The organism is Mesorhizobium sp. Cs1321R2N1, from assembly GCF_037179725.1.
GTDB lineage: Bacteria > Pseudomonadota > Alphaproteobacteria > Rhizobiales > Rhizobiaceae > Mesorhizobium > Mesorhizobium salmacidum.
Genome location: NZ_JAPYKP010000005.1, coordinates 1 through 54,507, shown reverse-complemented (window position 1 = coordinate 54,507; position 54,507 = coordinate 1). Strand labels below are relative to the sequence as shown.

The following is a 54,507-nucleotide window of genomic DNA, read 5'->3' as shown; positions in this document are numbered from 1 at the left end:
GCAGACGCGAGGCCGGCGTCGAGACACTCGACTTCTTGCGGCCATAGGCGTTGCGGATGCGGGTCAGCATATCGCCGAGAGGATCGCTCAATGACATGTTATGTCCTCCTTACCAGCTCGACTTGACCAGGCCCGGGATCTGGCCGTTATTGCCGAGATCCCGAAGCGCGATGCGCGATACTTTGAGCTTGCGATAGTAGGCACGCGGACGGCCAGTGACTTCGCAGCGGTTGCGGATGCGGATCTTGGCCGAGTTGCGCGGCAGGGCAGCAAGCTTCAGCTGAGCGCGGAAGCGCTCTTCCATCGGCTTGGACTGATCCATGATGATCGCTTTCAGCGCGGCGCGCTTGGGACCGTACTGGTCGGCAAGCTTGCGGCGCCTGTTGTTCTTCTCGACTGAGCTGGTCTTTGCCATTTCAGATTTTTCCTTTTCTCGCTGCCGTTACTGGCGGAAGGGGAAGTTGAAAGCCTTGAGCAAAGCCCTGGCTTCGTCGTCCGTCTTCGCCGTCGTACAAACGATGACGTCCATGCCCCAGATCTGATCAACCTTGTCGTAGTTGATCTCCGGGAACACGATGTGTTCCTTGATGCCCATAGCGTAGTTACCACGGCCATCGAAGCTCTTCGGATTCAATCCGCGGAAGTCGCGGACGCGCGGCAGCGCAATGTTCACGAGGCGATCGAGGAACTCGTACATGCGTTCCTTGCGCAGCGTGACCTTGGCGCCGATCGGCATCTTCTCGCGAACCTTGAAGCCCGCGATCGAATTGCGGGCGCGGGTCACGACGGCCTTCTGGCCGGCGATCATCGCCAGGTCCTCGGCCGCGACCGAAGGCTTCTTCGAATCGGCGGTCGCTTCCCCCACACCCATGTTCAGCACGATCTTGTCGATGCGCGGAACCTGCATCTCGTTGTCGTAGCCGAATTGCTCCTGCAGCGCCTTGCGGATGGTCTCGTTGTAGACCTGCTTGAGGCGCGGCGTGTTGTTGGCAGTCGCCTGCTTGGTTTGAGCCTTAGCCATTGATGACTTCTCCCGAGCGCTTGGCGACGCGCACCTTCTTGCCGTCCTTCTGGAAGATGAAACCGACGCGGGTCGGCTTGCCATCCTTCGGGTCGGCCAGCGCGATGTTCGACAGTTGGATCGGCGCTTCCTTGGTGATGATCCCGCCCTCTTGGGACTGGGACTGCTTCTGGTGACGACGGATCATGTTGACGCCGCGCACCAGTGCGGTGTCATCCTTCGGCTGAACCGAGAGGACTTCGCCCGAACGGCCCTTGTCCTTGCCGGCCAGCACGACGACCTTGTCGCCTTTTCTAATCTTTTGCATTGGTCCGGCTCCTTACAGCACTTCAGGCGCGAGCGAGATGATCTTCATGTGGTTCTTGGCGCGGAGTTCGCGCGGAACCGGTCCGAAGATACGCGTGCCGATCGGCTCTTTCTTGTTGTCGACGAGAACGGCCGCGTTCTTGTCGAAACGGATCACGCTGCCGTCCGGGCGGCGGATGTCCTTGGCCGTGCGAACCACGACCGCCTTCATCACATCGCCCTTCTTAACGCGGCCGCGCGGAATGGCTTCCTTGATCGACACCACGATGATGTCGCCCACGGAAGCGTATTTCCGCTTCGAGCCGCCCAGCACCTTGATGCACATGACACGACGCGCGCCGGAATTATCCGCCACGTCGAGGTTTGTTTGCATCTGAATCATGACTGGCCGCCTTCTTCTTTTCTAACGGGACGGGCTCGAAGCCCCTCCCCGGTCTGTCCAAAATTCGTTGTTTACGCCCGGAGGTCAGGCTTGGTCCGAGGACACGACGATCCAGCGCTTGTCCTTGGAAATCGGCTTCGATTCCTGGATGAACACCTGATCGCCGACCTTGTGGGCGTTGTTCTCGTCGTGCGCCTTGTACTTCTTGGTCATGCGCACGGTCTTCTTCATCACGGGATGCGTGAAGCGCCGTTCGACCTTGACGACAACCGTCTTCTCGTTCTTGTCGCTGACGACGGTGCCCTGCAGAATGCGCTTTGGCATGGTTTTCGTCCTTAAGCCTTCTTGGCCGCGGACTTTTCCGCAGCGATGGTCTTGATACGCGCAATGTCCTTGCGAACCTGCCTCACGCGCGCGGTCTTCTCGAGCTGGCCGGTGGCCTTCTGGAAGCGCAGGTTGAACTGCTCCTTCTTCAGGCTGGCCAGGTCGTCGGTCAGCTGGTCCTGGGTCTTGGTCCGGATGTCTTCGGCTTTCATGATCAGCCCGTCCTTATTCTGCGATGCGCTGTACGAAGCGCGTCCTGACCGAGAGCTTGGCCGCGCCGAGACGCAGCGCCTCACGGGCGGTTTCTTCATTGACGCCGTCGATCTCGAACATGATGCGGCCCGGCTTGACGCGCGCCGCCCAGTAGTCGACCGCGCCCTTGCCCTTGCCCATGCGGACTTCGGTCGGCTTCGACGTTACCGGCACATCCGGGAAAATACGGATCCAGACGCGGCCGGCGCGCTTCATTTCGCGAGTGATCGCGCGGCGGGCCGCCTCGATCTCACGCGCGGTGACGCGGTTCGGCTCAAGCGCCTTCAGCCCGAAACCACCGAAATCCAGGTTGGTGCCGCCCTTTGCGGTACCATGGATACGGCCCTTGAACTGCTTGCGGAACTTTGTGCGCTTTGGCTGCAGCATCGTTCTAACTCCAAATTCCTAAATGTCTCAGGCGTTTTCGCGACGACGACCGCGTTCGCGATCACCACCACCACCATGCGCAGCATCACCCTCGGTCGCACGACGCTCCGAAGCCATCGGATCGTGCTCGAGGATCTCGCCCTTGAATACCCAGACCTTGACGCCGCAAATGCCGTAGGCCGTGTTCGCCTCGGCCGTGCCGTAGTCGACATCGGCGCGCAGCGTATGCAGCGGCACGCGACCTTCACGGTACCATTCCATGCGCGCGATCTCGGCGCCGCCAAGGCGGCCGGCGCAGTTGATGCGGATGCCTTCGGCACCGAGGCGCATGGCCGACTGCACGGCACGCTTCATGGCGCGGCGGAACGCGATGCGACGCTCGAGCTGCTGGGCGATCGACTGGGCGACCAGGGTCGCGTCGATTTCCGGCTTGCGCACTTCGACGATGTTGAGGTGCGTCTCGGACTTCGTCATCTCCATCAGCTTCTTGCGAAGCTTCTCGATGTCGGCGCCCTTCTTGCCGATGATCAGACCCGGGCGCGCGGCATGGATGGTGACGCGGCACTTCTTGTGCGGACGCTCGATCACGACCTTCGAGATCGCGGCCTGCTTGAGCTCCTTCTCAAGATACTTGCGGATCTTGATGTCCTCATGCAGCAGCTTGCCGTACTCGCCGGTGTTCGCGAACCAGCGCGAATCCCAGGTGCGGTTGATGCCGAGGCGAAGACCGATCGGATTGACTTTCTGACCCATTATGCGGCCTCCCCTTTTTCTTCGACTTCACGAACCACGATCGTGAGGTGCGAGAACGGCTTCTCGATACGGCTGGCGCGACCACGGCCACGAGCGTGGAACCGCTTCATGACGATTGACTTGCCGACATAGGCTTCCGCCACGATCAGCGCATCGACGTCGAGGTCGTGGTTGTTTTCCGCGTTGGCGATTGCCGATTCCAGCGTCTTCTTGACCGTGCCGGAAATCCGCTTGGCCGAGAATTCGAGATCGGAAAGCGCTGTCGCGACCTTCTTGCCGCGGATCAGCGCGGCAACCAGGTTCAGCTTCTGCGGGCTGATACGGATCGTGCGCAACACGGCGCGCGCTTCGTTGTCAGCAAGCCTGCGCGGAGCTTTGGCCTTGCCCATGATTATTTCCTCTTCGCCTTCTTATCCGCGCCGTGACCGTAATAGGTCCGCGTCGGAGCGAATTCACCGAACTTGTGACCGACCATGTCCTCGTTCACCGAGACGGGAACGTGCTTCTGGCCGTTGTAGACACCGAAGGTGAAGCCGACGAACTGCGGCAGGATGGTGGAGCGACGGCTCCACATCTTGATCACCTCATTGCGACCACCTTCACGAACCTTATCCACCTTCTTGAGAAGGTAGCCGTCGATGAAGGGGCCTTTCCAAATAGAACGAGTCACTTGGCGTTACCTCTTCTTAGCTCTTGCGCTGATGGCGCGAGCGCAGGATGAACTTGTCGGTCGCCTTGTTGGACCGCGTCTTCTTGCCTTTGGTCGGCTTGCCCCACGGGCTGACCGGATGGCGGCCACCGGAGGTGCGGCCTTCGCCGCCGCCGTGCGGATGGTCGACCGGGTTCATGGTCACGCCGCGATTGTGCGGACGCTTGCCACGCCAAACCGTGCGGCCGGCCTTGCCATCGTTGATGTTGCCGTGGTCCGGATTGGACACGGCACCGACGGTGGCCATGCAGGAGCCGTGAACGACACGCTGTTCGCCCGAGTTGAGGCGCAGGATCGCCATACCCTGGTCGCGGCCGACCAGCTGGCCGTAACCACCTGCCGAACGGGCGACCTGGGCGCCCTTGCCCGGCTTCAGCTCGATGTTGTGGACGATGGTGCCGACCGGCATCGAGGCCAGCGGCATCGCATTGCCCGGCTTCACGTCGACCGCTTCGCCTGCCACGATCTTGTCGCCGGGAGCCAGACGCTGCGGAGCGATGATGTAGGACAGCTCACCATCATCATACTTGATCAGCGCGATGAAGGCGGTGCGGTTCGGATCATATTCGATGCGCTCGACCGTGCCGACAACGTCGAACTTGCGACGCTTGAAGTCGATGATGCGGTACGAACGCTTGTGACCGCCGCCGATGAAGCGGGCCGTGATGCGGCCGTGATTGTTGCGGCCGCCCGATTTGGTCAGGCCTTCGGTCAGGCCCTTGACGGGCTTGCCCTTGTAGAGGCCCGAGCGGTCGACGATGACCAGCTGGCGGGTGCTCGGCGTTATCGGGTTGAATTTCTTAAGTGCCATTGTCCTGTCCTCGCGGCCTTGCTCAGAGACCCGTCGCGACGTCGATCGACTGGCCGTCGGCCAGCGTCACGATCGCCTTCTTGACGTCGCTCTGGCGGCCGATCGTGCCGCGGAAGCGCTTGATCTTGCCCTTGCGGACAAGCGTGTTCACGGCCATCACCTTGACGCCGAACAGCGCTTCGACGGCGGCCTTGATTTCCGGCTTCGACGCCTTCTTGGCGACGTTGAAGACGACCTGGTTCTGCTCGGAGGCCATGGTCGACTTTTCGGTGATCGCCGGCGAGACGATCACGTCGTAGTGACGAAGGTCGGTCATTTAAAGCGCTCCTCGAGAGCCTCGACGGCGGCCTTCGAAAGGACCAGCGTGCCGCGGCGCAGAATGTCGTAGACGTTGATGCCCTGGATGGGCAGCACGTCGATGTTGGGGATGTTGGTGGCTGCCAGCTTGAAGTTCTTGTCAAGCTCGGCACCGCCAATCACCAGGGCGTTGGTCAGGCCCAGCGTCGCGAAATTCGCGATCAGCGCCTTCGTCTTGGCTTCGGTCAGCTTCAGCTCGTCGATGATGATGATCGATGCGCTCTTGGCCTTGGCCGAGAGAGCATGCTTGAGACCAAGCGCACGAACCTTCTTGGGCAGTTCATGCTCGTGGCTGCGAACGACCGGGCCGTGGGCCTTGCCGCCGCCGCGGAACTGCGGAGCGCGTGCCGAGTGGTGACGGGCGCGGCCCGTACCCTTCTGCTTGTACATCTTGGCGCCGGTGCGCGCGATTTCGGCGCGGCCCTTTGCCTTGTGCGTGCCCTGCTGCTTCTTGGCAAGCTGCCAGCGCACGACGCGCTGCAGGATGTCTTCGCGCGGATCAAGGCCGAAAATTCCGTCGGAAAGTTCCACCTTGCCGGCGTCTTTACCGCCGAGCGTTGTGATCTTGAGATCCATTATTCCGCTCCCTCTGTGGCCGGAGCCTCGTTCTTCGCAGCTGCCGCAACAGCGCGGATCGCGGCGGGCTTCGGCGCATTGGCCGGCAGCGCCACCTTGGCCGCGTCGCGGACCAGGATCCAGGCGCCCTTCGATCCGGGAACCGCACCGCGGATCAGGATCAGGCCGCGGTCGGCGTCGGTCGAGACGATCTCGACATTCTGCGTGGTGACGCGGGTGTCGCCCATGTGGCCAGCCATATGCTTGCCCTTGAACACCTTGCCCGGGTCCTGACGCTGGCCAGTCGAACCGTGAGTACGGTGCGAGACCGAGTTACCGTGCGTCGCACGGCCACCACCCATGTGGTGGCGCTTGATGACGCCCTGGAAACCCTTGCCGATCGTCGTGCCCGTCACGTCGACCTTCTGGCCGGCGACAAAGTGCTCGACGGTGATCTCGGCGCCAACATCGATCATGTTGTCGGCGGAGACGCGGAACTCGGCAACCTTCGCCTTCGGCTCGACGGAAGCGGTCGCGAAATGGCCGCGCATCGCCTTCGACGTGTTCTTCACCTTGGCGAGGCCAACGCCGAGCTGAACGGCGGTGTAGCCATTCTTCTCCTGCGTGCGCTGTGCCACGACCTGGCAGTTCTCCATCTGGAGAACGGTGACGGGAACATGTTCCCCGGCATCATTATAGATGCGGGTCATTCCCACCTTCTTTGCAATCACACCTGAACGCATCGGTTCAATTCCTTTAGAGTTCCGGGCCAGGGACACCGCCCCCTACCGCGCTCTCATTCCCTTAGAGCTTGATCTCGACGTCGACGCCGGCGGCCAGATCGAGCTTCATCAAAGCATCGACGGTCTGCGGGGTCGGATCGACGATGTCGAGCAGACGCTTGTGCGTGCGCATCTCGAACTGCTCGCGGCTCTTCTTGTCGACGTGAGGCGACCGGTTGACCGTGAACTTTTCGATCCGCGTCGGCAGCGGAATGGGGCCGCGGACGTTTGCACCGGTGCGCTTGGCCGTCGACACGATTTCCTTCGTCGAGGCGTCGAGCACGCGGTGGTCAAACGCCTTCAGGCGGATGCGGATATTCTGTCCGTTCATGCGTCACTTCCTTGTTCTGGCGCGGCGCGGGCAACTGCGGCGCCCGCGACAGATCGGTTTAAGTCCAAATTACTCTTTGATGGTGACGACGATGCCGGCACCGACGGTGCGGCCGCCTTCACGGATGGCGAAGCGCAGCTTCTCTTCCATGGCGATCGGCACGATCAGCTCGACATCGACCGTGATGTTGTCGCCGGGCATCACCATCTCGGTGCCTTCCGGCAGCGACACGATGCCGGTCACGTCGGTCGTGCGGAAGTAGAACTGCGGACGGTAGTTGGTGAAGAACGGCGTGTGACGGCCACCTTCGTCCTTGGTCAGGATGTAGGCTTCGGCCACGAACTTCTTGTGCGGCTTCACCGTGCCGGGCTTCGCCAGAACCTGGCCGCGCTCGACACCTTCACGGTCGACGCCGCGCAGCAGCGCGCCGATGTTGTCGCCGGCCTGGCCCTGATCGAGCAGCTTGCGGAACATTTCGACGCCCGTGCAGGTCGTCTTGGTCGTCGGACGGATGCCGATGATTTCCAGCTCCTCGCCGACCTTGACCACGCCGCGCTCGACGCGGCCGGTCACCACCGTGCCGCGGCCCGAGATCGAGAACACGTCCTCGATCGGCATCAGGAACGGCTTGTCGAGCGGACGAACCGGCGTCGGGATGTAGGCGTCGACCTGAGCCATCAGCTCGCGGATCGCGTCCTCGCCGATCGTTTTGTTCGAATCCTCAAGCGCCGCCAGCGCCGAACCCTTGACGATCGGAATGTCGTCGCCGGGGAATTCGTTCTTCGACAAAAGCTCGCGAACCTCGAGCTCGACCAGTTCGAGCAGCTCGGCGTCGTCGACCTGATCGACCTTGTTCAGGAACACCACGATCGACGGCACGCCGACCTGACGGGCAAGCAGGATGTGCTCGCGGGTCTGCGGCATCGGGCCGTCGGCGGCCGACACGACCAGGATCGCGCCATCCATCTGCGCGGCACCGGTGATCATGTTCTTCACATAGTCGGCGTGGCCGGGGCAGTCGACATGCGCGTAGTGGCGGTTGGCCGTCTCGTATTCGACGTGAGCCGTCGAGATCGTGATGCCGCGCGCCTTCTCTTCCGGCGCCGCGTCGATCTGGTCATAGCGCTTGTATTCGCCAAAATACTTGGTGATCGCAGCCGTCAGCGACGTCTTGCCATGGTCGACGTGACCAATCGTGCCGATGTTCACATGAGGCTTAGTGCGCTCGAATTTACCTTTTGCCATGTGATGTCTCCATTTCCTGCTCGCCCATGCGGGCTTTGAATTGCGTTACCGCGGCAGCTCTTTCGAGTTACGCGTACTTCTTCTGGACTTCCTGAGCGACCGCGGTCGGGACCGGCTCATAGTGATCGAACTGCATCGTGTAAGCCGCGCGGCCCTGGCTCATCGAGCGCAGGTTGTCGACGTACTTGAACATGTTGGCGAGCGGCACCATCGCGTTGATGACGACGGCCACGCCGCGCGCTTCCTGGCCCTGGATTTGGCCGCGACGGCCGTTCAGGTCACCGATGACGCTGCCGACGTAATCTTCCGGCGTCACCACCTCGACCTTCATGATCGGCTCGAGCAACTGCACGCCAAGCTTGGGAGCAGCTTCACGGAAGCAAGCACGGGACGCGATTTCGAAGGCGAGAACCGAGGAGTCGACATCGTGGTAGGCGCCGTCGATGAGCGTTGCCCTGACGCCGATCATCGGGAAGCCGGCGAACGGACCAGCGCCCATGACGCTCTGGATGCCCTTTTCAACGCCCGGAATGTATTCCTTCGGCACCGCGCCGCCAACGATCTTGGACTCGAATACGAAGTCCTCGCTCTCGGAATTCGGCTCGAACACAACCTTGACGCGCGCGAATTGGCCGGTACCGCCGGTCTGCTTCTTGTGCGTGTAGTCCTGCTCGTGCTTGCGGGTGATCGTCTCGCGATAAGCCACCTGCGGCGCGCCGACATTGGCTTCGACCTTGAACTCGCGACGCATGCGGTCGACGATGATGTCGAGGTGCAGTTCGCCCATGCCGGAGATGATGGTCTGGCCGCTTTCCTCGTCCGTCTTGACGCGGAAGGATGGGTCCTCGGCAGCCAGGCGGTGAAGGGCGAGGCCCATCTTTTCCTGGTCGTTCTTGGTCTTCGGCTCGATGGCGATCTGGATAACCGGATCGGGGAATTCCATGCGCTCGAGGATCACCGGGTGCAGCGGATCGCACAGCGTGTCGCCGGTGGTGGTGTCCTTGAGGCCGGCCAGGGCGACGATGTCGCCGGCAAAAGCCTCTTCGACGTCGGCGCGCGAATTCGCATGCATCTGAAGCATGCGGCCGATGCGCTCCTTCTTGCCCTTCACGGTGTTGTCGACAGAGACGCCCTTGGTGAGCTTGCCCGAATAAATGCGGGCAAAGGTCAGCGAACCGACGAACGGGTCGTTCATGATCTTGAAAGCGAGCATCGACAGCGGCTCGTTGTCATCCGCATGACGCTCGATCTCGGCGTCGGTCTTGGCATCGACACCCTTGATGGCCGGAACGTCGGCCGGCGACGGCAGGTATTCGACAACGGCGTCGAGCAGCGGCTGCACGCCCTTGTTCTTGAAGGCCGAGCCGCAGAACATCGGGTAGAACTTGACCGCGATCGTGCCCTTGCGGATCAGCGAACGGATCTCGTCATTCGACGGCATCTTGCCTTCGAGGTAGTTCTCGAGCGCCGTCTCGTCCATTTCGACGGCGGCTTCGATCATCTTCTCGCGGTATTCCTCGGCACGCGCCTTGAGGTCGGCCGGGATCTCGACGACGTCCCAGGCAGCGCCCAGGGTTTCGTCGCGCCAGACGAGCGCGTTCATCTCAACGAGGTCGACGACGCCCTTGAATTCGGTCTCGGCGCCGATCGGCAGCTGCATGACGACAGCCTGCGCACCGAGGCGCGAGCCGATCATCTCGACCGAGCGGTAGAAGTCTGCGCCGATCTTGTCCATCTTGTTGCAGAAGATCATGCGCGGCACGCGGTACTTATCGGCCTGACGCCAGACGGTTTCCGTCTGCGGTTCGACACCGGCGTTGGCATCGAGCAACGCAATGGCGCCGTCGAGCACACGCAGCGAACGCTCGACCTCGATGGTGAAGTCGACGTGTCCAGGGGTGTCGATGATGTTGAAGCGGTGCATCTTGCCGTCACGAGCCTTCCAGAAGGTCGTGGTCGCGGCGGACGTGATGGTGATGCCGCGCTCCTGCTCCTGCTCCATCCAATCCATGGTGGCAGCGCCGTCGTGCACTTCGCCGATCTTGTGCGACTTGCCCGTGTAATAGAGGACGCGCTCGGTAGTCGTCGTCTTGCCGGCGTCAATATGCGCCATGATACCGAAATTGCGGTAGTCTTCGATTTTGTATTCGCGGGCCATCGTAGCTGCCTCTCAGTCCTGTTCGCGCTTTACCAGCGGTAGTGTGCGAAAGCGCGGTTGGCTTCAGCCATCTTGTGGGTGTCTTCACGCTTCTTCACGGCAGTGCCGCGGTTGTTGGCCGCGTCCATCAGCTCGCCGGAGAGGCGGTCGACCATGGTGGTCTCGTTGCGGTTGCGGGCCGCGGCAATCAGCCAGCGGATCGCCAGCGCCTGGCGGCGCTCGGGGCGCACGTCGACCGGAACCTGGTAGGTGGCGCCGCCGACGCGACGCGAACGCACTTCCACATGCGGCGCGACATTGTCGAGCGCCTGGTGGAAGACGGTGACCGGCTCCTGCTTGGTCTTCGACTGGACCTGGTCCAGCGCGCCATAGACGATGGTCTCGGCGACCGACTTCTTGCCGTCATACATGACGGCGTTCATGAACTTGGTGACGATCAGATCGCCGAACTTGGGATCCGGGTTGATCTCACGCTTTTCTGCACTGTGACGACGCGACATGGTTTTTGTCTCTCAATCTCGTAGCCTTGCGCCGGAAAGCGACAAGGCCGGAAAATCTTACTTCGGACGCCCCTTACTTCGGACGCTTGGCGCCGTACTTCGAACGACGCTGCTTGCGGTTCTTCACGCCCTGCGTGTCGAGCACGCCGCGGATGATGTGATAGCGCACGCCCGGAAGATCCTTGACGCGGCCGCCGCGGATCATGACCACGGAGTGTTCCTGAAGGTTGTGACCTTCGCCGGGGATGTAACCGATCACTTCAAAACCATTGGTCAGGCGGATCTTGGCCACCTTGCGCAGCGCCGAGTTCGGCTTCTTCGGCGTCGTCGTATAGACGCGCGTGCAGACGCCCCGCTTCTGCGGGTTCTGCTGCATGGCCGGGACCTTGTTGCGCTTCACCGGCGCAATGCGCGGCTTGCGGATCAGCTGGTTGACGGTAGGCATTAAACCCTCTTGTCTCTCAATTCCGTGTCTCGTGCCGGTCAAGGCTCGCTCAAAGCGTCATTTCCATACGCAAATTCGGGCCACAAACCGCGCCTTGCGGTCTTGCCCGAACAAATCGCAGAGGAAGCGGAAACCGCTTCGTGCACGCCGGAGATGTCTTTTCGCTCGTAAAACGAACCCTGTTTGAGGCAAACTCCAAAGCGTGTCGCTTCGGAAGCAAGAGCCTCACATCGGTTCTGACTGGGCGGCTTCTACTCGTAAGCCCGCGAACCGTCAAGCCCGCAGTGGCAAATATTGCATTGAAGGCGGGGCTTGGCAGCCATGCGAAAACCGCAAGTAATTTTCTTTCGCCGTTTTGCAAGGGCGAGGAAGAAAGTGACCGGCCTTTGGCTGTTGCGGGGCCTTGCTTCATGCGAAAAAGGCCGCATGAACACTGACAATCCCTCGCCGCGGAGGAATCGGCCCGTGAACGATAATGAAGAACGCCCGGTCACCATCATCACCGGCCGGGTGTGGAAGAAGAAAGGCGGCAAGCCGGAAGGCGTGCATGTCATGCTGGTGGCGCCCGATGACGATTCGGCGGTGCGCCGCGCGCTCGAATCGCTTGCGGCGGAAGGCTATGCCGAAGCCGAACTCGACCAGATCGGCGACATGGAGGGCGAGCCCGACGATGAGCCGCATCTTTCGGCCTTCCAGGGCGCACTCGAAGGCGAAGTGGCGATCGTGACCTTCGACGTTCCGATCTGATCGCAAGCGTGATGCCCCTCACCTGCCCTGCGCGATGGCGCCGATTCGTTGAGACGAGGCCTGGCCGGTGCTTGCCCGTCATGTCCGATCTGCTAAGAGACGCGCAGTCGTCCAAACCCGGCGGAGCCTCATGTCCTCATCCATCTCGCCCATAAGAATCGGCATCGTCGGCGTCGGCAAGATCGTCCGCGACCAACACCTTCCGGCACTGGCCAAGGATCGGGACTACCAGCTGATCGCGGCGGCCAGCCGGCATGGCAAGGTCGACGGCATCGCGAATTTCCCCGATATTGAGACGATGCTTGGCGCGGTTCCCGAACTCGACGCCGTGTCGCTGTGCATGCCGCCGCAGTTCCGCTATGACGCCGCGCGCAAGGCGCTCGAGGCCGGAAAGCACGTCTTCCTGGAAAAGCCCCCGGGTGCCACGGTCAGCGAAGTCGAGGACCTGAAGGCGTTCGCGACGAAACAAGGCGTCTCTTTGTTCGCCAGCTGGCACTCGCGATACGCGCCGGCGGTGGAGGCCGCACGGACATTCCTGGCTTCGACGAAAATCAAATCGGCGGCGATCGTCTGGAAGGAAGATGTACGGCGCTGGCATCCGAATCAGGACTGGATCTGGCAGCCTGGCGGCTTCGGTGTCTTCGATCCCGGCATCAACGCGCTGTCGATCGCAACCTACATCCTGCCGGCCATGTACATCACTTCGGCCGTGCTCGATTTTCCGGAGAACCGTGATGCACCGATCGCGGCCCAGGTCGCCTTCCGCGCGGCGAACGGATCTGATGTGACGATGGATCTCGACTGGTTGCAGACCGGACCGCAGAGCTGGGACATCCTGGCCGACACGGATGCTGGACAGATGGTGCTCTCGGGTGGCGGCTCGAAGCTCGCGGTCGACGGCAGTGTCGTACACCAGGAGCCGGAAGCGGAATATCCGATGCTCTACGGGCGTTTTGCCGAGATCGTGCACGCCGGCGAATCGGATGTGGACCTGGCGCCGCTCCAGCACGTGGCCGACGCGTTCATGCTGGGCAAGCGCAATGTAGTGGAAGCGTTTTTCGACTGAGCTGATCGTGGCACCCCGAACGTCGCGCGGTCACATGACCGCGCGACGATATCCGGTGGATCAGTCCTTGGCCCGGCAGCCGGCACGCTTGACCATATCGGCGACGATCAGTGGCGTCCGCCGGCGTCCGCGACCAACTGGTCTGACGGGGCGCACCCGCTTCAAGCGCGGCGCGTAGCGACCCCGTGTCCAGAGTGAAAGATTTCCGGCAGGAGACGGTGCGCGAGCCGTCATCGCCGATCATGTCGACTATCGCGCCAGCGGTTTCACCGACCCCCGCGACGTAAGCGATGAGCGTTTGCCGGGCGATCGGGCTGGTGTCGGCTTTTTCGATCATTTCCATCACCTGCCCCACCGATATTGGCCTGTTTCAATCGACGGACCTCTTGCCAGTTCGTCGTATGGTTGTGGCGGCGCCTCAGCCGTCGGTTCAGTCGACGATCGCGATGGCAAAGCCGTCATAGCCCTTGGCGCCCACCGTCTGGATGGCGGTGCCGTCCAGCCGTCTGTCGCCGCCGATGAAGGAAAACGCCGCGCGTGCGCCTTCGACATTGGCGTCGCGACCATCCTCATCCAGCACGGCGCCGTCACGGATGACGTTGTCACAGATGATGACCGTTCCAGGGCGCGACAGCCGCAAGGCCCAGGACAGATAGTTCGGGTTGTTCGGCTTGTCGGCATCGATGAAGATGAGGTCGAACGGACCGGCGTTCTCGCCACCCAGTGCTGCAAGCGACTGGAGCGCCGGGCCGACGCGCAATTCCACGCGGTCCGCGACATCGGCCCGCTTGAAATTCGAACGCGCGACGCTGGCATGGTGCGGATCGAGTTCGAGCGTCACGACCTTGCCGTCGGCGGGCAATCCCCGCGCCATCCAGACGGTCGAGTAGCCGCCCAGCGTGCCGATCTCGAGCACCTTTTTCGCGCCGCTGATGCGCACCAGCAGCGAGAGCAGTTTTCCTTGCGCCGCCGAGACGTCGATCGCCGGCAGGCCATTGTCACGGTTGGCCGCCAGAACCGCGTCGAGAACGGGATCCGCCTCGAAGAGCGAGGAGACGATGTAATTATCGACAGCCGTCCAGGTCTTCGTGCTCATCTGCTTTCCTCCGATCGTAAAAAAGAAAAAGCCGCCGGGTTGCCCCGACGGCTTCTGTTACCCGAGATTTTTGCCGCCGCTTACTGCGCGGCGGTTGTCATGTCCGCCAGCATCGGCTCGGCGACTTCCACACCGGAGGCCTTGCGGCGCTCGTCGATGATGAGTTCGTCGCGCGAGGTGGCGATGCGCCGGATCTGGCTCATCGTGCCGCCGGTACCGGCCGGAATCAGCCGGCCGACAATGACGTTTTCCTTCAAGCCCTGCAGCATGTCGGTCTTGCCGGCAACCGCGGCTTCCGTCAGCACCCTGGTCGTCTCCTGGAAGGAGGCGGCCGAGATGAAGGACGGCGTCTGCAGCGATGCCTTGGTGATGCCGAGCAGCACCGGCTGGCCCTCGGCCGGCTTCTTGCCGTCCTCGACCAGACGCTCGTTGACCTCTTCCAGTTCGATCACGTCGACATGATCGCCCGGGATGTAGGTCGAGTCGCCCTGCACCGTGATCTCGACCTTCTGCAGCATCTGGCGAACGATCACCTCGATGTGCTTGTCGTTGATCGACACGCCCTGCAGGCGGTAGACTTCCTGGATCTCGTTGACGAGGTAGGAAGCAAGTGCCTCCACGCCCTTGATCGCCAGGATGTCGTGCGGCGCCGGATTGCCGTCGAGGATGTAGTCGCCCTTCTCGATGACGTCGCCGTCCTGGAGATGGAACGGCTTGCCCTTCGGGATCAGGTACTCGACCGGCTCAAGCGTCGAGTCGTGCGGCTCGATGATGATGCGGCGCTTGTTCTTGTAGTCGCGACCGAAGCGGATCGTGCCATCGATCTCGGCGATGATGGCGTGATCCTTCGGACGACGTGCCTCGAACAGTTCGGCGACACGCGGCAGACCGCCAGTGATGTCCTTGGTCTTGGCGCTTTCCATCGGGATACGCGCCAGGACGTCGCCGGGGCGAACCTGGGAACCCGGCTCGACCGAGAGAATGGCCTCGACCGAGAGCAGGAAGCGGGCATCGCCGCCCTTCGACAGCTTGCCGACCTTGCCCTTGGAGTCCAGGATGGCAATCGCAGGCTTGAGGTCGTTGCCGCGCGGCGTCGACCGCCAGTCGATGACCTCACGCTTGGTGATGCCGGTCGACTCGTCGGCCGTTTCCTGAACGGAAATGCCGTCGACCAGATCCTCATACGACACCTTGCCCTCGATTTCAGTAAGGACAGGACGGGTATAGGGATCCCACTCGGCAATACGCTGACCGCGCTTCACCTTGTCGCCATCGTCCACGAAGATGCGTGAACCATAGGTGACACGGTGCGTCGCCCGCTCCTTGCCGGCTTCGTCGAGGATCAGCACCGCCATGTTGCGGCCCATGACCATCTGCTGGCCGTCCGAGTTGCGCACCACGTTGCGGTTGCGGATCTCGACCTTGCCCTCATAGGAGGCTTCAAGGAACGAGCTGTCCACCACCTGCGCGGTACCGCCCATGTGGAAGGTGCGCATGGTGAGCTGCGTGCCCGGCTCGCCGATCGACTGCGCCGCGATGACGCCGACGGCTTCGCCCTGGTTGACCGGGGTGCCGCGGGCCAGATCGCGTCCGTAGCAGACCGCGCAGACGCCGATCCTGACCTCACAGGTCAGGGCCGAGCGGATGCGGACCGACTGCACGCCGGCCTTTTCGATCTGCTCGACGTCACGCTCGTCCATGAGCGTTCCGGCCTTGACCAGAACCTCGCCCGACACCGGATGGGTGATGTCGTCCAGCGATGTACGGCCCAGCACGCGCTGGCCGACCGAAGCGACGACCTGACCGGCATCGACGATCGGCTGCATGGTGAGGCCCTTGTCGGTGCCGCAATCCACGGAGTTGACGATGCAGTCCTGCGCCACGTCGACCAGACGACGGGTGAGGTAACCCGAGTTCGCCGTCTTCAAGGCGGTGTCGGCCAGACCCTTGCGGGCACCGTGGGTCGAGTTGAAGTACTCGAGCACGGTCAGACCTTCCTTGAAGTTCGAGATGATCGGCGTCTCGATGATTTCACCCGACGGCTTGGCCATCAGGCCGCGCATGCCGGCAAGCTGGCGCATCTGGGTGGGCGAGCCACGCGCACCGGAGTGCGACATCATGTAGATCGAGTTCATCGGCTTCTGACGGCCATTGTCTTCGAACTCGACCGCCTTGATGCGGGCCATCATTTCGTCGGCGACCTTTTCCGAGCACTTGGCCCAGGCGTCGACGACCTTGTTGTACTTTTCGCCCTGCGTGATCAGGCCGTCATTGTACTGCTGCTCGTACTCCTTGGCCAAGGCCTCGGTGTCCGACACCAGCTTGATCTTGGTGTCCGGGATCAGCATGTCGTCCTTGCCGAACGAGATGCCGGCACGACACGCATGAGCAAAGCCGAGCGCCATGATGCGATCGCAGAAAATGACCGTCTCCTTCTGACCGCAATGGCGGTAGACGGTGTCGATCATCTTGGAGATGTTCTTCTTGGTCATCTCCTGGTTGGCGGTCTCGTAAGGCACATTGACGTTCTTCGGCAAAAGCTCGCCGATGATCATGCGGCCAGGCGTGGTGTCATGGATCTTCGACACGACCTTGCCTTCGGCGTCGACCGTGCGGAAGCGGCCCTTGATCTTGGCGTGCAAGGTCACGGCCTTGGTCTCGAGCGCGTGCTGGAGTTCGCCCATATCGGCAAACACCATGCCCTCGCCCGGCTCGTTCTGGTTGACGATCGAGAGGTAGTAGAGACCCAGAACCATGTCCTGCGACGGCACGATGATCGGCGCGCCGGAGGCCGGGTGCAGGATGTTGTTGGTCGACATCATCAGCACGCGGGCTTCCAACTGCGCTTCAAGCGACAGCGGCACGTGAACGGCCATCTGGTCACCGTCGAAGTCGGCGTTGAAGGCCGTGCAGACCAGCGGGTGAAGCTGGATCGCCTTGCCTTCGATCAGGATCGGCTCGAACGCCTGGATGCCGAGGCGGTGCAGCGTCGGCGCGCGGTTCAAGAGAACCGGATGCTCGCGGATGACCTCGTCGAGGATATCCCAGACTTCCGGACGCTCCTTCTCGACCAGCTTCTTCGCCTGCTTGACGGTCGAAGAGTAACCCTTGGCGTCGAGACGGGCGTAGATGAAGGGCTTGAACAGTTCGAGCGCCATCTTCTTCGGGAGGCCGCACTGATGCAGCTTGAGCTCCGGACCGGTGACGATGACCGAGCGGCCGGAATAGTCGACGCGCTTGCCGAGCAGGTTCTGACGGAACCGGCCCTGCTTGCCCTTGAGCATGTCGGACAGCGACTTCAGCGGACGCTTGTTGGCGCCGGTGATGACGCGGCCGCGACGGCCGTTGTCGAACAGCGCATCGACGGCTTCCTGCAGCATGCGCTTTTCATTGCGCACGATGATGCCCGGCGCCCGCAGCTCGATCAGCCGCTTCAGGCGGTTGTTGCGGTTGATGACGCGGCGATAGAGATCGTTCAGGTCGGAGGTGGCGAAGCGTCCACCATCCAGGGGAACCAGCGGGCGCAGGTCCGGCGGGATCACCGGAACGACCTTCATGATCATCCATTCCGGACGGTTGCCGGATTCCATGAAGTTCTCGACGACCTTGAGCCGCTTCAGGTACTTCTTCTGCTTCAGCTCGGACGTGGTCGAAGCCAGTTCCGAACGCAGGTCGCCGGCGATCTTCTCCAGGTCCATGCCGGCCAGAAGGTCATGAATGGCCTCGGCGCCGATCATGGCGGTGAAGGAATCCTCGCCATACTCGTCGACGGCGATCATGTACTCTTCCTCGCTGAGCAGCTGGTGCTCCTTCAGCGCGGTGAGGCCAGGCTCGGTGACGATGTAGTTCTCGAAGTAGAGGACGCGCTCGATGTCCTTCAGCGTCATGTCGAGCAGCGTGCCGATGCGCGAGGGCAGCGACTTCAGGAACCAGATATGGGCGACGGGTGCCGCCAGCTCGATATGGCCCATGCGCTCGCGGCGAACGCGCGACAGCGTGACTTCGACGCCGCACTTCTCGCAGATGACGCCCTTGTACTTCATGCGCTTGTACTTGCCGCACAGGCATTCGTAGTCCTTGATCGGGCCAAAAATGCGCGCGCAGAACAGACCGTCACGCTCCGGCTTGAAGGTGCGGTAGTTGATGGTCTCCGGCTTCTTGATCTCGCCGAACGACCAGGACAGAATCTTCTCAGGGCTGGCAAGCGAAATCCGGATGGAATCGAACACCTGCGCAGGCGCCTGCGGATTGAAGAGATTCATGACCTCTTGGTTCATGCCGTTCTCCTTTTCGGGGTCCTCGAAAACCCCTTGCATCTAACGCGGGCCGAATGCCCGCTGAGTGGTCGGCCCACCGGCCGTCGAATTTCGTGGACGCGCCGCGGCATTCCGCGACGCGCCATAGCCGTTACTCGGCTGCGTCCGGCAGTCGAACCGGAGCTTCGTCGAGCTTGGTGTTCTCCAGCTCGACATTGAGGCCAAGCGACCGCATTTCCTTGACGAGCACGTTGAAGCTCTCGGGAATGCCTGCCTCGAACGTGTCGTCGCCACGCACGATCGCCTCGTAGACCTTGGTGCGGCCGGCGACGTCGTCCGACTTCACCGTCAGCATTTCCTGCAGCGTGTAGGCGGCGCCGTAGGCTTCCAGCGCCCAGACCTCCATTTCGCCGAAGCGCTGGCCACCGAACTGCGCCTTGCCGCCCAGCGGCTGCTGGGTGACGAGCGAGTACGGGCCGATCGAACGCGCGTGGATCTTGTCGTCCACCAGGTGGTGAAGCTTGAGCATGTAGATATAGCCCATCGTCACCTTGCGATCGAACGGCTCGCCGGTGCGGCCGTCATAGAGCTGCGACTGACCGCTGGTATGCAGGCCCGCCTGCTCCAGCATGATGTTGATGTCAGCCTCATGCGCGCCGTCGAACACCGGGGTCGCGATGGAGACGCCGCGGCGCATTTGCTCGCTGAGGCGAACGATGCTCTCGTCGTCATACTCGCGGACCGGCTCGTTGCGGTCGTTGGCCGGCATGAAGCTTTCCAACGTCTTTCGCAGCGGCTTGATATCGCCGGCAGCCTTATACGTGTCGATCAGCTCGCCGATCTTCCTGCCCATTCCGGCACAAGCCCAGCCCAGATGCGTTTCCAGGATCTGGCCGACATTCATGCGGCTCGGCACACCCAGCGGGTTGAGCACGATATCGGCATGCGTGCCGTCCTCGAGGAAAGGCATGTCCTCGACCGGAACGATGCGCGACACGACACCCTTGTTGCCGTGACGGCCGGCCATCTTGTCGCCGGGCTGCATCTTGCGCTTCACCGCCACGAAGACCTTGACCATCTTCATGACGCCCGGAGGCATTTCGTCGCCGCGCTGCACCTTCTCGACCTTGTCCATGAAGCGCTGCTCAAGCGCCTTCTTGGAATCGTCGTACTGGCCACGCAGGGCTTCCAGTTCGCTCTGGAGCTTTTCGTTCTCCACCGCAAACTGCCACCACTGCGAACGCGGATACTCGTCGAGCGTGTCCTTGGACAGCGTAGAGCCCTTCTTGAAGCCCTTCGGTCCAGCGATAGCTTCCTTGCCGACGAGAACGTCGGAAAGACGCGCATAGACGTTGCGATCCAGGATCGCCTGCTCGTCGTCACGGTCCTTGGCGAGGCGTTCGATCTCCTCGCGCTCGATCGCCATGGCGCGCTCGTCCTTCTCCACACCGTGGCGGTTGAACACGCGCACCTCGACGACGGTGCCGAAGGTGCCCGGAGGCATGCGCATCGAAGTGTCGCGCACGTCGGAAGCCTTTTCCCCGAAGATGGCGCGCAGAAGCTTCTCTTCCGGCGTCATCGGGCTTTCACCCTTCGGCGTGATCTTGCCGACCAGGATATCACCAGGCTGAACTTCCGCACCGATGTAGACGATGCCGGCTTCGTCGAGGTTCTTCAGCGCTTCTTCCGAGACGTTGGGAATATCGCGCGTGATTTCCTCCGGACCGAGCTTGGTGTCGCGGGCCATGACCTCGAATTCCTCGATGTGGATCGAGGTGAAGACGTCGTCAGCCACGATACGCTCGGAGAGCAGGATCGAGTCCTCGTAGTTGTAGCCGTTCCACGGCATGAACGCGACCAGCACGTTGCGGCCGAGCGCCAGATCACCGAGCTCGGTCGACGGACCGTCGGCGATGATGTCGCCCTTGTTGACTCGGTCGCCCATACGCACCAGCGGACGCTGGTTGATGCAGGTGTTCTGGTTCGAACGCTGGAACTTCATCAGCCGGTAGATGTCGACGCCGGACTTGCCCGGGTCGAGATCCTCGGTGGCGCGGATAACGATACGCGTCGCGTCCACCTGGTCGACGATGCCGCCACGACGGGCGCCGATGGCGGCACCTGAGTCACGGGCGACGATCGGCTCCATGCCGGTGCCGACGAACGGCGCCTCGGCGCGCACCAGCGGCACGGCCTGACGCTGCATGTTCGAGCCCATCAGAGCGCGGTTGGCGTCGTCGTTCTCGAGGAACGGGATGAGCGCCGCGGCAACGGACACCATCTGCTTGGGCGACACGTCCATCAGGTCGACGTTTTCGCGCGGCGCCATCATCACTTCGCCGGCGCTGCGGCAAATGACAAACTCGTCGACGAAGCCGCCGTTCTTGTCGAGCTCGGCGTTGGCCTGCGCGACATGATGCTTGGCCTCTTCCATCGCCGAGAGATACACGACGTCATTGGTCAGCTTGCCGTCGACGATCTTGCGGTACGGGCTTTCGATGAAGCCGTACTTGTTGACGCGCGCGAAGGTCGCCAGCGAGTTGATCAGACCGATATTCGGGCCTTCCGGCGTCTCGATCGGGCAGATGCGGCCGTAATGCGTCGGGTGCACGTCGCGCACTTCGAAGCCGGCGCGCTCGCGGGTCAGACCGCCCGGTCCAAGCGCCGACAGGCGACGCTTGTGGGTGATCTCCGACAGCGGATTAGTCTGGTCCATGAACTGCGACAGCTGCGAGGAACCGAAGAACTCGCGCACGGCGGCCGCCGCCGGCTTGGCGTTGATCAGGTCCTGCGGCATGACCGTATCGATCTCGATCGAGGACATGCGTTCCTTGATCGCGCGCTCCATACGAAGCAGGCCGACGCGGTACTGGTTCTCCATCAGCTCGCCGACCGAACGCACGCGGCGGTTGCCGAGATTGTCGATGTCGTCGATCTCGCCCTTGCCGTCACGCAGTTCGACCAGCGTCCTGACCACGGCCAGGATGTCGTCCTTGCGCAGCACGCGCACGGTGTCCTCGGCCTTGAGCTCGAGACGCATGTTCATCTTGACACGGCCGACGGCAGACAGGTCGTAGCGCTCGCTGTCGAAGAACAGCGAGTTGAACATGGCTTCGGCGGTCTCGAGCGTCGGCGGCTCGCCCGGGCGCATGACACGGTAGATGTCGAACAGTGCGTCCTGGCGGCTCTCGTTCTTGTCGACGGCGAGCGTGTTGCGGATATAGGCGCCGACATTGACATGGTCGATGTCGAGGACCTGGATCTCCTGCTCGCCGGTGCCGAGCAGCACCTTTAGCGTCTTGTCGTCGATCTCGTCGCCGGCCTCGAGGAAAATCTCGCCGGTGGCGTAGTTGACGATGTCCTCGGCAAGGTAGTTGCCGAGCAGATCCTCGTCGGTCGCCTTGATCGCCTTGAGACCCTTCTCGCCGAGCTGACGTGCCTGGCGGGCGGTGATCTTCTTGCCCGCCTCGACGACGATCTCGCCGGTGTCGGCGTCGACCAGGTCGCCGACGGCCTTGAGGCCGCGGAAACGCTCGACGTTGAACGGAATGCGCCAATGGTCGCCGGCGCGCTTATAGGTGATCTTGTTGTAGAACGTCGACAGGATCTCCTCGCCGTCCATGCCAAGCGCCATCAGCAGCGACGTCACGGGGATCTTGCGGCGGCGGTCGATACGGGCGTGCACGACATCCTTGGAATCGAACTCGATGTCGAGCCACGAGCCACGGTAGGGGATGACGCGGGCGGCAAACAGTAGCTTGCCCGACGAGTGCGACTTGCCCTTGTCATGGTCGAAGAAGACGCCCGGCGAGCGGTGCATCTGCGAGACGATGACGCGCTCGGTGCCGTTGACGATGAAGGTGCCGTTGAGCGTCATGAGCGGCATGTCGCCCATGTAGACGTCCTGCTCCTTGATGTCCTTGATCGACTTGGCACCGGTATCCTCGTCGATATCGAACACGATCAGGCGCAGCGTCACCTTCAGCGGCGCGGCATAGGTCAGATCGCGCTGACGGCATTCGTCAACGTCGAATTTCGGTCCTTCGAACTCGTACTTCACGAACTCCAGCATGGAGGAGCCGGAAAAATCGGAGATCGGGAAGACCGACTTGAAAACAGCCTGCAGCCCTTCGTCGGGACGTCCGCCCTTGGGCTCGTCCACCATCAGGAACTGGTCATAGGACGCCTTCTGAACCTCGATGAGGTTCGGCATCTCCGCAACTTCCGGGATCTTTCCGAAAAATTTGCGTACGCGTCTGCGGCCATTGAAAGTCTGGGTCTGGGCCATCGTCGCTCCTTAGCTCTAAACTCGGGACGAACCTCGCCGCGGTTCGTCTTGCATACTGAGCCACCTGGCCGGCGGCTCTCTGTCTGTTCTCCGGCCGCCTTCCAATTGCTTGGCGGCTACCGGCTAAAACGGGAGAAAACCCGTTTCCTGAAGGCCGGTTTCGGCCCTCAGGAAAGAGGTTTTCGTACATCTCGCGTCACGCAGCCTCCCCTGGTCACCCAAGGGAGTGGCGGACGGCGCGAGGCCGCCCGCCGCTTAATACGCTTACTTCAGCTCGACCTTGGCGCCGGCTGCTTCCAGCTGGGCCTTGAACTTGTCGGCGTCGGCCTTGGAAACGGCTTCCTTGACCGGCTTCGGAGCCGCTTCGACCAGGTCCTTGGCTTCCTTGAGGCCAAGACCGGTGATGGCGCGGACTTCCTTGATGACGTTGATCTTCTGAGCGCCGGCGTCGGTGAGGACGACGTCGAATTCCGTCTTTTCCTCGACGGGAGCAGCAGCGGCGGCAGCACCGCCGGCAGCGGCAACCGCGACCGGAGCAGCAGCCGAAACGCCCCACTTTTCTTCCAGAAGCTTCGACAGCTCAGCCGCCTCGAGGACGGTCAGCTTCGAAAGGTCGTCTACGATCTTTGCGAGATCAGCCATTGTTGTATTCCTTCGTTAGGTTCGAACGTGTGATTTTGATAGCGAGGAACGGCCTCATGCCGCCTCGTCCTTCCGGGCGTAAGCGCCGATGACGCGCGCGACCGAGGCCGCTGGCGCATTGACGATCTGGGCGATCCGGGTTGCCGGCGTGGCGATCATGCCAACCAGCCTGGCGCGCAGCTCATCGAGCGACGGAAGTGTGGCGAGTGCCTTCACACCGTCGGCGTTGAGCGAGGTGGTGCCCATTGCGCCGCCGAGAATGACGAGCTTGTCATTCCCCTTGGCGAAATCGGACGCGACCTTCGGCGCCGCAATCGGATCCTCCGAATAGGCGATCAGCGTCTGTCCCTTGAACAGGTCGATGATCGATGCGGAGTCCGTGCCCTGAAGAGCGATTTTGGCGAGACGGTTCTTCGCGACTTTAACGGTGCCACCGGCGGCGCGCATTTTCGACCGAAGGTCGTTCATTTGCGCGACGGTGATACCGGCATAGTGGGCCACGACGACTGAACCAGCGCCCGAAAACGCATCATTCAGGCCCGTGACGAGTTCGCGTTTTTCCGCTCTGTCCACTGCCTATCTCCAGTTGACCCCAGTCCCGTTGATGGGAACATTCCCATTTTCGAGGACAGGCGTCGGGTTGCCTTTTGCCGGCCGGGCCATCCAGTAACGGATCTCCCGAACGACGCTCGAGGATCCTGCCCCCTTTCGCCACATCGACGGCCAAGCCGGCGATGCGCAGACAAAAGGCAAACACGGTTCGAACCTTTCATTGGAGCTTGTTGCTCCGTTGTCCGGTTTTCACCCGTCTCATGCAGGCCCACATGAATTAAGGCCCTCCTCTTGAATCAAGGTTCGGGCCGCCCGCAATCTCGGACAGGATGTCCGGAAGCCTTCCGGCTTCCGGTACCGGGCCCAGGATCAATCCAAGGCCCGGAATTCAGTCACGGACCGGCCTTCGAGAGGCCGGTCCAAATGGTCAATCAGGACGCGGCGAGCGTCGAGACGTCGAGCTTGAGGCCCGGGCCCATCGTCGAGGTGACAGACACCTTCTTGACGTAGTTGCCCTTGGCGCCGGTCGGCTTTGCCTTGGTCACCGCATCGGCGAAGGCACGGATGTTCTCTTCCAGCGCCTTGACGTCGAACGAGACCTTGCCGACGCCGGCATGAACGATGCCGGCCTTTTCGACGCGGAACTCGACAGCGCCGCCCTTCGATGCCTTGACGGCCGCGGCGACGTCGGTGGTGACGGTGCCGACCTTCGGGTTCGGCATCATGCCGCGCGGGCCGAGCACCTTACCGAGACGGCCGACGAGCGGCATCATGTCCGGCGTGGCGATGCAGCGATCGAAATCGATCGTGCCCTTCTGGACGATGTCGACCAGATCCTCGGCACCGACGATGTCGGCACCGGCGGCCTTGGCCTCTTCAGCCTTGTCGCCACGGGCGAACACGGCGACGCGAACCGAGCGGCCGGTGCCGTTCGGCAGGTTGACCACGCCGCGGACCATCTGGTCCGCGTGACGCGGGTCGACGCCGAGGTTCATGGCGACTTCGACGGTCTCGTCGAACTTGACCGAGGAGCGATCCTTGAGCAACTTCAGCGCATCACCGAGCGCGTAAGCCTTGTTGGGATCGATGCCTTCACGGGTCTTCGATACACGCTTTGCAATCTTTGCCATGATCTTAGCCCACCACTTCCAGACCCATCGAGCGGGCCGAGCCCTCGACCATACGCATGGCCGCTTCGACGTCGTTCGCGTTCAGATCCTTCATCTTGGCGGTCGCGATTTCGCGAACCTTGTCGCGCGAAACGGTGCCAGCCTTGACCTTGCCCGGCTCCTTCGAGCCCGACTTCAGGTTGGCGGCCTTCTTCAGGAAGTAGCTCACCGGCGGCGTCTTCATGACGAAGGTGAACGACTTGTCCTGGTAATAGGTGATGACGACCGGAACCGGCGATCCCTTTTCCATTTCCTGGGTCTGCGCGTTGAACGCTTTGCAGAACTCCATGATGTTGATGCCGCGCTGCCCAAGCGCCGGGCCGATCGGGGGCGACGGCGTAGCCGATCCCGCGGAGACCTGGAGCTTGAGCTGGCCTGCAATTTTCTTAGCCATCTCTTTTCCTGCCTTTGTCTATGCCGGCCCCGCGATCTGGGAAACACCGGCGGTTGCAGTCTGGTGGTGCGGTTCTTGCGGCCGGCTAAAGCCGCCTTCGCCTCCCACCGTTCTCTAGGCCGCGCGTTGCCGCACCGCCTCCCCTGATCGCCAGACCGGCATCAGGGATTTCGGATCAGCCCTTTTCGACCTGCCCGAATTCCAGATCGACAGGCACGGCGCGCCCGAAGATCGAAACTTCCACCTTGAGCCGCGCCCGCTCCTCATCCACTTCCTGGACGAAACCGTTGAACGACGCGAAGGGACCATCCGAAACGCGGATCGCCTCGCCGATCTCGAAGGTGACCGAGGGCTTCGGCCGCTCGACGCCTTCCTGCACCTGGTTCAGGATGCGCTGCGCTTCCGCCTCGGTGATCGGCACCGGCTTGGAGTCGCCGAGGAAACCGGTGACCTTCGGCGTGTTCTTGACCAGCGAGAACACGGCGTCGGTCAAATTAGCCTTCAAGAGCACGTAGCCCGGAAAGAACTTGCGCTCGGCGTCGACTTTACGGCCGCGACGAACCTCGACGACCTTCTCGGTCGGCACCACGATCTGCTCGATATCGGCGGACAGACCCTTCTGCTTGGCCTTGTTCTCGATGTCCTCAGCGACCTTCTTCTCGAAGTTCGAATAGGCGTGGACGATGTACCAGCGCGTAGCCATTTTTACGACTTCTCCTAATCGCCGGACTTAGCGTCCAATGCCCAGAATCTGCTCGACCGCGAGGCCCATGAGCTGATCGGCGGTGAAGAAGAAGATCATCGCGATCACAGCGAAGGCCAGGACCATGATCGTCGAGATCATCGTCTCGCGGCGCGACGGCCAAGTCACCTTGGCTGTCTCCGCGCGCACCTGCTGGAGAAAGACGAAAGGATTTGTGGTTTTCGAAGCCATATGCCGCCTGTCTTCAAGACCCGTTGGCCGGGCCCCCTGGATGATCCCGCTGGCCGGGACGTGCCGCCTGAGCCCAATCTCGCGCCGAATCAGCGCAATCATTTCGCCCATGCAAATCAGACGCGTAAAGCCGGCTTCCCAGCTTCACGCGTCGCGTGTCTGTTTCGTCTACATAAAACCGATTCTTGATCCACGCAAGTGGCAAGTGTCCGCTTTATGACCAAACGCCGCCTCGGAACCATCCAGTCGTTCCGTTCCGGCTATGGCACCTTTATGCCCCAATGAGCCTAATATGGCAAGCGGGTCACCGATTTTCAAAGACCGCCCGCAAAAATCGTTGTGATGCCATCTCTAGAAATGGCACGGGCAGCAGGGCTCGAACCTACGACCTGCGGTTTTGGAGACCGCCGCTCTACCAACTGAGCTATGCCCGTACACGTGCGCCTCGGCGCAGGCGCTTCCTAAAAGCTTCCGCACGCTCTGTAAAGAGCGGTTTGCAAGCAAACATGCCTTAACCCTGCGCCAGAAATCGGGATAGTCGGCAACTCAGCCAGAAACCGCCCCGCCTGCCCCCCGCGGCACAAGATGTTCGAAGCCCGGTCCATCCCACTCGCGCCGGCGCACGACCTTGGCATCTGCGGCACCGGCCCTCCACCTCCCCGGCAACCGGAAGCTATTTTTTGTCCGGCACCCGGTACGGCCCGCCGGGCACGCCCCAGCCCCAGGCCGGCATCGGTTCGGTCTCGGGATCGCAGGTCTCGCCGAGATTGGAATTCATCTTGGCCAGCCGCGATCCCCATTCGATGTAGCCCATGAAGGCAGAACGGAATTCGGGATCGTCCGGCAAACCAACTTCATCCGCCGCATCGGCGAGAAGATTGATCCAGCGGCGGCGCTGCTCCTCGGTCAAATGCTTGCCCAGATGATGCATGACCATTTCGCGATGGCCGCCAAAGTCTTCGCTGTAGGTTTTCGGTCCGCCGAAGACCTCGCCGATGAAGGCGGCGACATGGGCGGGGTGATCCGGCGACATATGTTTGAACACCGGGCCAACGACCGGGTCTTGTGCCACCTTGTCATAGAAGGTTTGCGTCAGCCGGTTTAGCGCCGCGGCGCCGCCGGCCCATTCGTAGAGTGTCGGAACGTCCTGGCTCATTCTTGATCCTTCGCCGGCCCCGCGGCCGCGACGATAGCGGAAATCGGATATGGCTCAACCTGCCTCGATGGGCAGTTTCGACGTCGCCGTGCTCTACAGCCTGGCAGGTGCGTCGGCCTGTGCGTTGGCGGCTGGCAGGCCTCGGCAATTGTCGGGCTTGGCAACGGCCTTGCAAATCGTGGAGCCGGTCAACGCGTCGACCGATTGCGGTCCTGTTGTCAGTCCAACCCTGCGCATCATGTCTGCGTCAAGTTGCTCCTCGGCCGAGCGTCGCTCGACCGCGGCGAACAGAGCGGGACCGATCGCCATCTCATTGAGATACGCCCTGACCACCAGCTTCTGTCCCATCGGATACAGGCTGAGCCGCGCCCGGGGGCCGACAAGCCGTCTGGCGCCGCCGGCAAACACGAGCGCACAGGCAGAATCGCACTCCGCCCCCGCATCGATGCTCAATCCGGCATAGGCTCCTTCGGTGGCGAGGCAATTCCACACGCCGGGGTCGCAGTCGACGAAATCTGTCCGGGCAACGGCTATGTCGAGCTTTCTTTCATGGATAAGTCGTCCCATTGCGAGAGCGCTGGACAGATCGCCTCCGCGTGAACTGATGACGATAGGCAGCCGCCAATTGCCAAGCGTGGCCAGCAACTGCCGCAGCTTCTGCGGCGTCTGGCCGGTGATCGGACCTTCCGCCGATATCCATTCCGGACAATCGGGGTTGCACAGCGGATTGCTGCCGCGAACCACGACAAAGCGCATGTCCCCGCCGGCCTTCGCGGCGTCCGGTTGAACCGGTACGGCAGTCATGGGCTTGAGGGCGGCCGATGGCGTCGTCTTGTTTGCAGGTCCAGCTATTTCCCGGCAGTTCGTGGCCGGCTGGCCAAGCCCGCAGAGGCTTGCCGTGGTCAACAGATCCACTGCGTCCCGGCTGGTGACCAGCTTCATCGTCAACATGGCCTCGAGCGGAATCTGACGAATCTCGCTGGCCGGCGTAGCCTTCATGATTTCCAGCACGCCGTCGCCTATCCCCATTTCCCTCAGGTACGCCGAAAGCGTCTTCTCGACGGCCCTGCTCATCTCGTAGGTTTTGTAGCTGCCTGCGTTTTTACGGCTGACCACTTTGGTGCTGATGATCTTCTTCTTGCCGTTCACGATCCGGTACGTGGTCCGGTAGAGCAGTTTCTCCCGGTGATATGTGGTGGTGATCTGGTGGACGCCGAGATAGCCGAAATCTCCGATCACGCGGCGGACACCGCCGGAAAACATCAGCGGACAGGCCGAATTGCACATGGCTCCGTCGTCATGGACTATCCCGAAATAGTCGGCGCTCTTGCCCTTGTTGTCCTTGCAGTTCTCAATTTCGGGCTGGCAACCGGAAAAAACCGTCACGCCGACGGCGACATCGAGCTTGTTCTTGCGGATCATCCGGCCAAGTGCCAGCGCCGCATCGACATTACCGCCGGGCGAATTGACGACCACCGGCAATTGCCTTCCCTTGAGCGCCTTGAGCGTGCGCTTGAGGAGCGCCGGCGTGCCGGCGGCGATGGTGCCGTCCGCCGATATCCACTCAGGACAGTTGGGTTCGCATCCCGGAGCGTTGCTGCGCACGACGACGAAGCGCATGGACGGGATGTCGGGAGGCCCATCCTCCGCTCGCGCTGTCAGAACAGGCAGCAGCATAACGACGACGAGGCAAACCAGTGCCCATAACCGCCATGCCTTCCCATCAAAACAGCGCCTTGGAACCACTGTTGGCAAAACTCCCTCAGTGCAACCTATACTAGTTGCAGCCATGGCGCTTGCAACAGGTTTGAACCAACCCTGGCAATACTTGCGCTGCCAAGCGCAAGTAAACGAAAAAGGGCGGCCCGAAGACCGCCCTTTCCTTGTCGATCCGGCAGAGCCGGTCTCGATTATTCCTTGATGGTGACGACGATGCCGGCACCGACGGTGCGGCCGCCTTCACGGATGGCGAAGCGCAGCTTCTCTTCCATGGCGATCGGCACGATCAGCTCGACATCGACCGTGATGTTGTCGCCGGGCATCACCATCTCGGTGCCTTCCGGCAGCGACACGATGCCGGTCACGTCGGTCGTGCGGAAGTAGAACTGCGGACGGTAGTTGGTGAAGAACGGCGTGTGACGGCCACCTTCGTCCTTGGTCAGGATGTAGGCTTCGGCCACGAACTTCTTGTGCGGCTTCACCGTGCCGGGCTTCGCCAGAACCTGGCCGCGCTCGACACCTTCACGGTCGACGCCGCGCAGCAGCGCGCCGATGTTGTCGCCGGCCTGGCCCTGATCGAGCAGCTTGCGGAACATTTCGACGCCCGTGCAGGTCGTCTTGGTCGTCGGACGGATGCCGATGATTTCCAGCTCCTCGCCGACCTTGACCACGCCGCGCTCGACGCGGCCGGTCACCACCGTGCCGCGGCCCGAGATCGAGAACACGTCCTCGATCGGCATCAGGAACGGCTTGTCGAGCGGACGAACCGGCGTCGGGATGTAGGCGTCGACCTGAGCCATCAGCTCGCGGATCGCGTCCTCGCCGATCGTTTTGTTCGAATCCTCAAGCGCCGCCAGCGCCGAACCCTTGACGATCGGAATGTCGTCGCCGGGGAATTCGTTCTTCGACAAAAGCTCGCGAACCTCGAGCTCGACCAGTTCGAGCAGCTCGGCGTCGTCGACCTGATCGACCTTGTTCAGGAACACCACGATCGACGGCACGCCGACCTGACGGGCAAGCAGGATGTGCTCGCGGGTCTGCGGCATCGGGCCGTCGGCGGCCGACACGACCAGGATCGCGCCATCCATCTGCGCGGCACCGGTGATCATGTTCTTCACATAGTCGGCGTGGCCGGGGCAGTCGACATGCGCGTAGTGGCGGTTGGCCGTCTCGTATTCGACGTGAGCCGTCGAGATCGTGATGCCGCGCGCCTTCTCTTCCGGCGCCGCGTCGATCTGGTCATAGCGCTTGTATTCGCCAAAATACTTGGTGATCGCAGCCGTCAGCGACGTCTTGCCATGGTCGACGTGACCAATCGTGCCGATGTTCACATGAGGCTTAGTGCGCTCGAATTTACCTTTTGCCATAGTCTCTTTCCTTGGACGGCCTGGACCTTCAGTTCAGTCGAATGCGGGGCGATTAGCGAGAAAGGCCAAAAAACACAAGCGTCTTTTGCCCGGACGCCATCTCACTCGGCCAGAACCCATGATCCGATTTCGGGGATATGGCGCTGATATAGGGACCCGCCGTTGAAAAGGGAATGGGCGAAGGTCCGACGGAAAATCGGAGGATTCCGCAGGCCTGCGTGTCTGTCGCTGTCGGATCTGCCGGCGGCCCATGGCCCATTGCGGCGGCGATCCGGGTCTGATTTCCTGCGCCGATGCAATTCATCCCGACTGCCATTCGCGGCCCGCTGTTCATGATCGTCTCGACCGGGTCATATCTGGTCAACGACACGATGATGAAGCTCGCCACTACGGGCTTGCCGTCCTACGAAGTGCTGTTCCTGCGTGGTGCCGCGGCAACGCTGTGGGGCCTTCCGCTGCTGTTTGCGCTCGGCTACGGCAAGCAGATCCCCCTGATCTTCGACAAGCGCGTGCTGCGCAGGAACCTGCTCGAACTGGCGGCGATCCTCTGTTACGTCGTCGCGCTCGCCAACATGCAGATCGCCGATTCCACCGCGCTGGGGCAGATCACGCCGCTGCTGATGCTGGTCGGATCCTCGATCCTGTTTGGCGAGCGCATCGGCGGCCAGCGCATGGCGCTGATCGGGCTGGGCTTCATCGGCGCGCTGATGGTGGCGCAACCGACCATGCAAGGCATTTCGGTCTACGCCTTGCTGGCCCTCGGCAACGCGACATTCGCCGCCGCCCGCGATCTGGCCGGCCGCAAGATCACCGCCGAAGTGCCAGGAATGATCGTGGCGATCTCGGCGGTCGTCGTGGTCCTGATCGGCGCCGGCGCCGCGCATCTGGTTTCCGAGCGCTGGGTAGCGCCGGAGGCGCACCACCTGCTGCTGATGGCGGGAGCCGGTTTCTTCCTGATCTTCGGCCACTTCTTCATCTTCATGGCCTATCGCGTCGGGCCGACCGGAGCGGTAGCGCCTTTCTACTACTGCTTCACGGTCTGGGCCGTCATTTCGGGCCTGCTGGTGTTCGGGCAATTCCCCAATGCACTGGCGGTCTGCGGCATCCTGCTGGTCGTCTGCAGTGGGTTGACCATCGTGTCGCTGGACCAGCGCAAGCGCCGGCTGGCCGTGGTCGCCTGATCCGCGGCGGCACACCGGCATTGTAGGTTCCAACACCGTCAGTGCAGGCAGCACCAACGGCGGATTATCGCAATTCAGGATTCGGCAGAGCTGGTAATCTGCCGACACGTCTAGATGGTGCGCTTGCCCGCGAACTGATGGTAGGCCCACAACACCACGACGGCGCCCACGACCGCGACGATCAGGCTGTAGATGTTGAGGCCGGTGACGCCCGAAGCACCGAAGGCACTGAAGATCAGGCCCCCTACGATGGCACCGACAATGCCGAGCACGATATCCATGATCATGCCCTGACCCGTCTTGTTGACGATCTTGCTGCCGATGAAGCCAGCGATGACGCCGAGAATGATCCAGCTGATGATACCCATTTTTTCCTCTCCATTCCTCCGCCAACCGGACATTTTCATATGAATGTCAAAACCACAAGCCAGGTTGAAATTCCGCCCGATTGCGTCATTGTTGAAGATGGGCCGGGCTTGGCTAGATGGAGGATCCACTATGGGACTTTTTGACAACGCCGTTCCCGGCGGCAACATCACCAAACCGCTGATGATCGCGCTCGGTGCCCTGCTGGTCGGAAAGATGCTGAGCGGCAGAAGTGCCGAACAGCCGGAGCAGCCTCAAGCTCCCGCGCCGGCCGATCCCACACCCGTCGGAACCACGTCCGGTGACGGCGGCCTGCTCGGCGGACTGGGCGGCCTGCTCGACAAGCTCAAGAACGCCGGCCATGGCAATGTCGCCGACTCCTGGGTCGGCACAGGGCAGAACCAGTCGATCAACGCCAATGAGCTGGGCAACGCGATCGGACCGCAGGTCATTCGCGAGATCGCCCAACGGACAGGGCTCGACGAGCAGGAATTGCTCAAGCAACTATCCGCGGCCCTACCCGGCATCGTCGACAAGCTGACGCCGAACGGCCAGATGCCGCAACAGCACCAGGTCGCGTCAGCGTTCAACAGCTAGCGCGGCGCACACCGATGCCTGAAGCGCTGCGCGCTTGCCGCGCAGTGTTTCGGCTTGCCGACGGTGTCGCTGGAAACCTGGAGCGGGTAGCGGGAATCGAACCCGCACCAAGAGCTTGGAAGGCTCATGTGATACCATTTCACCATACCCGCGCACGCATGCCCTAGCTATTCGACAAGGTTCCGAAGGTCAAGGAGCCTCTCGCGACCCAGCCGAAATTGCAGGCCAGGCTCGACCTCATTGTCCGATCAACATCTCATGCAAAAGCATGGGAAGCAGAGCCCGAAGGTTGAAAAGTAAGCCAGATTCAAGGCGGAGGAACGAGAATGGATACCCATCTCTGGTTTGCCTTTGTCGGTACCGTGATCCTGTTGCAGATGCCACCTGGCCCCGACAGCATGCTTGTGATGGCCCGTGGCATCGGGCAAGGGCGTGGCACGGCGCTGTTTACGGTCGTGGGAATGACATTGGGCGCTGGGTTGGTACAATTGCCTCTAATCGCCCTGGGTGTCTCCTCGCTGTTGCGTGCATCGCCACTGGCGTTCGATGCGCTCCGCTGGGCCGGAGCAGCCTATCTGGTCTGGCTGGGCATACGTTTACTGTCCGGGACGAAGGAGGACCTGGAGGTCGATCAGATCAGGCGCGTGGGGCCGCTCGCCGCGATGCGCGAAGGCATGGTCGCCAATCTCATAAATCCCTGGCCCATGACCTTCATGATCGCCTTTCTGCCTCAGTTCGTCGATCCGACCCGCGGCTCGGTCTGGCTGCAGATGCTGTTGCTTGGCGCGACCCAGAAACTGACTGGCGTACTGGTTCTGGGAACCTATGCAGTCGCATCCGGCACACTGGGTGAATGGATCATGCGGCGGCCGGGCATCAGGCTTTGGCAGCAACGGATAGCCGGCTGCTGCATCGTCGGTCTTGGCGTCCGGATGGCCGTCGGAGGTGGGGCCGGTAAATAGTTCGGACCTTTCAAGAGAGACCAGGATCCGATCCGACACCGGTCTCGAGGCTGCGGCCACGGAACACCAAATGCCAGACGTCCATGTTCAGCTGGTCAGGGGGAATGGGCGCCAAGGCGGAGGCGGGCGCCGCCCTCTATCGCTACAATGTGGCCAAAACCGGCGTTGACGACCGCGTGCCGATCGGCGCCGTATTGCGCGACACCTCGGGAAACGTCCTTGGCGGCCTGTGGGGCAGGACCGAACTCGGCTTGCTGTTCCTCGACATGTTCTTCGTGCCTGAAAGCATTCGGGGCAGATCACATGGCAGCCGCCTGCTCTCTGCCGTGGAAGCGGAAGCGAGGAAGCGCGGTTGCCAACGTGCGGTGGTCGAGACCAGCAGCTTCCAGGCGCCTGGCTTCTATGTTCGTCACGGCTACGAGGAATTTGGCAGGGTTGAGTTTGGCCTTCACGACGCTGCCCGCATCTTCCTGCGCAAAACCCTCTGATGCTGGCGCAAGAGGCCGCGATACCCCTGATCGGCAGGCATGGTCGCGCGCTTGAAAAGCCGCGGATCTTTGAGCCTACGCGTCAGTCACCCCCCTGTCGCGACCTGTGATCGTCAGCTTATCAAATCGTCTATCCTGATCGGCAAGTCTCGAATGCGCTTGCCCGTGGCATGGTACACGGCGCTCGCCACGGCCGCCGCGGTCCCGACATTGCCGAGCTCCCCCAAGCCTTTGACGCCGGCCGGATTGACGTCCAGGTCGACCTCGGGAACGAGGATGACGTCGACTTGTTTGATGTCGGCGTTGACCGGCACCAGGTAGTCCTGCAGGTCACGATTGACGTAGCGGGCGTTGCGCCGGTCGATTTCCGTCGCCTCGTGAAGGGCTTGGCCGATACCCCAGATCATGCCGCCCATCAGTTGGCTGCGCGCGGTGCGCGTGTTCATGATGCGTCCCGCCGCAAAGGCACCGACCACGCGCGGTACCCGGATTTCGCGTGTGTAGCTGTTGACGCGCACTTCGACGAATTCAGCGCCAAAGGCATATTTCACGGAGTCCTTGTCCTGATCGCCGCCGTGGAACTCCGCTTGCCCGGCATAGAGCTTCTTCAGTGCTTCCGGCGTCGAACCCTTCGGCGCAAACTCGGCGTATTCCTCTATCGCGCCGATCTGCATCGCCTTGAAGACATCCGACAGCTTGGCGGATTTGCCGCCGCTTGCCACGATCTTCTCCTGCTCCATCTCCAGCTTGGCATTGCCGGAACCGGCCAGCGGCCCGTCTCCAGCGACGGCTGCCGCGAAAAGTTTGGCACGCACCGCGTCGCAGGCCTTCAGAACCGCCGAGCAGACGCTCGCTGTCGAAATCGAGCCGCCCGAGACCGGCGCCGGCGGCAGGGCGCTGTCGCCCATCTCGACGCTGATCTTGTCCATCCCTATCCCCAGACGTTCGGCGGCCATCTGCCCGGCGATGGTGCGCACACCAGTGCCGATCTCATGCGAGCCGCACTGAACGCGAACTTGTCCATCGGCGGTCAGGCGAACACGGGCCGCGCATGGCGCGCTTGCCGTGGGATAGATTGCGGTCGCGCACCCCATGCCGACCAGCCAGTCGCCCTCCCGCATCGATCCGACCGCCGCATTACGCTTCGACCAGCCGAAGGCCTCCGCAGCCTGGTCGTAGCATTTGACCAGCGACCGGCTGGAGAATGGCTTGCCGCCGATAGGCTCTCTTTCAGGCTCGTTGATGCGCCGAAACTCGACGGGATCCATGCCGAGCGCCACAGCCATTTCGTCCATGGCGTTCTCAAGCGCGTAGACGTAGGGCGTCTCCGGCGGTGAGCGCATGTAGCCCGGTGTGTTGCGGTCGGCATGGACGACCGAAACATGAGTGAGCACCGAACCGTAATTGTACATGCGGCCGGTGGCGGACGTGCCGCCGACGACATAAGGGTCAGGGCGTGACGTCACCTCCCAGCCCTCATGTCCGAACGCCGTGATGCGGCCGTCCTTGCTGGCGCCTATGCGGATTCGATGCCTGGTCTCGGCGCGATAGGTCTGGGTGTTGAAGGCCTGCATGCGGCTGACGACGCAGCGTACCGGCCGCCCAACACGACGCGCGGCAACCGCGACAATTGCCGTGCGAGCCGTCATCGGTCCCTTGGAACCGAAGGCGCCCCCGACATAAGGGCTGACAATCCGCACATTGGCAGGATCGATCTTCAACTGCCGGGCAAGTTCGATTTTCCAGCCGGTGACATTCTGGCTTGGCTCGTGGACGGTGAGTTGATCGCCTTGCCACATCGCCGTGGTCGAGAACAGTTCGATCGGATTGTGATGCTGGGTCGGTGTGGAGTATTTTTGGTCGATCTTGACGGCAGCGGATGCATAGGCAGCGTCGAAGTCGCCTGCTTTGACATCCTCCTGCAACATCGGGCTTTTGCCGGCCGCCGGTTCCACTTTCACGCCTTTGGAATCGAAGCTGGCGCTGGGCGGTTCGTCTTCGTAGTCGGCGCGGATCAACATCGACGCTTCCTCCGCCGCCTCGAATGTCTCGGCAACGACCAGAGCGATGATCTGGCCGTCGTGGAAAATCGTCTTGTCATGCAGGGGTGCGATAGAACTCGCACCGGTGTTGCCAAATTTCGGAGTGTCCGTCTGATCCATGTCGCCATAGGTGATGATGTCCAGCACTCCGGGCACGGCCCTGGCGTCATCGGTATGGAGTTTGGAAACCTTGCCCCGAGCGATGCTGCTGGTGGCAAGAGCGCCATAAGCGACATTGGCCGTGGTGATGTCGGCCGGATAGCTGGCTTGTCCGGTAACCTTCAGCCTGCCGTCGATGCGGACAACCGGTTGGCCCTGGTTTTCTTTTGGAACTGGCGCGGCTTGATTCATGGCTCAGACCTTCATGTCACGGGTTTCGAGCAGCGCTCGCACCAGCGTGCGCTTTCCCAGCGGTATCTTGAATGCGTTGTGTTCTCGTGGCCTGGCATCGGCGAATGCGGCTTCGGCCGCAGCTGCCGCGGTCTTGTCGTCGAGGGCATTGCCGCGCAGCGCATCCTCCGCCGCCCTCGCGCGCCACGGCACCGTCGCGACGCCGCCGAGCGCGATGCGCGCTTGCCCGACCGTGTTTCCATCCATCTCCAGCGCAACCGCCGCCGAAGCCAGCGCGAATGCGTAGGATTCGCGGTCGCGTATCTTCAGGTAGCGCGAGCGACGGCTCCATGCGCCAAGCGGAACATCGATGGCGACGATGACTTCATCGGCGGCCAGATCCGTCTCGATGTTGGGCGTGTCGCCGGGAAGCCGGTGCAGCCCGGCGAACGGGATCTTGCGCTGGCCACGCCGCCCTTCCACTTCAACGACCGCGCCAAGCGCAATCAGCGCCTGCGCGAAATCACCGTGATAGGTAGCGATGCAGGCATCGCTGACGCCGAGCACGGCATGTTGGCGGTTTACCCCTTCCATCGCCGCACAGCCGGAGCCGGGCTCCCGCTTGTTGCACGGCCAGGAGGTTTCGCGAAAATACTCGCATCGCGTTCGCTGCAGGATATTGCCGGCGAGGCTGGCCATATTGCGAAGCTGGCCGCTGGCGGCGAATTTCAGACTGTCGGCAAGGAGCGGGCAGCGGCGCCTGACTTCATTGTTGTCGGCTGCCTCACCCATGCGAACCAGCGCACCGAAACGGATGGTGTCGTCGTCGGTTTTGATCTGACGCAAAGCAGGCTCGGCAAGCTCGTTAAGGTCGAGCAACCGCTCCGGCTGCGCGACACCCAGCTTCATGTAGTCGGCCAGATTGGTGCCGCCGGCGATGAACTGGGTGTTGGCCTGTGTTGGCGCAACATGCCTGGCCTCAAGATGAGACGCCATGGCGATCGCCGCCGAGACGCTCGTTGGTCTTTCATAGAGGAAGGGACGCATCCTAGGCTCTCCTGATCTCGTCGCGTGCCTGGATGATCGCCGCAACGATGTTCGGATAGGCCGCGCACCGGCACAGATTGCCGCTCATATATTCGCGGATGTCATCCTCCGAACCGGCATGGCCTTCATCGATGCAACCGATGGCGGACATAATTTGGCCCGGCGTGCAGTAGCCACATTGAAAGGCGTCATGATCGACGAACGCCTGCTGTACCGGGTGCAGTTCGCCGTCGGCCGAAGCCAGGCCTTCGACAGTCGTGACCTCGAGTCCCTGGTTCATGACGGCGAAGCTCAGGCAGGATAGCACCCGCTTCCCATCGACAAGAACGGTGCAGGCGCCGCACTGGCCGTGGTCGCAACCCTTCTTGGTACCGGTCAGGCCAACATGATCACGCAGGGCGTCAAGCAGGCTCGTGCGATTGTCGAGTGCTAGGGTGTAGGCCTGCTTGTTGATCCGAAGCGAGATCGTCGACAGGTCGCGCGGTCCGACCGCTCTGGCGGGCGATGGCTCGACGGCTCTTGCCGAGGTGGCCATGAGAGGCACTGCGGCCGCCGCCGTAACAGAACCCGTCATGAAGGTGCGTCTGCTCAGGCCGCTGCGATTTGTGGAATTGGACATGGCTGGCTTTCCGGCTGGCTGGAGTCTCAAGCGGACCAAACTGCTCGTGGGAGGCAAAGTTCCCTCCTCACACCGCTGTGATCGTTTCTCTTGCTGGACGGCCGTGCGGAACTTAAGCCGCAAGGCCGTGGTTGTCCTCGACAGGTTTCCAGGAAGGAGGCGATCATGAGCAATGATCCGAGCGATCGGCGCAGCGATCGAAATGGTGACGAAGGCCCTGTCTTTTCGGCTGAACAGGCGCGGCAAGGTGAGATCATCCTGCGCACCCGCACACGCCGGATCATCTTCATCGCAGGACTGGTCGGCATCGTGATCCTCATCGCGGTGATCAGATTTGCCGTCCGTTGAGTGGCTTTGGAGCTGATCCCCGACCAATGCCGCCCAGCCTGTTCGTCAGGAACTTTTGTGAAGAGCTGTCGTTTAGTCGGTCGTTAAAGCGGTCGGCGCCATCCGTGAAAGTTCTCCCCGTGGACGCAAAAACCGAGACTGAAGAACCAGACAGAATCAGGAATGCGCGCGGCGCTTCGAGCAAGGCCGGACCGGATGCGTCGCCAAAACGCATGGGCGATGTGGCGGAGCCTATCGCTCCGGAGCGCGAGACGCGGAACAAGGAGGCGGTTGAACAAAAGCCCAGCCTCCTAGGTTTTCCCCGGCGGCATCCTTACGCGTCCGTTGCAATTCTGATCGTGCTGCTGCTGGCTGCGGTGGGGCTGGTCATGTGGTGGCTGAATGCCCGCCAGTATGAATCGACCGACGACGCTTTTATCGACGCCCGCACGATAACGGTCAGCGCCGAGATATCAGGACGGATCACTGACCTTGCCGTGACCGACAACCAGCCGGTCAAGGCGGGCGACGTCCTGTTGCGCATCGATGACAGCGACTATCGGGCCAGCCTCAAGCAGGCCGATGCCGGGGTGGCCTCGGCGCAGGCCGACATTGTCGACGTAGGGGCTCAGATCGCAGCTCAAAACGCAAAGATCGATGAAGCGCAGAAGCAGATGGCGCAAGCGCAGGCCGCCCTCGATTTCGCCAAAGCCGAGGACCAGCGGAACCGTGAACTTCTTGCCAAGGGCACAGCCACCCAACAGCAGGCGCAGCAGGCCGCTTCCACGCTGCGCCAGGACCAGGCTGCTCTCGACAGCGCCCAAGCCAATGTGGCTGCCGCCAAGAGCCAGGTCGCTGTTTTGCAGGCGCAGGCCAAGAGCGCCGAAGCCAAGCTCGATCAGGCCAAGGCCAGCCAGAACCAGGCGAGTACGATGCTGTCCCGCACAACCGTCACCGCACCGGTCTCCGGGCGGGCAACCAGCATTTCGGTCGCCAACGGCACCTATGCCCAGCCAGGCCAGGTTCTGATGATGTTTGTTCCCGACGAAGTCTGGGTGAAGGCCAACTTCAAGGAGACACAGCTCGATCTGATGCGGCCGGGACAGCCGGTCGACATTGACATCGACGCCTATCCGGAAAGATCTTTTCATGGCCGCGTCGACAGCATCCAGGCGGGTAGCGGCACCGCCTTCAGCCTGCTGCCGGCCGAAAACGCCACTGGCAACTTCGTCAAGGTGGTGCAGCGCGTGCCGGTGAAGATCGTCTTCGACAAAGCGCCCGGCGTGCTGCTGGGGCCGGGCCTGTCGGTGGTGCCGACGGTCAAGGTGCGATGACTGGCGAAATCTCCAGCGACCAAAGCGAAAGCCGGTCCGCCGCCGGCGGGCGCAACCCGTGGCTGATCGCCATCGTCGTCTCCATCGCCACCTTCATGCTGGTGCTGGATACCTCGATCGCCAACGTGGCCCTGCGCAACATCGCCGGCAGCCTGGCTGCCGGGATGGACGAGAGCACCTGGGTGATCACTACCTATCTGGTCGCGAATTCCGTAATCATCCCGGTCAGCGGCTGGTTGGCCAGCGTGATCGGGCGGAAGCGCTACTACATGCTTTGCGTGGCAACGTTCACCATCGCATCCCTGTTGTGCGGCCTCGCGCCCAATCTGGAAATGCTTATTTTCTTCAGGATCCTGCAGGGTCTCGGCGGCGGCGGCATGGCGCCGAGCGAACAGTCCATACTTGCCGATACCTTTCCGCCGGAGAAGCGTTCCCAGGCTTTTGCCCTTTATGGCGTCGCCGTCATCGTCGCACCGACAGTCGGGCCGACCCTCGGCGGCTGGCTGACCGACCATTTCTCCTGGCACTGGATATTCTTCATCAACGTGCCGTTCGGCATCATGTCGCTTGCCTTGGTGCAGTGGCTGCTTGTCGAGCCGGAGGTGATCGAGCGCGAACGTCAGGAGCGGCTGAAGGGCGGCCTCAGAATAGATTGGGTCGGGTTCATCCTGGTCGCCACCGCTCTTGGCTGCCTGGAAATCTTCCTCGATGAGGGTCAGCGCAACGACTGGTTCGCATCGGGTTTCATCGCGACTTTTGCCGTGATTTCGGCGATCTCGTTCCTGCTGCTCATCCCATGGGAGTTCCGTCACCGCGATCCGATCGTCGATATTCGCCTGCTATTCTCCCGCCAGTTCGGCACGTCGTTCCTGGTGATGATGGCGGTCGGCGCCGTTTTGTTCAGCACCACGCAGTTGATGCCGCAGCTGCAACAGACCGCCTTCGACTATACGGCCACCCTGTCGGGCCTTTCCATGATGCCCGGCGGCATCGCCATGCTGATCCTGATGCCGATTTCCGGATTTGCCGCCGGATTGGTGCAGCCCAAATATCTGATTGTGATGGGCATGTCCGTTGTCGTGGTCGCCTTGTGGCACATGACGTCGCTCACCCCGGATGCAAGCTTCCGCTTCTTTGCCTTCGCGCGCATCTTCCTGATGATCGGCCTGCCGTTCCTGTTCATTCCCATTTCGACGGCGGCCTATGTCGGCCTCGCGCCGCAGAAGACCAACCAGGCGTCGGCGCTGATCAACGTCGCCCGCAACATCGGCGGGAGCATCGGCGTGTCATTGTCGAACACCGTGATCGCGCAAAACGCGCAGCTGCATCAATCGAACCTTGTCAGCCATACCGCGCAATCGTCGTCGGCCTATCAGCAGTTGCTGCGTCAGGTGACGGATCACTTTGTCGCCCAGGGCTCGAACATGCTTGAGGCCAAGCAGCAAGCCGTCGGCTGGCTCGGGCAGTTGATCGCGCGCCAGGCCTCGCTGCTCGCCTACATCGACGTTTTTCGCTACTGCGCCATCGCGACGGCACTGTTTGTTCCCCTCGCCTTGCTGCTGCGGTCTCCAAAACCCGACAAGCGCCAGCCGAAATAACCGCGCCCCGCCGACCTATTCCAAAACTTCTGCCGCCTGCGTTTTCTCGGCACTTATTGCAAGTCGCCGGCATTGAATGTGGCGAATGACCGGCAACGTCAGATCCAGTTCGAGAGAACCGTCTCCATCTCGACGGTCTCCACCTGCTGTGCGAACCGTTGGTGATAAACGGTCAGCAGCGCGTCATGCGTTGCGTCGGAAGAACTGCACAGCGCGTCCGTAACGAGAACCACGCGATAGCCGAAATCGATCGCTCCGAGCACCGTGGCCAGAACGCACACGTCTGTTTCGCCGCCGGTGATGACCAGCGTATCGATGTCGCGTTCGTTCAGAAAAGCCCGGAGGTGACCTTCGAACCAAGGCGAGTATATGTGCTTGTCGATGATGGCCGCTGGCGGGCAGTAAGCGGCTAATGCCGGCAACAGGCCGACCATTTCGGGACCAACATTTTCGATCGCCATCGAGGCCCAGCGCTCATAATAACGCTTCCATGTACCAACGCCCTGCCCCGGCTTTTGCGCGGGCAGGAAGCGCGTGAAGACGGTCTGTGGCGCTCGTCTTTCGACCAACCTTTCGATATGAGGAAGGACACGGGTGATCCAGGGGGTCGCCCACTGCGACGGCTCGGCAAACAGCTTTTGCATATCGACACAGACATGCATGCACCGATGCCCCAACGGACCATATGCCAAGCCCGGCATCGACATCGAAGATAGTCCTATTCCATGACATGCGGGGTGTGCCGTTTGTCCTCCAAAGGGTCGACATCGATGCGCGCCTTTTGCGGATCGAAGGTGCCATGACCTGCGATGGCCCGCGCTGCCGTATCGGGCGTCTCGTATGCCCACATGAAGTCGTCGGCCGAGCTACCGACGGCATGGACCCGCCAATAGCTCGCGGTTCCCTTGAGCGGTGAGCTGCTTGTGGTGTTGGTCTTTTCGAAAAGCTCGAAATAGATGTCCTCGAAAGGGATAAAGAACGTCGGCTCCTGTCCCTCTTCCCTGACTAGCTTCGCGTGCTCCGTGGCTGCGACCACAGCATCGGAAAATCGCACGGTCACCGTTCCGGCAAACGGCTCTATCGTCAGTGGGCCAAAGTCGTGTTCTGACATTGCGACTGAAGTTTGCATCCGAATTCTCCCTGGCTATCGATTGATCGTCAGATTGCGTTTCGATCCATCAATGAAAACGAAATGCGCGGCGATGGATCAGGTTCCAGCTTGTGCGGTGAGGCCAATGGACCGCCGAGCCAAGCGATTATCGGCTACCGAAACTGTCGAGAAAGCTCGCCAACAGCCGCGAAACCTCGTGTGGAGCCTCACGTGTCGGGAAGTGCCCGACTGCGTCCAGGACCACTCGTTTGTAGGGCGCCGTGAAATGCTCCTCCAGTCCTTCCGACGATGGGGTCAGTACAACACGGTCGTCGCCACCATGAAGCGTCAAGGTCGGCACCGTGATGATCTTGACCGATGTTTGCCGGCGGGCCAGCTCCGCGTAGCACGGATCGGGCTCCGCCTCACCCCAGCGAACCCGATAGGAATGCAACGTCACGTCCGGCCAATCCGGGTTGTCGAAGGATGCAGCCACTTCATCGAAAATTGTGTCGTCGAACCAGCCCAACGGGCTCCAGCTGTCCCATTGGAATCTGGCAAATTCCTTGCGGTTCTTTCGCACGAACTCGGCGCCGCGCGCTGTTGCCATGAACCATTGATACCAAAACGCCTTCGCCTGTTCAGGCGCCGGCGTTGCCGGTTTGCCGGGTTGCCAGCCAAGCGATAGCGCAGCGCAGCAACTGATGCGATCGGGAAAGATCGAGGCCAGGAGGTAGGCGATCCGTGCGCCCCAGTCGTGACCGACGATCGCAAAGCGGCTGACGCCAAGCGCATCGGCAAAGTCCAGCACGTCCTGCGCCATTGCGGCAATTTCGCCGGATCGCATGGTTTCTTTCGACAGGAACGACGTCTGTCCAAAACCTCGCAGCCACGGCGAAAACGTCCGAAAGCCGGCCTCGTGAAGGACCGGCGAAATGCGCGCGTAAGTGGTCGCGTCGTCTGGCCAACCATGCAGCAGGACGACCGGCGGACCGTCTTGCGGGCCACCATCGAGATAGGCGATGCGCAGCAGTGGCGTATCGCAAAATGAGACAGGGTTCATTTGCTCTCCGGCGCCGTAACCGGCTGGTCGCCGCCAGTCGTCGACATGGGTCTGGCATCCTGGTCAACCTGCGGATTCTTGTTGACGGCGTCGGTGTTGGCTTTCGTCGGTTCGGTGCTGTCATCACAGGCACCGAGCGCGAGGGCAGCAGCCAACACCAGAAGCGACAAGGATTTCTTCATCGAAACCTCCTCTGGCTGATGTTCGACAACGAGGCTCCGCGAATTTGGTTGCCGGCTTGCCGCCGGGCGCCCGCCGATCAGCCATCCGCAAAAAGCGTTGCCGCAACGGCGATTGAGGTCAGGCTCGATATTGCAAGGCATGCTCTGATGACGTGCGACATCTCCCAGATATTCCGGAAATCTCTCCAATCACCATCTTGCTTCCGAGCAAACATGGAGAAAAACGCCACGCCCGATCTCGGCATCGCGACGTCCCGCACCCAGAAATTATTGACGGGATGTGTGACCAACCAATAGGTCGCGTGTTGCGCCGCCAGGAAGAATAGCGACGCGAGCGTCCACCAGAAACGAGTACTTGCAGAAGGCGTCGAATAGAGCAGGATGGCGAGCGCGAGGATGCCTCCGATTTCGGCAAAACCGCCGATCGTGAAGCCGGGATAGTAGATCGTCTGCACTGCCTTGTAGGTCGCCTCTTTCAGGCGCATTTTGCCCGGTAGCTCTAACGCATGTGCAAGCGAGAGCGCTGTTGCGATTGCAACCAGCAGGAGCGTGAAAACCATCAAGACGCGCATGCTCTTACTCTTTAACCGTGCCCTTTCGCAATCGGCATAGGGAGACGATTAGCCGCCGCCGTAGCCGGCAAAACGCAGGGAAGTCATCGTGCAGCCGTTCGGCTATGCCACGAGCACAGGGACTGATCGACAAGACGGGTCAGGTGGGGTCGCACCGCGCGCGGTTGCGAACAGGAGACGATCCTCACCTAAGCCGCCCGGCGCGTCAGAACATGATCCTTTGCCTCAACCAGGTAAGAAACCTGTTGCCGCCAATTGTCGCGCGGACCCGAGCCGCAGCCCACCGCGCTTTCATGGTAGCGCCTACGTGACAATCGCAAACGATGTCATGCAGTTGCCAGTCGTTCAGTTCGAAGAAGCGCTTGGCCTCGCCATAGGTGTCATCCCTTAGACCCGACGCGCGCAGCATAGGGTCTTCGAAGGCAACAGTTATTGCCGACCCTTCGCCGCGTGCCATGGCGCGTGCTTCCGGATGCATGTGTTCGGTGCCTGTAAACGCGCCAAGGCATCGCTCGGGATTCTGATCGAGAAGTTCAGCCCATCGCGCGATGCGCTCATCTCGCGTCATTTCCGTATGTGGCGCCGAGGGTTCAATCCTGGCGACGGCCTGCAGTTGATCGAGTGTCTGGTGTTTCATGGTCAGCTCCTGTCGTGGAGGGAGAAGTGCCCACGCCTTCAAGGGAATTATCGCGCGGCGGTGCTTCGACAAGGGCGCAAAACCGGAGAATTCGGCCCCCACCAAAATGCGGCTGGCCGGATCATAAACGCGCTGACAGCGTTCACCGAATGGAGGGCCTGTCCATAAGCTCTGCCGACAGAGGAGCGGTCCCATGGCGACCCAGCCCCCCGCAGCAATCCGGAGGTTGCGTTCATCGCATCCTACTTCTTGATAATGTTGCCGTCGCGCAGGTCGAATGCCTCGGCGTCGCGAGCCTGGCGGTAGAAATCGTCCTGTAATTCACCCCATTCGCCGAGAAAAGCACCGCAATTGCTGCAATAAATTGGCGTCGACTCCGTGGCGTTGTCTGGAATGTCCATCTGGATCGTCCCGCAAGCCTTGCAATCGAGTTTGTCGTCCAATTTGCGTGCCATTTTCCAATGATCGCGCATTTTCACACAGGAGCCAATTGTCGATTTCGTACAGAGCGGTGCCTGCGATCACCCTCTGCCCCATTCTGATCCGGTCCAGATGCGTATCAAGCGATGGCATGTTTCCGTGCGAGCGGCTCAGACGGCAAGCTGACGTGCCGCATTCACCTAAAAAGTGCCATGCACTTTTCGGTCCGATGTTTTCGCATTTCAGGGCTTCCGGGCCGGCAGTGGTGGAGAGGGTTGGATTCGAACCAACGTAAGCTAAGCTAACGGATTTACAGTCCGTCCCCTTTAACCACTCGGGCACCTCTCCAATCTGCCGCCGGAGCCATGCAACGAGGCATTCGCGCCAATTTCGGACCCGAGTTGTGTCTTCTCCGAAACCAGCGAAGCGCCTTATGGCGGCAAGGCCAGTGGGTGTCAACCGCGCAGGAAGGGTTTTTCGATGTTGTTCGCCGGCTGCGGCGACAGGGCATATCCTTGGCGGGAGGAGACGGCTATAGAAGCCGGCCATGAGCAACAATTCCAATACCCCGAAAGACACCCACTACGCGAAGCTGCGCCGCGCCTTTCGCGACGAGAAAAGCGGCGGCGCGCCGGCGTTCAAGCCCCGGCAACCAGTGCCACCAGGCGAAAACGCGGCCGACGGGCTGGTGCGGCTCTACGGCCTGCATACGGTGCGTGCGGCACTCGACAATCCGCGCCGCCGGATCAAGAAAATGCTGGTGACGCGCAATGCGGCCGAGCGCCTTGAGATAGCCGATCTCGCCGCCTTGCCCTTCAAGGCGGAACTAGTCGAACCCAGGGACATCGACAAGCTTACCGGCTCGGACGCCGTGCATCAGGGCGTACTGATCGAGGCGGAGCCGCTGAAGCCCAAGCGCCTCGACGCACTCGGCGACACCAGGCTGGTGCTGGTGCTCGACCAGGTCACCGATCCGCACAATGTCGGCGCCATCCTGCGTTCGGCGGTGGCTTTCGGCGCCGGCGCGTTGATTACCACGGCCCGCCATAGTCCGCAGGAATCCGGCGTGCTGGCAAAATCCGCCTCCGGCGCGCTGGAGCATATCGATCAGATCGAGGTCAAGAACCTCGCCGATGCGCTGGGCCAGTTGCACGAGGCCGGCTTCCAGACCATCGGGCTTGATTCGGACGGGCCGGCGGAACTCGAAATCAGCTTTGCCGGAGACCGGATAGCACTGGTGCTCGGCGCCGAAGGCAAGGGCCTGCGCCAGAAGACGCGCGAGACCGTGACGACGTTGGCCCGCCTCGACATGCCCGGCGCTATCCGCTCGCTCAACGTGTCGAATGCAGCGGCGGTCAGCCTTTATGCGGCGCGGGCATTTCTGAAGCGCGGCTGACTGGGAGCGGCAAGCCTCTCGCCAGGAATCAAAACGGGTTCCGGCGACGCTTGCCGGAGCCCGTTCCTGGGTTAGGACAAAAGGTGACGGCTTGGGAACGTTATGCCGCCCTCTCCCGACCTATGCCGCTTTGCCTTTCACTTCGGCTGGCTCGCCACCGACCTCGAAATTCGCCATCCGCTCCAGTGCCCTCACAAGCGCGGAATGATCTTCCTTCGCGCCGCCATTGGCCGCACAGGAATTGAACAGCTGCTGGGTGGTCGAGGTGTTGGGCAGTGACACACCGAGCGCCTTCGCACCCTCCAGTGCCAGGTTGAGATCCTTCTGGTGCAGTTCGATGCGGAAACCCGGAGCGAAGGTGCGCTTGACCATGCGCTCGCCATGCACTTCGAGGATGCGTGACGCTGCCAGCCCGCCCATCAGCGCCTGCCTGACCTTGGCCGGATCGGCGCCGGCTTTCGATGCAAAAACAAGTGCTTCGGCGACTGCTTCAATGGTCAACGCGACGACGATCTGGTTGGCGACCTTGGTGATCTGGCCGACACCGTTCGGCCCGACCAAGGTGATGTTCTTGCCCATCTTTTCGAAAACCGGTTTCGCACGCTCGAAGGCGTTTTCGTCGCCGCCGACCATGATGGTGAGGGATGCCGCCTTGGCGCCGACCTCACCGCCCGAAACCGGCGCATCGAGATAGGCACAACCGAGATCGTTAATCCTTTTTGCGAATTCCTTTGTCTCGATCGGCGAGATCGAACTCATGTCGATGACGAGTTTGCCCTTGGTCAGGCCGGACGCGACGCCGTTCTGGCCGAACAGCACCTCGGCCACCTGTGGGGTATCCGGCACCATGGTGATGATGATCTCGGCGGCCTTGGCCACGGCGGCATGGCCGGTAACCGTCTTCAGGCCCTTGGCAATGAGATCGGCCGGCGGCTTGGAGCGGTGGTCGCTGGCGATGACGCTGTAGCCGGCGTCGAGCAGATGCCCCGCCATAGGCGCGCCCATGATGCCGAGGCCGATGAAGCCGATGATTTCCATTGTTTCTCTCCGTCTCTGTCAGGGCAGCGTGCCGTGGCGCAAAATTCCCGCTACGCCGCCGCGCTTCCCCGCCCGGTCAGTTCCCTGAACCACCCCAGTCCGGCTTCCGTCCCCGCCTTCGGCTTGTATTCCGCCCCCACCCAGCCGGAATAACCAATCCGATCGATATGGTCGTAGAGGAAAGGATAGTTGATCTCGCCCGTCCCCGGCTCGTGACGGCCGGGATTGTCCGCAAGCTGGATATGCGCGATGCGGCCGAGGTTTGCCTCGATTTTACGGGCGAGATCCCCCTCCATGATCTGCATGTGATAGATGTCGTATTGCAGGTACAGGTTCTTCGAGCCAACGCGGTCGATCAGGGCCAGCGCCTGGTCGGAATAGTTCAGGAAGAAGCCGGGAATATCGCGCGTGTTGATTGGTTCGATCAGCAGCTTGATGCCGGCCTGCTCCAGCTTCTCCGCCGCGAAGGCGAGATTTTCGGCAAAGACATTTCCAAGCGTATCCCGTGCAATGCCCTGCGGCGCGATGCCGGCGAGGCAGTTGACCTGCCCGCAGCCAAGCGCCTGCGCATAAGTGATCGCCTTGGCAATGCCCTGGCGGAATTCCGGCACGCGATCCGGCAGCACGGCGATGCCGCGCTCGCCCTTGGCCCAGTCGCCCGCCGGCAGGTTGAACAGCACTTGCGTCAGGCCGTTCTTCTTCAATCTCGCGGCCACCACATCGGGCGCGTGATCATAAGGGCCGATATATTCGACACCCTTGAAGCCGGCGCGGGCGGCGGCATCGAAACGGTCGAGGAAATCATGCTCGCCAAAGAGCATCGACAGATTGGCTGAAAAACGCGGCATTCTCTTTCTCCCTGGAGCATCGGACCCAAAAGTGGAAACCGGTTTTGGGATAATCCGATGCTCAAACAAAATTAGTCGAGCATCACGATCGCGGTCGGCGCGTCTTCCTGACGTTCGGCAAGGTCCTCGAATTCGGTGATCTTGTCGATCTCGGTCCCCATCGAGATGTTGGTGACCCGTTCGAGAATGAATTCGAGCACGACCGGAACCTGGTGTTCCTTAATCAACCGCTCCGCTTGCTTGAAGGCGCCGGCGAATTCCTCCGGCTTGCGCACCCTGACCGCCTTGCAGCCCATCGCCTCGGCGACGGCGATATGGTCGACGCCGTAGCCCGCCTCGGGATCGCCGGTACGGTTGATGTTCTCGAAGGCGAGACTGACCTCATAATCCATCGAGAAGCCGCGCTGGGCCTGGCGGATCAGGCCGAGATAGGCATTGTTCACGACGACGTGGATGTAGGGCAGCCTGTGCTGCGCGCCGACCGCCAGTTCCTCGATCATGAACTGGAAATCATAGTCGCCCGACAGCGCAACTATGGTGCGGTCTGGATCGGCGGCGCGCACGCCAAGTGCTGCCGGCAAGGTCCAACCGAGCGGACCGGCCTGGCCGCAATTGATCCAGTTGCGCGGCTTGTAGACATGCAGGAACTGCGCCCCGGCAATCTGCGACAGGCCGATGGTGGTGACATAGGTAACGTCACGGCCGAACGCCTTGTTCATCTCCTCGTAGACACGCTGCGGCTTCAGCGGCACCTGGTCGAAATGCGTCTTGCGCTTCATCGTCTTCTTGCGGCCCTGGCATTCCTTGGCCCAGCCTGACCAGTCGCGCAGCCTGCCCGCCGTCTTCCACTCGGTGGCGATGTCGAGCAGCATCTTCAGCGCCGCGCCTGCATCGGAGACGACGCCGAGATCAGGCGCGAAGACACGGCCTATTTGAGTGGGCTCGATGTCGACATGGATGAACTTTTTTCCCTTTGTATAAACATCGACCGAGCCGGTGTGGCGATTGGCCCAGCGGTTGCCGATGCCGAAGACGAAATCGGCCTCCAGCATCGTCGCATTGCCGTAGCGGTGCGAGGTCTGCAGCCCGCACATACCGGCCATCAGCCGGTGGTCGTCGGGGATCGCGCCCCAGCCCATCAGCGTCGGGATCACCGGAACGCCCGTGATCTCGGCAAATTCGATCAGCAGGTCGGAGGCGTCGGCATTGATGATGCCGCCGCCGGCGACGATCAGCGGCTTCTCGGCCGCGTTGAGCATTGCCAGCGCCTTTTCGGCCTGGGCGCGTGTCATCGCCGGCTTGAATGGCGCCAGCGGCTCATAGGCATCGATGTCGAACTCGATCTCGGCTAACTGGACGTCGACCGGCAGGTCGATCAGCACCGGACCCGGCCGCGACGAGCGCATCAGATGGAACGCCTTCTGCAGCGCCATCGGCACCAGATAGGGCTCCATGACCGTCACCGCCCATTTGGCGACGGGCGCGGCGATGGCGGCGATGTCGACAGCCTGGAAATCCTCCTTGTTCAGCCGCGCGCGCGGCGCCTGTCCGGTGATGCACAGGATCGGAACGGAATCGGCCCCGGCCGAATAGAGCCCGGTGATCATGTCGGTGCCGGCCGGCCCCGAAGTGCCGATACAGAGACCGATATTGCCTGCCTTGGCGCGGGTATAGCCTTCGGCCATATGCGAGGCGCCTTCGACGTGGCGGGCAAGGACATGGCGGATGCTGCCCCTCGCCTTCATGGCCGAGTACAGCGGATTGATCGCCGCGCCCGGCACGCCGAAGGCGCAGGAAATGCCTTCCTTTTCGAGAACGAGAACAGCGGCATCGACAGCGCGCATCCTGGCCATTTCCAGCCTCCACGAGATGATTGTTGGATGGCTAAGGATGTCACCGGGCGGGCGATTTTTCAATTTTTTCAGAATATTTTTTCATTTCGAGGAAATGGCGGCTATGAATTGATTTTATTGACTTTTATCTTTTCCAGGATTTGTGATCGGGAATTCCTGAAAAACTTTTTCATTGCTTCTCGGGGGAAACGGCCGAGAATGCCGACTATGGAAACGAACGAAAAACGTCAGCGCGGGCGCCCGCGCTCCTTCAATGGTCCGGCCGAAGCTGCCTCGGTGCAGTCGCTCGACCGTGCCTTGCGCATTCTGGCCATTGTCGCGGAAGGGAGCGGCTTGTCGCTCAGTGAGATATCGGCGCAAAGCGGGCTCGCCGCCTCCACCGCCTACCGCATGCTGACAACGCTCGAAAACCACGGCATGGTCGAGTTCGACACGTCAGACCAGCTCTGGTCGATCGGTGTCGAGACCTATCGCATGGGCGCGGCGTTCCTGCGCCGTCGCAAGCTGGTCGACCGGGCCCGCATCGTCATGCAGGAACTGATGGAGAAGACCGGCGAGACCGCCAATCTCGGCGTCGCCGAGGACGACTGCGTGGTCTTCGTCAGCCAGGTCGAGACGCACCAGGCGATCCGCGCCTTCTTCCGGCCGGGCACGCGCAGTCCCTTCCATGCCTCGGGCATCGGCAAGGCGGTGCTGGCGCATCTCGAACCGGAGCGCGTCGGAGCCATCCTGCGCAAGGCGGGCCTGCAGCGCTATACGGACAAGACCCTTTCCGACATCTCCGCCCTCGCCCATGATCTGGCGGCCACCAAGCATCGCGGCTGGTCGGTCGACGACGAGGAGCGCCACCCCGGCATGCGTTGTGTCGCCGCCGCCATTTTCAACGAGTATGGCGAACCGATCGGCGGCGTTTCCGTTTCCGGACCGACGGTACGGGTCACGCCCGACCGACTGGCCGAGATCGGCCCGCTTGTGCGCGACGCGGCGATCCAGGTGACCAAGATGATAGGCGGCGTGGCGGTCAGGTGATCACCAAGCGAATGGCAAGGTGTTTGGAGCCGCATGTCCGACATGGCGCGCGCTGAATAAAATTGGCCGTCTTGCCGTGGCGCCCGAATGCATGCGACAGGGCGCGAATGAGGACAATAGTTCAGCTTCTGCTTGCCGCTTCGCTTTGCGGATGCGTGGCGACGACGCCACGACCCGATACCGGCGGCCAGCGGGTCAATCCCATCCCGATCTCACTAGCGCTGGAAGAGATCATCACGACCGGTGTCCGCCAGCGCCTGCTGGATTCGGCCTCCGCCAGGTTCGGGACCATGCTCGCCGGCGAGCGAACGCTGGATGGCCGCCAGGAGATCGTGGTCTGCGGCACCGTGAACGCCAAGACCTCGCCTGGCGATGGCGGCGACAAGCCATTCATCGCCAAAGTCTATCCGCAAGCCGCAAGCAGCTTTGAACTGGTCGCGATGGGCGACGATACGGAGGCTGCCCGGCTTCAAATTGGCGGCTCCTGCCGCGCGGCCGGTTTACCGATCCTCGACCCGAAGACGCACCTCTAGGAAGACGATCTTCAAACGACGAAGAGGGGCTGCCTCGCAACCCCTCTTTCCTGTCGTTGGTCCGCCTCCCCTCAGAGCCGGCAGTAGTGGCTGTAGCCGTCATGGCCGATATAGGTATCGGAATCCGGGTCGTAGCTCGCGTAACGCTCGAAGCAGCGGCGGACGTGCCAGGAACCGCCATCTTCGTCGACGTAGACCGTACGCGGTTGCTGCTGGGCAAGCAGGCTGCCGAGGACGAAACCGCCGACGCCGGCTGCGATGCCGATGCCGAGGTCGTGGTGATGCGAGTGAGCCGCCGATGGCTGGACGGTGCCGACCAAAGCGGTGGCGACGACGGTGGTGGCGATGAGGCCGGAAACGAATGTGCGCTTGAACATGATGATCTCCTTGCTTCGTTGACCGAGGCGATCCATCCGCCTCTTGATCATCTGTCGCCGCGGCATCGAAAAAGGTTCGACGGGGTTTTGATTTTTTTTCGAAGAAGCTGGGATACGCTGCCTGAAGGCGCGGCGGCCCCGCCGGCGTTGATCATACAGATTCCGGCGCTTGAGGCATCTCTTGCGCCCAATCGGGTCATCGTCCGTGGCGGCGACAGGAAGCGCCGTATCAATGCGAAAGGGCGGCCGAAGCCGCCCTTTCCTGGACTGGTTTCTTCAATAACGCCGTCAGGCTGCGCTCAGTAGACGATGATGTGGTGATGATGATGGTGGTGGTGATGATGGCCATAGACCCACCAGTAATCCGGGTAGTCCGGGTAATCCTGGTAGGAGAGGTAGTCGTCGAAAGGACGATGATGGTGATGCATGCCATGAGCCGACGAAGACTGGACGGTGCCGGCGAGCGCGCCGGTTGCAACGACGATGGCGACGAGGCCGGAAACGAAACTGCGCTTAAGCATAGTGATCTCCTGGATCCTTTGATCGAGGCGACCATTCGCCTCCGAGGATCAGTCGGCGCGGGCCGGCAAAAGGTTCGACAGATCCGGAGATTTTTTGAAACACGGTGTAGTGAGCAGGCGGTACCGGTTCGAGCCATGACCACTTTACTCACCACGAGCTCAGCCCATGCCGGTGATATGGCGAAGCCAGAAGGCAAGCGCGATAAAACCGATGATCGTGGTGACGCCCGTCCAGTCGACATTGGCCTTCTTCACATCGCTGATGAGCTTCACCAGCAGCATCCACGCCACGACGACGATAGGGAGAATGATGACAAGCCTTATCATGCGACACTCCAATCCGAAGCGATTGCACCCTCATCCTCATGTAGGAAGCGCGTTTGCGGATTTCAGCACGGGCCATGGCATCATCCACCACGGCTGACGCCCAAAAACGGAGTTTTGTCTTTACTGGCGCAACAAATATGCTAACCGGGGCGCCGTGCCCTTGTAGCTCAGCTGGTAGAGCAGCGGTTTTGTAAACCGAAGGTCGGCGGTTCGATTCCGTCCGGGGGCACCACCATTCGCTCGGTCCGTTCTGGACACATAGGTTACGGTTTATACCGGAGACATGGGTAACACTTTTGGCCCGAACGGGTTTTGGAGTGGTTCGAGCCTGCATGTCTCATCGTCGAAATATCCCAAATCGTAGTCCATGAAGCTAGCCAACCAGATGTGATCCTCGACCTTTTTGATGCCGAGGGTCTGGCCGGCAAAGACGAGGCTGAGATTGATCTTCTTGCTGTTATAGCAGATGCGGCCGCAGGTGGTGACGGTGACGGCCTTGTCGTGAAACGGATAATCGAGATCGGGCAGGCCGGCATAGGGCCGCGTTGAGGGTGCGTAACGCTCTGCCGGGCAGTCCATGCCGAGCGCCTGGTGGGGGCGTTCTGAGTTGAACTCGTCGATGAAGTCATCGAACCTGGCCTGCTGCTGAAGAAAATTGGCGCCGGCCGGTTTGGTGGTTTCCTTCTTCAAGGTGAGGTGCATGCGTTCATGGCGCCCGTTCTGCTGCGGACAGCCCGGCTTGATGCGCTCGATGTCGATGCCCAGGCGCAGCCACCAGACCGACAGCTTGCTGAGATTGAACAGCGCATTGGGACTTGCGAAGGGAACGCCATTGTCGGTCCTGATCGCGCTGGGCAGGCCGAACTCCTTGAAGACGCTCTCGAACACGGTGAAGGCACAGGCTTCCTTCGTGGTCGAGAGCGCCTCGCAGGCGATGAGATAGCGGCTGGCGAAGTCGGTGATGGTCAGCGGATAGCAATAGCGCCGGTCGGCGAGCATGAACTCGCCCTTGTAATCGGCACACCA

At 61.7% G+C, this 54,507-nt stretch carries 62 protein-coding genes and 4 tRNA genes (1 of these 66 only partly in view); 13 read left to right on the top strand and 53 right to left on the bottom strand.

Translation table 11 applies throughout. The features are described from left to right. The 20 genes from rpsH to rpsL form a co-directional block, all read right to left on the bottom strand. On the bottom strand, nucleotides 1-97 hold the 5' end (the start) of the coding sequence (gene rpsH / locus O7A61_RS02675) for a 30S ribosomal protein S8 (RefSeq protein WP_006205453.1). Its footprint begins 302 nt before the window's first position; only the first 97 of its 399 coding nucleotides appear in the window; the start codon lies at nucleotides 95-97; the stop codon falls past the left edge of the window. Nucleotides 98-109: 12 nt separating this feature from the next. After that, complete coding sequence (gene rpsN, locus O7A61_RS02670) at nucleotides 110-415, bottom strand: 30S ribosomal protein S14 (RefSeq protein ID WP_010909282.1); 306 nt, start codon at nucleotides 413-415, stop codon at nucleotides 110-112. Between the two features lie 27 nt (nucleotides 416-442). Next, nucleotides 443-1,021 carry a 50S ribosomal protein L5 gene (rplE, locus tag O7A61_RS02665; RefSeq protein ID WP_032935916.1) on the bottom strand — a complete coding sequence of 193 codons (579 nt, stop codon included), beginning with the start codon at nucleotides 1,019-1,021 and terminating at the stop codon, nucleotides 443-445. Beyond that, the gene (rplX, locus tag O7A61_RS02660; RefSeq protein WP_006205456.1) at nucleotides 1,014-1,328 is read right to left on the bottom strand and encodes a 50S ribosomal protein L24; all 315 of its coding nucleotides are present in this window, start codon (nucleotides 1,326-1,328) and stop codon (nucleotides 1,014-1,016) included. The genes rplE and rplX overlap by 8 nt, the downstream gene beginning before the upstream one ends. Before the next feature lie 12 nt (nucleotides 1,329-1,340). Further along, on the bottom strand, nucleotides 1,341-1,709 hold the full coding sequence (gene rplN / locus O7A61_RS02655) for a 50S ribosomal protein L14 (protein ID WP_006205457.1): 369 nt from the start codon (nucleotides 1,707-1,709) through the stop codon (nucleotides 1,341-1,343). An 84-nt stretch (nucleotides 1,710-1,793) separates the two neighbouring features. Further along, the gene (rpsQ, locus tag O7A61_RS02650; RefSeq protein ID WP_010909280.1) at nucleotides 1,794-2,033 is read right to left on the bottom strand and encodes a 30S ribosomal protein S17; all 240 of its coding nucleotides are present in this window, start codon (nucleotides 2,031-2,033) and stop codon (nucleotides 1,794-1,796) included. A gap of 11 nt (nucleotides 2,034-2,044) precedes the next feature. Beyond that, nucleotides 2,045-2,245: a 50S ribosomal protein L29 gene (gene rpmC, locus O7A61_RS02645; protein ID WP_006205459.1), complete on the bottom strand. Its 201-nt coding sequence runs from the start codon at nucleotides 2,243-2,245 to the stop codon at nucleotides 2,045-2,047. A 13-nt stretch (nucleotides 2,246-2,258) separates the two neighbouring features. Beyond that, nucleotides 2,259-2,672: a 50S ribosomal protein L16 gene (gene rplP, locus O7A61_RS02640; protein WP_006205460.1), complete on the bottom strand. Its 414-nt coding sequence runs from the start codon at nucleotides 2,670-2,672 to the stop codon at nucleotides 2,259-2,261. Nucleotides 2,673-2,699: 27 nt separating this feature from the next. Further along, nucleotides 2,700-3,425, bottom strand: coding sequence for a 30S ribosomal protein S3 (gene rpsC, locus O7A61_RS02635; RefSeq protein ID WP_013895697.1), 726 nt, complete (start codon nucleotides 3,423-3,425; stop codon nucleotides 2,700-2,702). After that, on the bottom strand, nucleotides 3,425-3,814 hold the full coding sequence (rplV, locus tag O7A61_RS02630) for a 50S ribosomal protein L22 (protein ID WP_006205462.1): 390 nt from the start codon (nucleotides 3,812-3,814) through the stop codon (nucleotides 3,425-3,427). Before rplV ends, rpsC begins: the two co-directional genes overlap by 1 nt. 2 nt (nucleotides 3,815-3,816) lie before the next feature. Further along, nucleotides 3,817-4,095: a 30S ribosomal protein S19 gene (rpsS, locus tag O7A61_RS02625; protein ID WP_006205463.1), complete on the bottom strand. Its 279-nt coding sequence runs from the start codon at nucleotides 4,093-4,095 to the stop codon at nucleotides 3,817-3,819. 16 nt (nucleotides 4,096-4,111) lie between these two features. Beyond that, nucleotides 4,112-4,945 (bottom strand): 50S ribosomal protein L2, encoded by an 834-nt coding sequence (gene rplB, locus O7A61_RS02620; protein ID WP_027145574.1) that lies wholly within the window; start codon nucleotides 4,943-4,945, stop codon nucleotides 4,112-4,114. A gap of 22 nt (nucleotides 4,946-4,967) precedes the next feature. After that, on the bottom strand, nucleotides 4,968-5,261 hold the full coding sequence (locus tag O7A61_RS02615) for a 50S ribosomal protein L23 (protein WP_010909275.1): 294 nt from the start codon (nucleotides 5,259-5,261) through the stop codon (nucleotides 4,968-4,970). Continuing rightward, a complete protein-coding gene (rplD, locus tag O7A61_RS02610) occupies nucleotides 5,258-5,878 on the bottom strand; it encodes a 50S ribosomal protein L4 (RefSeq protein WP_015317984.1) in 621 nt (206 codons plus the stop codon). Before rplD ends, O7A61_RS02615 begins: the two co-directional genes overlap by 4 nt. Then, a complete protein-coding gene (rplC, locus tag O7A61_RS02605; RefSeq protein ID WP_023757978.1) occupies nucleotides 5,878-6,600 on the bottom strand; it encodes a 50S ribosomal protein L3 in 723 nt (240 codons plus the stop codon). The genes rplD and rplC overlap by 1 nt, the downstream gene beginning before the upstream one ends. Before the next feature lie 61 nt (nucleotides 6,601-6,661). Then, the gene (gene rpsJ / locus O7A61_RS02600) at nucleotides 6,662-6,970 is read right to left on the bottom strand and encodes a 30S ribosomal protein S10 (RefSeq protein WP_010909272.1); all 309 of its coding nucleotides are present in this window, start codon (nucleotides 6,968-6,970) and stop codon (nucleotides 6,662-6,664) included. 69 nt (nucleotides 6,971-7,039) lie between these two features. Then, nucleotides 7,040-8,215: an elongation factor Tu gene (gene tuf, locus O7A61_RS02595; RefSeq protein ID WP_013895701.1), complete on the bottom strand. Its 1,176-nt coding sequence runs from the start codon at nucleotides 8,213-8,215 to the stop codon at nucleotides 7,040-7,042. A gap of 67 nt (nucleotides 8,216-8,282) precedes the next feature. Continuing rightward, nucleotides 8,283-10,373: an elongation factor G gene (fusA, locus tag O7A61_RS02590; protein ID WP_027146624.1), complete on the bottom strand. Its 2,091-nt coding sequence runs from the start codon at nucleotides 10,371-10,373 to the stop codon at nucleotides 8,283-8,285. 29 nt (nucleotides 10,374-10,402) lie between these two features. Continuing rightward, a complete protein-coding gene (gene rpsG / locus O7A61_RS02585) occupies nucleotides 10,403-10,873 on the bottom strand; it encodes a 30S ribosomal protein S7 (RefSeq protein ID WP_008875664.1) in 471 nt (156 codons plus the stop codon). Between the two features lie 73 nt (nucleotides 10,874-10,946). Then, a complete protein-coding gene (rpsL, locus tag O7A61_RS02580) occupies nucleotides 10,947-11,318 on the bottom strand; it encodes a 30S ribosomal protein S12 (RefSeq protein WP_006333356.1) in 372 nt (123 codons plus the stop codon). Between the two features lie 465 nt (nucleotides 11,319-11,783). Between rpsL and O7A61_RS02575 the strand changes: the two genes are divergently transcribed. Together O7A61_RS02575 and O7A61_RS02570 are read left to right on the top strand one after the other, a co-directional pair. Continuing rightward, on the top strand, nucleotides 11,784-12,065 hold the full coding sequence (locus tag O7A61_RS02575; RefSeq protein WP_337128243.1) for a transcriptional regulator: 282 nt from the start codon (nucleotides 11,784-11,786) through the stop codon (nucleotides 12,063-12,065). Nucleotides 12,066-12,207: 142 nt separating this feature from the next. Next, complete coding sequence (locus O7A61_RS02570; protein ID WP_337128274.1) at nucleotides 12,208-13,131, top strand: Gfo/Idh/MocA family protein; 924 nt, start codon at nucleotides 12,208-12,210, stop codon at nucleotides 13,129-13,131. A 430-nt stretch (nucleotides 13,132-13,561) separates the two neighbouring features. Here O7A61_RS02570 and O7A61_RS02565 read toward each other — a convergent pair whose 3' ends face one another. From O7A61_RS02565 to tuf (O7A61_RS02505), 13 genes are all read right to left on the bottom strand, one after another. Continuing rightward, nucleotides 13,562-14,227: an O-methyltransferase gene (locus tag O7A61_RS02565; RefSeq protein ID WP_337128242.1), complete on the bottom strand. Its 666-nt coding sequence runs from the start codon at nucleotides 14,225-14,227 to the stop codon at nucleotides 13,562-13,564. A gap of 80 nt (nucleotides 14,228-14,307) precedes the next feature. Then, the gene (gene rpoC / locus O7A61_RS02560) at nucleotides 14,308-18,504 is read right to left on the bottom strand and encodes a DNA-directed RNA polymerase subunit beta' (RefSeq protein ID WP_027146628.1); all 4,197 of its coding nucleotides are present in this window, start codon (nucleotides 18,502-18,504) and stop codon (nucleotides 14,308-14,310) included. A 130-nt stretch (nucleotides 18,505-18,634) separates the two neighbouring features. Then, nucleotides 18,635-22,771, bottom strand: a complete 4,137-nt coding sequence (rpoB, locus tag O7A61_RS02555) for a DNA-directed RNA polymerase subunit beta (RefSeq protein ID WP_027146629.1) — start codon at nucleotides 22,769-22,771, stop codon at nucleotides 18,635-18,637. A gap of 264 nt (nucleotides 22,772-23,035) precedes the next feature. Then, nucleotides 23,036-23,413, bottom strand: a complete 378-nt coding sequence (rplL, locus tag O7A61_RS02550) for a 50S ribosomal protein L7/L12 (protein WP_027146630.1) — start codon at nucleotides 23,411-23,413, stop codon at nucleotides 23,036-23,038. Between the two features lie 54 nt (nucleotides 23,414-23,467). Beyond that, nucleotides 23,468-23,986: a 50S ribosomal protein L10 gene (gene rplJ, locus O7A61_RS02545; RefSeq protein WP_027146631.1), complete on the bottom strand. Its 519-nt coding sequence runs from the start codon at nucleotides 23,984-23,986 to the stop codon at nucleotides 23,468-23,470. 410 nt (nucleotides 23,987-24,396) lie between these two features. Beyond that, a complete protein-coding gene (rplA, locus tag O7A61_RS02540) occupies nucleotides 24,397-25,095 on the bottom strand; it encodes a 50S ribosomal protein L1 (RefSeq protein WP_027146632.1) in 699 nt (232 codons plus the stop codon). A 4-nt stretch (nucleotides 25,096-25,099) separates the two neighbouring features. Next, nucleotides 25,100-25,528, bottom strand: coding sequence for a 50S ribosomal protein L11 (gene rplK / locus O7A61_RS02535; RefSeq protein WP_010909262.1), 429 nt, complete (start codon nucleotides 25,526-25,528; stop codon nucleotides 25,100-25,102). 175 nt (nucleotides 25,529-25,703) lie between these two features. Beyond that, a complete protein-coding gene (nusG, locus tag O7A61_RS02530) occupies nucleotides 25,704-26,231 on the bottom strand; it encodes a transcription termination/antitermination protein NusG (protein WP_015317996.1) in 528 nt (175 codons plus the stop codon). 27 nt (nucleotides 26,232-26,258) lie between these two features. Further along, a complete protein-coding gene (secE, locus tag O7A61_RS02525; RefSeq protein ID WP_027146633.1) occupies nucleotides 26,259-26,462 on the bottom strand; it encodes a preprotein translocase subunit SecE in 204 nt (67 codons plus the stop codon). A gap of 358 nt (nucleotides 26,463-26,820) precedes the next feature. Continuing rightward, nucleotides 26,821-26,896: transfer RNA gene (locus O7A61_RS02520), tRNA-Trp, on the bottom strand. 239 nt (nucleotides 26,897-27,135) lie between these two features. Then, nucleotides 27,136-27,618 carry a group II truncated hemoglobin gene (locus tag O7A61_RS02515; RefSeq protein WP_337128241.1) on the bottom strand — a complete coding sequence of 161 codons (483 nt, stop codon included), beginning with the start codon at nucleotides 27,616-27,618 and terminating at the stop codon, nucleotides 27,136-27,138. Between the two features lie 93 nt (nucleotides 27,619-27,711). Beyond that, a complete protein-coding gene (locus tag O7A61_RS02510; protein WP_337128240.1) occupies nucleotides 27,712-29,364 on the bottom strand; it encodes a hypothetical protein in 1,653 nt (550 codons plus the stop codon). Nucleotides 29,365-29,528: 164 nt separating this feature from the next. Then, complete coding sequence (gene tuf, locus O7A61_RS02505; protein WP_013895701.1) at nucleotides 29,529-30,704, bottom strand: elongation factor Tu; 1,176 nt, start codon at nucleotides 30,702-30,704, stop codon at nucleotides 29,529-29,531. Between the two features lie 293 nt (nucleotides 30,705-30,997). On the opposite strand from tuf (O7A61_RS02505), the gene O7A61_RS02500 reads away from it, so the two are divergent. Then, a complete protein-coding gene (locus tag O7A61_RS02500; RefSeq protein ID WP_337128239.1) occupies nucleotides 30,998-31,885 on the top strand; it encodes a DMT family transporter in 888 nt (295 codons plus the stop codon). 110 nt (nucleotides 31,886-31,995) lie between these two features. Here the strand turns inward: O7A61_RS02500 and O7A61_RS02495 are convergent, their stop codons facing one another. Next, nucleotides 31,996-32,253, bottom strand: a complete 258-nt coding sequence (locus O7A61_RS02495; protein ID WP_015318000.1) for a GlsB/YeaQ/YmgE family stress response membrane protein — start codon at nucleotides 32,251-32,253, stop codon at nucleotides 31,996-31,998. Nucleotides 32,254-32,383: 130 nt separating this feature from the next. On the opposite strand from O7A61_RS02495, the gene O7A61_RS02490 reads away from it, so the two are divergent. Next, nucleotides 32,384-32,848 (top strand): YidB family protein, encoded by a 465-nt coding sequence (locus tag O7A61_RS02490; RefSeq protein WP_337128238.1) that lies wholly within the window; start codon nucleotides 32,384-32,386, stop codon nucleotides 32,846-32,848. A 78-nt stretch (nucleotides 32,849-32,926) separates the two neighbouring features. Here O7A61_RS02490 and O7A61_RS02485 read toward each other — a convergent pair. After that, nucleotides 32,927-33,000 (bottom strand) — tRNA-Gly (locus O7A61_RS02485). Nucleotides 33,001-33,174: 174 nt separating this feature from the next. Here O7A61_RS02485 and O7A61_RS02480 point away from each other — a divergent pair. Beyond that, complete coding sequence (locus O7A61_RS02480; RefSeq protein WP_337128237.1) at nucleotides 33,175-33,810, top strand: LysE family translocator; 636 nt, start codon at nucleotides 33,175-33,177, stop codon at nucleotides 33,808-33,810. A gap of 104 nt (nucleotides 33,811-33,914) precedes the next feature. Then, a complete protein-coding gene (locus tag O7A61_RS02475; RefSeq protein ID WP_337128236.1) occupies nucleotides 33,915-34,298 on the top strand; it encodes a GNAT family N-acetyltransferase in 384 nt (127 codons plus the stop codon). Between the two features lie 113 nt (nucleotides 34,299-34,411). On the opposite strand, the gene O7A61_RS02470 is transcribed toward O7A61_RS02475, so the two are convergent. Genes O7A61_RS02470 through O7A61_RS02460 form a run of 3 tightly spaced genes read right to left on the bottom strand, consistent with a single transcriptional unit; the run spans nucleotide 34,412 to nucleotide 38,336 of the window. Continuing rightward, nucleotides 34,412-36,691: a xanthine dehydrogenase family protein molybdopterin-binding subunit gene (locus tag O7A61_RS02470; RefSeq protein ID WP_337128235.1), complete on the bottom strand. Its 2,280-nt coding sequence runs from the start codon at nucleotides 36,689-36,691 to the stop codon at nucleotides 34,412-34,414. 3 nt (nucleotides 36,692-36,694) lie between these two features. Next, entirely contained in the window at nucleotides 36,695-37,717 is a 1,023-nt protein-coding gene (locus tag O7A61_RS02465; RefSeq protein WP_337128234.1) for an FAD binding domain-containing protein, read from the bottom strand. Between the two features lies 1 nt (nucleotide 37,718). Beyond that, a complete protein-coding gene (locus tag O7A61_RS02460; RefSeq protein ID WP_337128273.1) occupies nucleotides 37,719-38,336 on the bottom strand; it encodes a (2Fe-2S)-binding protein in 618 nt (205 codons plus the stop codon). A gap of 165 nt (nucleotides 38,337-38,501) precedes the next feature. Here O7A61_RS02460 and O7A61_RS02455 point away from each other — a divergent pair, with 165 nt between their 5' ends. Genes O7A61_RS02455 through O7A61_RS02445 form a run of 3 tightly spaced genes read left to right on the top strand, consistent with a single transcriptional unit; the run spans nucleotide 38,502 to nucleotide 41,595 of the window. Then, entirely contained in the window at nucleotides 38,502-38,684 is a 183-nt protein-coding gene (locus tag O7A61_RS02455; RefSeq protein WP_140711497.1) for a hypothetical protein, read from the top strand. Nucleotides 38,685-38,710: 26 nt separating this feature from the next. Next, nucleotides 38,711-39,997, top strand: coding sequence for an HlyD family secretion protein (locus O7A61_RS02450; protein WP_337128233.1), 1,287 nt, complete (start codon nucleotides 38,711-38,713; stop codon nucleotides 39,995-39,997). After that, nucleotides 39,994-41,595 (top strand): DHA2 family efflux MFS transporter permease subunit, encoded by a 1,602-nt coding sequence (locus tag O7A61_RS02445; RefSeq protein WP_337128232.1) that lies wholly within the window; start codon nucleotides 39,994-39,996, stop codon nucleotides 41,593-41,595. Before O7A61_RS02450 ends, O7A61_RS02445 begins: the two co-directional genes overlap by 4 nt. A gap of 98 nt (nucleotides 41,596-41,693) precedes the next feature. Here the strand turns inward: O7A61_RS02445 and O7A61_RS02440 are convergent, their stop codons facing one another. The 8 genes from O7A61_RS02440 to O7A61_RS02405 form a co-directional block, all read right to left on the bottom strand. Further along, nucleotides 41,694-42,302, bottom strand: coding sequence for a cysteine hydrolase family protein (locus O7A61_RS02440; protein WP_337128231.1), 609 nt, complete (start codon nucleotides 42,300-42,302; stop codon nucleotides 41,694-41,696). Nucleotides 42,303-42,313: 11 nt separating this feature from the next. Next, nucleotides 42,314-42,724 carry a DUF427 domain-containing protein gene (locus tag O7A61_RS02435; protein ID WP_337128230.1) on the bottom strand — a complete coding sequence of 137 codons (411 nt, stop codon included), beginning with the start codon at nucleotides 42,722-42,724 and terminating at the stop codon, nucleotides 42,314-42,316. A gap of 127 nt (nucleotides 42,725-42,851) precedes the next feature. Continuing rightward, nucleotides 42,852-43,748 (bottom strand): alpha/beta fold hydrolase, encoded by an 897-nt coding sequence (locus O7A61_RS02430; protein ID WP_337128229.1) that lies wholly within the window; start codon nucleotides 43,746-43,748, stop codon nucleotides 42,852-42,854. After that, nucleotides 43,745-43,930, bottom strand: coding sequence for a hypothetical protein (locus O7A61_RS02425; RefSeq protein WP_337128228.1), 186 nt, complete (start codon nucleotides 43,928-43,930; stop codon nucleotides 43,745-43,747). Before O7A61_RS02425 ends, O7A61_RS02430 begins: the two co-directional genes overlap by 4 nt. 77 nt (nucleotides 43,931-44,007) lie before the next feature. Further along, nucleotides 44,008-44,502: a DUF1772 domain-containing protein gene (locus O7A61_RS02420; RefSeq protein WP_337128227.1), complete on the bottom strand. Its 495-nt coding sequence runs from the start codon at nucleotides 44,500-44,502 to the stop codon at nucleotides 44,008-44,010. A gap of 205 nt (nucleotides 44,503-44,707) precedes the next feature. Continuing rightward, a complete protein-coding gene (locus O7A61_RS02415) occupies nucleotides 44,708-45,139 on the bottom strand; it encodes a hypothetical protein (protein ID WP_140711492.1) in 432 nt (143 codons plus the stop codon). 242 nt (nucleotides 45,140-45,381) lie between these two features. Further along, entirely contained in the window at nucleotides 45,382-45,582 is a 201-nt protein-coding gene (locus tag O7A61_RS02410) for a hypothetical protein (protein WP_337107181.1), read from the bottom strand. A gap of 240 nt (nucleotides 45,583-45,822) precedes the next feature. Continuing rightward, nucleotides 45,823-45,907: transfer RNA gene (locus tag O7A61_RS02405), tRNA-Tyr, on the bottom strand. Between the two features lie 199 nt (nucleotides 45,908-46,106). Between O7A61_RS02405 and O7A61_RS02400 the strand changes: the two genes are divergently transcribed. Beyond that, entirely contained in the window at nucleotides 46,107-46,955 is an 849-nt protein-coding gene (locus O7A61_RS02400; RefSeq protein ID WP_337128226.1) for a TrmH family RNA methyltransferase, read from the top strand. A gap of 120 nt (nucleotides 46,956-47,075) precedes the next feature. Here the strand turns inward: O7A61_RS02400 and O7A61_RS02395 are convergent, their stop codons facing one another. The 3 genes from O7A61_RS02395 to gcl form a co-directional block, all read right to left on the bottom strand. Further along, entirely contained in the window at nucleotides 47,076-47,993 is a 918-nt protein-coding gene (locus O7A61_RS02395; RefSeq protein ID WP_337128225.1) for a 2-hydroxy-3-oxopropionate reductase, read from the bottom strand. 50 nt (nucleotides 47,994-48,043) lie between these two features. Next, nucleotides 48,044-48,841 carry a 2-oxo-tetronate isomerase gene (gene otnI, locus O7A61_RS02390; protein WP_337128224.1) on the bottom strand — a complete coding sequence of 266 codons (798 nt, stop codon included), beginning with the start codon at nucleotides 48,839-48,841 and terminating at the stop codon, nucleotides 48,044-48,046. Nucleotides 48,842-48,912: 71 nt separating this feature from the next. Further along, nucleotides 48,913-50,694: a glyoxylate carboligase gene (gcl, locus tag O7A61_RS02385; protein WP_337128223.1), complete on the bottom strand. Its 1,782-nt coding sequence runs from the start codon at nucleotides 50,692-50,694 to the stop codon at nucleotides 48,913-48,915. A gap of 207 nt (nucleotides 50,695-50,901) precedes the next feature. Here gcl and bhcR point away from each other — a divergent pair, with 207 nt between their 5' ends. Both bhcR and O7A61_RS02375 read left to right on the top strand, forming a co-directional pair. Further along, entirely contained in the window at nucleotides 50,902-51,723 is an 822-nt protein-coding gene (bhcR, locus tag O7A61_RS02380; RefSeq protein ID WP_337128222.1) for an HTH-type transcriptional regulator BhcR, read from the top strand. 107 nt (nucleotides 51,724-51,830) lie between these two features. Next, nucleotides 51,831-52,256: a hypothetical protein gene (locus tag O7A61_RS02375; protein ID WP_337128221.1), complete on the top strand. Its 426-nt coding sequence runs from the start codon at nucleotides 51,831-51,833 to the stop codon at nucleotides 52,254-52,256. A 71-nt stretch (nucleotides 52,257-52,327) separates the two neighbouring features. Here O7A61_RS02375 and O7A61_RS02370 read toward each other — a convergent pair whose 3' ends face one another. The 3 genes from O7A61_RS02370 to O7A61_RS02360 all read right to left on the bottom strand — a co-directional run bounded on the left by O7A61_RS02370 (nucleotide 52,328) and on the right by O7A61_RS02360 (nucleotide 53,481). After that, a complete protein-coding gene (locus O7A61_RS02370) occupies nucleotides 52,328-52,633 on the bottom strand; it encodes a BA14K family protein (RefSeq protein ID WP_337128220.1) in 306 nt (101 codons plus the stop codon). Nucleotides 52,634-52,932: 299 nt separating this feature from the next. Further along, a complete protein-coding gene (locus O7A61_RS02365) occupies nucleotides 52,933-53,154 on the bottom strand; it encodes a hypothetical protein (protein WP_337128219.1) in 222 nt (73 codons plus the stop codon). A gap of 159 nt (nucleotides 53,155-53,313) precedes the next feature. After that, nucleotides 53,314-53,481: a hypothetical protein gene (locus O7A61_RS02360; RefSeq protein WP_127279640.1), complete on the bottom strand. Its 168-nt coding sequence runs from the start codon at nucleotides 53,479-53,481 to the stop codon at nucleotides 53,314-53,316. Nucleotides 53,482-53,637: 156 nt separating this feature from the next. Between O7A61_RS02360 and O7A61_RS02355 the strand changes: the two genes are divergently transcribed. Beyond that, nucleotides 53,638-53,713, top strand: a tRNA-Thr gene (locus tag O7A61_RS02355). A 38-nt stretch (nucleotides 53,714-53,751) separates the two neighbouring features. On the opposite strand, the gene O7A61_RS02350 is transcribed toward O7A61_RS02355, so the two are convergent. Continuing rightward, nucleotides 53,752-54,507: integrase core domain-containing protein (locus tag O7A61_RS02350; RefSeq protein WP_337128218.1), on the bottom strand; the 756-nt coding region annotated here is incomplete at its 5' end.

Coding starts and splice junctions, on each gene's coding strand:
- rpmC (WP_006205459.1), bottom strand. CDS start 2,245: ATGAAAGCCGAAGACATCCGGACCAAGACCCAGGACCAGCTGACCGAC.
- O7A61_RS02460 (WP_337128273.1), bottom strand. CDS start 38,336: ATGTCCAATTCCACAAATCGCAGCGGCCTGAGCAGACGCACCTTCATG.
- rpoB (WP_027146629.1), bottom strand. CDS start 22,771: ATGGCCCAGACCCAGACTTTCAATGGCCGCAGACGCGTACGCAAATTT.
- secE (WP_027146633.1), bottom strand. CDS start 26,462: ATGGCTTCGAAAACCACAAATCCTTTCGTCTTTCTCCAGCAGGTGCGC.
- rplA (WP_027146632.1), bottom strand. CDS start 25,095: ATGGCAAAGATTGCAAAGCGTGTATCGAAGACCCGTGAAGGCATCGAT.
- rplB (WP_027145574.1), bottom strand. CDS start 4,945: ATGGCACTTAAGAAATTCAACCCGATAACGCCGAGCACCCGCCAGCTG.
- rpsC (WP_013895697.1), bottom strand. CDS start 3,425: ATGGGTCAGAAAGTCAATCCGATCGGTCTTCGCCTCGGCATCAACCGC.
- O7A61_RS02430 (WP_337128229.1), bottom strand. CDS start 43,748: ATGAACCCTGTCTCATTTTGCGATACGCCACTGCTGCGCATCGCCTAT.
- otnI (WP_337128224.1), bottom strand. CDS start 48,841: ATGCCGCGTTTTTCAGCCAATCTGTCGATGCTCTTTGGCGAGCATGAT.
- O7A61_RS02395 (WP_337128225.1), bottom strand. CDS start 47,993: ATGGAAATCATCGGCTTCATCGGCCTCGGCATCATGGGCGCGCCTATG.
- O7A61_RS02360 (WP_127279640.1), bottom strand. CDS start 53,481: ATGATAAGGCTTGTCATCATTCTCCCTATCGTCGTCGTGGCGTGGATG.
- O7A61_RS02465 (WP_337128234.1), bottom strand. CDS start 37,717: ATGCGTCCCTTCCTCTATGAAAGACCAACGAGCGTCTCGGCGGCGATC.
- O7A61_RS02370 (WP_337128220.1), bottom strand. CDS start 52,633: ATGTTCAAGCGCACATTCGTTTCCGGCCTCATCGCCACCACCGTCGTC.
- fusA (WP_027146624.1), bottom strand. CDS start 10,373: ATGGCCCGCGAATACAAAATCGAAGACTACCGCAATTTCGGTATCATG.
- O7A61_RS02475 (WP_337128236.1), top strand. CDS start 33,915: ATGGGCGCCAAGGCGGAGGCGGGCGCCGCCCTCTATCGCTACAATGTG.
- rplK (WP_010909262.1), bottom strand. CDS start 25,528: ATGGCTAAGAAAATTGCAGGCCAGCTCAAGCTCCAGGTCTCCGCGGGA.
- rpsJ (WP_010909272.1), bottom strand. CDS start 6,970: ATGAACGGACAGAATATCCGCATCCGCCTGAAGGCGTTTGACCACCGC.
- O7A61_RS02470 (WP_337128235.1), bottom strand. CDS start 36,691: ATGAATCAAGCCGCGCCAGTTCCAAAAGAAAACCAGGGCCAACCGGTT.
- rplP (WP_006205460.1), bottom strand. CDS start 2,672: ATGCTGCAGCCAAAGCGCACAAAGTTCCGCAAGCAGTTCAAGGGCCGT.
- rplD (WP_015317984.1), bottom strand. CDS start 5,878: ATGGATCTCAAGATCACAACGCTCGGCGGTAAAGACGCCGGCAAGGTG.
- O7A61_RS02415 (WP_140711492.1), bottom strand. CDS start 45,139: ATGAAACACCAGACACTCGATCAACTGCAGGCCGTCGCCAGGATTGAA.
- rplV (WP_006205462.1), bottom strand. CDS start 3,814: ATGGGCAAGGCCAAAGCTCCGCGCAGGCTTGCTGACAACGAAGCGCGC.
- rpoC (WP_027146628.1), bottom strand. CDS start 18,504: ATGAACCAAGAGGTCATGAATCTCTTCAATCCGCAGGCGCCTGCGCAG.
- rplN (WP_006205457.1), bottom strand. CDS start 1,709: ATGATTCAGATGCAAACAAACCTCGACGTGGCGGATAATTCCGGCGCG.
- O7A61_RS02500 (WP_337128239.1), top strand. CDS start 30,998: ATGCAATTCATCCCGACTGCCATTCGCGGCCCGCTGTTCATGATCGTC.
- O7A61_RS02515 (WP_337128241.1), bottom strand. CDS start 27,618: ATGAGCCAGGACGTTCCGACACTCTACGAATGGGCCGGCGGCGCCGCG.
- tuf (WP_013895701.1), bottom strand. CDS start 8,215: ATGGCAAAAGGTAAATTCGAGCGCACTAAGCCTCATGTGAACATCGGC.
- O7A61_RS02440 (WP_337128231.1), bottom strand. CDS start 42,302: ATGTCGATGCCGGGCTTGGCATATGGTCCGTTGGGGCATCGGTGCATG.
- O7A61_RS02480 (WP_337128237.1), top strand. CDS start 33,175: ATGGATACCCATCTCTGGTTTGCCTTTGTCGGTACCGTGATCCTGTTG.
- O7A61_RS02420 (WP_337128227.1), bottom strand. CDS start 44,502: ATGCGCGTCTTGATGGTTTTCACGCTCCTGCTGGTTGCAATCGCAACA.
- O7A61_RS02365 (WP_337128219.1), bottom strand. CDS start 53,154: ATGCTTAAGCGCAGTTTCGTTTCCGGCCTCGTCGCCATCGTCGTTGCA.
- bhcR (WP_337128222.1), top strand. CDS start 50,902: ATGGAAACGAACGAAAAACGTCAGCGCGGGCGCCCGCGCTCCTTCAAT.
- rpsN (WP_010909282.1), bottom strand. CDS start 415: ATGGCAAAGACCAGCTCAGTCGAGAAGAACAACAGGCGCCGCAAGCTT.
- O7A61_RS02455 (WP_140711497.1), top strand. CDS start 38,502: ATGAGCAATGATCCGAGCGATCGGCGCAGCGATCGAAATGGTGACGAA.
- O7A61_RS02450 (WP_337128233.1), top strand. CDS start 38,711: ATGCCGCCCAGCCTGTTCGTCAGGAACTTTTGTGAAGAGCTGTCGTTT.
- O7A61_RS02565 (WP_337128242.1), bottom strand. CDS start 14,227: ATGAGCACGAAGACCTGGACGGCTGTCGATAATTACATCGTCTCCTCG.
- O7A61_RS02495 (WP_015318000.1), bottom strand. CDS start 32,253: ATGGGTATCATCAGCTGGATCATTCTCGGCGTCATCGCTGGCTTCATC.
- rplE (WP_032935916.1), bottom strand. CDS start 1,021: ATGGCTAAGGCTCAAACCAAGCAGGCGACTGCCAACAACACGCCGCGC.
- rplC (WP_023757978.1), bottom strand. CDS start 6,600: ATGCGTTCAGGTGTGATTGCAAAGAAGGTGGGAATGACCCGCATCTAT.
- rplX (WP_006205456.1), bottom strand. CDS start 1,328: ATGCAAAAGATTAGAAAAGGCGACAAGGTCGTCGTGCTGGCCGGCAAG.
- O7A61_RS02615 (WP_010909275.1), bottom strand. CDS start 5,261: ATGACCGACCTTCGTCACTACGACGTGATCGTCTCGCCGGCGATCACC.
- rpsL (WP_006333356.1), bottom strand. CDS start 11,318: ATGCCTACCGTCAACCAGCTGATCCGCAAGCCGCGCATTGCGCCGGTG.
- tuf (WP_013895701.1), bottom strand. CDS start 30,704: ATGGCAAAAGGTAAATTCGAGCGCACTAAGCCTCATGTGAACATCGGC.
- O7A61_RS02400 (WP_337128226.1), top strand. CDS start 46,107: ATGAGCAACAATTCCAATACCCCGAAAGACACCCACTACGCGAAGCTG.
- nusG (WP_015317996.1), bottom strand. CDS start 26,231: ATGGCTACGCGCTGGTACATCGTCCACGCCTATTCGAACTTCGAGAAG.
- O7A61_RS02490 (WP_337128238.1), top strand. CDS start 32,384: ATGGGACTTTTTGACAACGCCGTTCCCGGCGGCAACATCACCAAACCG.
- gcl (WP_337128223.1), bottom strand. CDS start 50,694: ATGGCCAGGATGCGCGCTGTCGATGCCGCTGTTCTCGTTCTCGAAAAG.
- O7A61_RS02445 (WP_337128232.1), top strand. CDS start 39,994: ATGACTGGCGAAATCTCCAGCGACCAAAGCGAAAGCCGGTCCGCCGCC.
- O7A61_RS02435 (WP_337128230.1), bottom strand. CDS start 42,724: ATGCAAACTTCAGTCGCAATGTCAGAACACGACTTTGGCCCACTGACG.
- O7A61_RS02425 (WP_337128228.1), bottom strand. CDS start 43,930: ATGAAGAAATCCTTGTCGCTTCTGGTGTTGGCTGCTGCCCTCGCGCTC.
- rpsG (WP_008875664.1), bottom strand. CDS start 10,873: ATGTCGCGTCGTCACAGTGCAGAAAAGCGTGAGATCAACCCGGATCCC.
- O7A61_RS02375 (WP_337128221.1), top strand. CDS start 51,831: ATGAGGACAATAGTTCAGCTTCTGCTTGCCGCTTCGCTTTGCGGATGC.
- rpsQ (WP_010909280.1), bottom strand. CDS start 2,033: ATGCCAAAGCGCATTCTGCAGGGCACCGTCGTCAGCGACAAGAACGAG.
- rplL (WP_027146630.1), bottom strand. CDS start 23,413: ATGGCTGATCTCGCAAAGATCGTAGACGACCTTTCGAAGCTGACCGTC.